We start from the raw sequence: 56,046 nt of genomic DNA, 5'->3' as shown, positions 1-56,046 counted from the left end.
CTGATTCCGGTGACTGGCGGCGACGTGGCGGCCATGTTCGGTATTGGCGGCATCACCGATCCGAGCATCAGGTGCGCGTCTTTGATCGTCATGCCAATGCGCGACTCGTCATACCCGGAAGCCCTGTGCAGCGACGCGCTCCGCGCTTAACCCGAACCCATCAGCCGCCGCAAGGCGGCTTTTTTGTTGCCCGGAGAAAGCCATGAACCTCGACAACTACGCCCCCGAGAGCGCGAAGCGCATAGCCGTGGCGCTGGTGGATGCCGCCCTCGCCGCTGGTTACTCGCTCGGCGTCTACGACGGCGAAGAAACCACGGTGCGGCACAGCCGCGACCGGCAAGAAGTGTTGGAGGCCCTCGCCTCTACCGACCACGATCACCTGCGGTTCTACCGCCCGGACGCAACAAAGGCGGGGTTTGTGCTCCTGATTTGGGAGAACGGGGACGACGCCGCGAGCGACTGGAGCGACAACGACGAGACCAACGCGCTGGTGATGCCGGTGCTGCGCGGGCTGGGGGTGCTGTGATGGAACTGCGCACCTACGGAACCCGCAACGTGTTCCTGGCACAGCCGGGGCGCTATCACGAACAACTGGCGGCGACCGCGATGACGCCGCAGCAAGCCGAGGAGTTCGCCACCGTGGTCAACCGCGCAATCAGGGATACCGACTTCGACCCCATCGACCTCGCGCAGCTGGCGAGCGGGTGGACGTGGCCCGAGCCGATGAGCACCGCGCCGCTGGGCATTGAGGACTCCGAATTTCTTGTCGAGGTGGCGCGCATGCTGCACCGCCTCTGGCAGGAGGTCGGCGAGCAGTGGAGCGGCGTTTGGGCCTACGACATCGCCGACCCGCTGGGCGGGTGGCTGTCGAGGAACGGCATCAACCACGAGACCGCCGATGGCGTGGCCCGCGCCGAGCAGCAGGCCCGCGCATGGATCGCCGAGGGCATGGGAGCCGCGCGATGAGCTACCGCGAGGAGGACATCTTGTTCGAGACCGAAAAGGCATGGGTGCTGCGCAAGGGGCCGAACCATTTTGAGGTCTACAAAATCGGCCTCACCCACTCGACACGCCACGGCATTTTTCACAACATCCCCGGCGCACTGGATCGCGCCATCGAACACGCAAAGGGCCTGTCGCAATGAGCAATGACAACGAGCTGGCTGTACCTGCCGGTGACAAGCTGGTCACCCTGGGCGACCGATCGGTCTCCTACGGTCCCCGCCAAGAGTTCGACGGGAGCGTCGAGCCTTGCGCACCGATGGCCGCGCAGTTTTGGGGCGTCTACCGCTGGGCCGGTAAGGACCGCTGGTGGTGGATTGCCGACGTGGCCGACGAGGACACCGCCCGCGCAGTGGCCGCCGCCTACCTGCTGAACGTCAAGCCCGATTGGGCGCACTGACCGATAACCACCCCTGATCCCGAGGCCCGCCTAGTGCGGGCCTTCGCATTTCTGGAGCACACCATGCAAATCTACGTTGCCTGCCTTGCCTCATATAACGCTGGCCTCCTGCACGGCGAGTGGATCGACTTGGAGGGACGCGACGCCGACGACGTGCGCGATGAGATTGCCCGCATCCTGCGCGAGTCGCCGCACCCGAACGTGACCGTTGATTGCCCGGATTGCGGCGGTACTGGAACCACATACGTCCCCCGAGTATTCGGCGGGGCGGAATGCACGGCGTGTGGCGGAAGCGGCAAGGTCGCCAGCGCCGAGGAGTGGGCCGTCCACGACTACGACGACGTGTTCGGGGATACCTGGGGCGAGCACCCCGACCTGGACAAGCTGTGCGCATTGCAAGAGCGGCTGGACGAGTTGCACAACGACACCGAACGCGCTGCCTACACGGCCTTCTGCGACCACGAGGGCCTCGACGATGTGACCGTGGAGCAGTTCCACGAAGCCTACGTGGGCCAGTTCGATAGCTGGGCCGACTTTGCCGAGAACTATGTGGACGAATCGGGGCTTCTCCACGGCGTGCCCGACGCCCTCTCCCGCTACTTCGACTACGAGAGCTATGGCCGCGACATTCGGCTCAACGGTGACGCGTTTGAGGTGAGCGGCTTCTACTTCTGGAGCCGCTAACGCCGCTTCCGCAAGACCCTGCGCCAATACAGGTATGTGCGATGCGCCGGCACCGAGCTAGTCCACACCCATACGACTAGGTGAAGGGCCGTAATGGCGACTTCTACGCGGGGGTCAATCATCGAACGGTCCTTGGGGTCGGGAGTGGCGATCACGCCCTTCAGCCCTAATCATAAGGCCAATCTCGATATTTGGCACTCATTGTTCCATTTGTAGCACTTGCATAACAGGAGACTTACATATGCGTAACGCAGATTTCACCGCAAACTCGACCCTGGTGATCGTCAACGTGGCCCTCCGCGTCCACCAGTTCGGCCCGTTCTTGGTATTCGAGCGGGAGGTTTTGGTCCTGCATGAACGGACCTACGAGGTGCCCGAATGATTCGGACCATCAATTTCGACCATAACGAGAAGCGCGGCGCTCTCCGCGCGATGCTCGGCCTACTCAACGAGCGCGTCCAGTTCTCGGTCGTCCCCGAGGACTGTGGCTGGCGGGTGTCGTATCCGGTCCCACCCGCGGCCCCAACGGAGACCCCGCGGCCATGACTTCACTGCACCAGTCGGGATCAATCTCTCCCGTGGTACTTGATTCCTACGGACGCGCCATCATTGTGGCCTGTAGTCTGCCCGACGGCAGCGTCATGCTGTCGGGCTGCGCATCCGCAGACGACCAGGGGGGCGTTCTCAGTCTATGAGTACGGTGAGACGGACAATAGCCAGCGCGGTAGTCCGCGTAGGGCAAGGACTGTTTTTTGCATCCGTGGTCGGGGCCATTGTGACCCTGGCGGCGATGCTGGCACTACCGTTCTTAAAACACTGAAACGTAAGACCTTTTTGTGGAGCGCAGCCGGGGGTGGCGGCGCATTACAACGCCGTGAGCAGGGGACAGGACGGCCCCTTCGCAGGGCAGAAGTACCTGGACCTGTTCGTGAAAGCCTTTGGATATGAGATCGGAATCGACCCCTCCCCCACGCCTTGGCAGCGTGGTTTCTGGATGGACAAAATTGGCAAGAATGCCATCAACATTGGCTTGGGCCTTGTAATCCTTACATTGCGGCTCCAAGATAGACCCTGATGGTTTCCCAAGGGGGAACCATCCCCTTACGGAAAATGAGCGCACCATGAATCTCTCGCAGAAAGAACTGACGGCCATTCTCACAACCGCACTGTCAGCCTTCCGGGAAGAGATCGACGAGGACATCACCGCCACCCGCATCCTCACCCTACTCGCCGTTGTGGACGAGCCGGGCATTCAGCAGGTGGACCTTGAGCGCGTCCTCGGCGGACTCTCTCCCTCCGCAGTGAGCCGCAATGTGCTCGACCTGTCGTCTATCAAGCGTAACCGCGAGCCGGGGCCTGACTTCCTAGAGCAGCGCCCTGATCCCGCCTACCGCAAGCGCAACCTGATCTTCCCGACGACCAAGGCGCTGCACTGGCTGGCTTCGCTCGCAGAACGTGTCAACCGCAAGGTGACGGCGCGCGTCGCAGCCGCCTAACCCCCAACACCCCGTTGTGCCCCGAGGCCCGCCTAGTGCGGGCCTTTTTCATTTCTGGAGATACACATGGCCCTTCGCCTCAAAGGGACCGCGCCCAAGCCGGGTGCGCCCGATAAGCGCTACTACATGCTCGACGTGCAGGAGGGATACCGGCGCGTGCGCTTGTCCACCGGCACCCGCGACCGCGTGGCAGCCGAGCGCAAGGAGCAGGCGGTCCTCGACGCCCTGCGCGACGACCCCGAGATTGCAGAGGACGCGCTGCGGGAGCTGATTCGGGGCAAGTCCCGGTCGGTGCAGATGGCCGTGGCGAAGGCCAAGGTCCGCCAGCGCACCCTCAAGGACGCGATGGACGACGCGCTGGACGACCGCAACTTTTGGGGCAAGCTCCGGTCCATCGACACCGTGCGTACCAACTGCAAGGTGGTCCAGAGCTACCTGGGCGAGGAAACGCCCATCAACGACATCACGCAGGCCGCGGTCAACGACATGGCGCAGCGCATGCTCGCCGACAAGGCGGCTCCCGCCACCGTGAACCGCAAGATGCAGTGCCTCCTTGCCCTACTGAAACGCGAGAGGAAGGCCGGCCGGTTCTTGGGAGAGCTGCCCGAGTACAGCTTGGCCGACGAGAGGGACAACGCACGCACGTTCGTCCTGAACGTTGAGGACGAGGAATTGATCCTGGCGCGGCTGCTGGAGTGGGACACGCTCCCGAACGGCCCTGCCGGAGGGCACCCACGGGTGCGCGACGGGGCGGACTACCGCGACCTGTTCGTGTGCCTCGCCGACCTGGGCTGCCGCATGAGCCAGGCCATCGGCATCCGGTGGTCCGAAGTAGTCGATCAGGGCGGAAGGCTCCACGTCCGCTTCTGGCGGCACGCTACGCTCAAGAAGGGGCGTCCCCGCACCCTACCCTGCACCGCCCGTGTCGCCGAGGTTCTACAGCGGCGCAAGGACGCCCTGGCGGCCACATCGGACGGCCCCTTCACGATGCTCAATCGCACGCGCGCCGACCGGCTGTGGCAATGGGCCATCAAGGGGACACATCTCGCTTCCGAGAAGGAGTGCGTACCGCATGCGCTCCGCCATACGTGCGCCACTCGGCTGCTGCTGGCGACCGGCAACATCAAGCTCGTGCAGGAGTGGCTCGGACACCGCGACATCCAGACCACCTCAGCGGTCTACGCGAAGGTACTGGCCGAGCAATCGCTCCAAGGCATGTCTGCACTGGAGCAGTTCCGCCTCCCAGCCGCCTCGAACGGAACAGGTGACGTTCCGAGACAGGGATCAATTGCCAAAGCGGGAATCCAATAGGACAACTGACCGTCGCCAGCTTATTTTTCAATCACTTAGGCAATCTGTGCTCGGCCAGATGGTGCGAAAGGCGGGACTCGAACCCGCACGAGGTCACCCTCACTGGAACCTAAATCCAGGGCGTCTACCAATTCCGCCACTTTCGCGTGGCCGGCACAGGTGTTCATTGTCGCAGGCGGGGGCCGGAAGCGGAAGGCCTGCACAAAGCTGAATCCGTCACTCCGGGCGACCGGCCGCCGCCCGGAGTGACCGTGGATCAGTGCTGCTGAGGTTCAACGCGTGCCGTGTCGGCACCGTGCCCGGACACTGCGTCCACTTTGCGGATTTCAACGCCCCCGTCGCTGGTCCTGCGCAACTGCACCGCCTCGGGCCGGGTCACGCCTTCAGCTGGCGCCGTCGGCTGCATCTGCATCGCCTCACTGACTGGCGCGGCGGGAGCGTGCAGCGCATCGGTGTCGCGCTGCACGGTCTGTGCCGGGTCGCCGGGCTGGCTGCAGGCAGCGAGCGCCGCCAGCGCGAACGACAACAACAGCACCGGGCGCAGTCGATTGATATCACCCATCAGGATCGTCCTTCATGCATGCGCCATCGGCGCGGAAGAACCATTGGGTGCGATGCAGGACGCGATGCGATGAGAAACAGCGCACAGCATTGAAAACACTGATGACGCATGTGACCCCGGTTTCATCATCGCTTCAGTAGATCCACGCCATGCGTGGATGCGGCCTCCGCCTTCTCCACGCATGACATGGATCTACCGGCTTGGCGACTTGGCGCCCTCAGCCCGGCCACAGGCAAGAAAAAAGCCACTTGGCTGACCAAGTGGCTTTCGTCTGGTGGGCTGTCAAGGATTCGAACCTTGGACCTATTGATTAAGAGTCAACTGCTCTACCAACTGAGCTAACAGCCCGAAATCGGGGCGCGAATTATGACCCGATCCGCTCGGTGGGTGCAAGCACTTTTTTCAACATCGTTGAAACCAGCGCTGCGGTCCCGCTGCTACTGCAGAACCCCGCCAGGCGGAGCGCTTCAGCGCGTGATCCATCGAAATGATGGGGTCACACTTATAAGAAAAAAGCCACCTGGCGTACCAGGTGGCTTCCGTCTTGGTGGGCCGTCAAGGATTCGAACCTTGGACCTATTGATTAAGAGTCAACTGCTCTACCAACTGAGCTAACGGCCCGTGAAACTCAGACGCACATTGTAGCGTGCATTCTGTTTATTGCAATACCGTTTCGGCAGCGCCGATACGGTTGAATCAGTGGGGTGGCTGAGGGGATTCGAACCCCCGACCACCGGAATCACAATCCGGTACTCTAACCAACTGAGCTACAGCCACCACTGAAACTTCTGCTCCCCTGCCGATGCTGCCAGCAGTGGAACCTGATGCGTTGCGACCGGGTGGGACCAGAAGGCCGTCCCCTGAAGCGAGTCCGGCATTTTCCGGGAGTCGCGAAGGAATTGCAAGCATTTCTTCACATTGATGTGCCGGTCGCCATTCCGGCCCGCGTCGCGCTGCGCACGCGCCCGCCTCAGCGCCGATCCTCATCCAGCAGTGACTTGAACAGATCGGCCGACGGCATCTGCGAAAGCGGGATTTCCGCCATCTTGAACCACTGCGTCGGCGCTTCCGGATGGGGTCCCGACAGCACCACCCTGCCCTTCCCGTGGCGATACGACGCAGCCGCAATGTCGCCATTGGTGTAGCGGGAAATCACCTTGAACCCTTGGTCGCGTGGCGCCTTGGGCAGGTAGGGACCGTCCTGGAAGTACACCGTCTGGCGACGCCCGTCCCAGACGACGGGAATCACGGCATCGTCTTCATCCTGCACCGGGAATCCCGGCCTGCCGGCCTCGGCGTCCAGGTCCTGCGCCAGCAGGCCCAGATGCGATGCACCGGCCAGGTAGGCCCCCATGCACAGGCCGATGTAGGTTCCGCCTGCATCGACGAAACGACGGATGACTGCCGCCCCCTCTTCGCCCATCGCCGCCATCGCGGCGTCGATGTCCTGCCCGCCCCCCGGCTGCACATAGGCCCGGTAGCGCGACGTGGCCAGCGAATCGACATCGACGGCCTCGCCCGGGCCGACGAACACCACGTGATAGTCCGGACGCGAACGATGGATGGCCTGTTCGACGGCCTCCGAACACCCTGGGCAACCGGCCTCGCCGCGGTAGACCGCAATCACGGGGGCATTGGCGGACGCCTGCACGGCAAGCCCCAGGCCCATCGCCAGCAGCAGACAGCGCGATCGCGCAACGGTGTTCATCAAGGGATGGCTCAGCGCAGTCACCCCGGCATGGGGCAGGCCGACTATGCATCGGCCACGACGGACCAGATTGAATGCGCGCCAACACAGCGCAGGACCAGGCAGAGGCCGGTAACAACAGGACCTGCAGGAGATGGGTGAAATGGCGCGCCCGACAGGAATCGAACCTGTAACCGCCGGCTTAGAAGGCCGGTGCTCTATCCAGTTGAGCTACGGGCGCCCGGACCGGAACGGTGTCCAATCCGACGTGATGTGGGATTGGTCGGGGTAGAGGGATTCGAACCCCCGACATCCTGCTCCCAAAGCAGGCGCGCTACCAGACTGCGCTATACCCCGGTCTTGCAATCCCCTCGGGCCAGGCCCGGGGAGCTGGTCATTGTGGCCAAGCGCATCATGAACTGTCAACGCGGGCGACTCGAACCCGACGCCTGGCACGGCACCACGTGCAGCCATCGGCTATGCTCCCGGTCATCGGCCGGATGGCCGTCCAGCCCCTCATCCGCACGGAGAACACGCATGCGCAGCGGCAACCCGGCTCTTTCCGAGTCGACCTTCCTCGACCTCGCCAGCGGCTCGGTGGTGACCAGCCCCGACCAGGTGATGACCCTCAACGGCACCGCCAACAAGACCGGCATCCTGCTGTTGTTGACCGTGCTGACCGCGGCGTTCGCCTGGAGCCAGGCGGTCGACGAGTACGGCCAGATTTCCGGCAGCGCGAGCCTGTACGCCATCGGTGGCGCGATCGGCGGCCTGGTGCTGGCATTGATCACCATCTTCAAGAAGGAATGGTCGCCGGTCACCGCGCCGATGTACGCGCTGGTCGAAGGCCTGTTCCTGGGCGCCGTGTCGGCGCTGTTCAACATGAAATACCCGGGTATCGTGTTCCAGGCCGTACTGCTGACCTTCGGCACCCTGGCCGCCCTGCTGGTCGCGTACCGCAGCGGCGTGATCAAGGCCACCGAGAACTTCAAGATGGGCGTGGTCGCCGCCACCGGCGGCATCGCCCTGCTCTACCTGGCATCGTTCGTGCTGGGCTTTTTCAACATCAACGTGCCGGTGATCCATGACGCCAGCTGGCTGGGCATCGCTTTCAGCCTGTTCGTGGTGGTCGTGGCCGCATTGAACCTTGTACTGGACTTCGACTTCATCGAGACCGGCGTGGCCCAGCGCGCGCCGAAGTACATGGAGTGGTATGGCGCATTCGGCCTGATGGTGACCCTGGTCTGGCTGTATGTGGAGTTCCTGCGCCTGCTGTCGAAGATCCAGCAGCGCTGAGTCGGAACATGCCATAGACGACAAAGGGCGCCTCTCGTGGCGCCCTTTTTCGTTCCTCCCTCAGCGCGCCAGCAGCGTCGGCAGCGACGAAGCCAGCAACGCAATGCCTGATGCGGTCAGCAGGCCCAGTACGACCTGCCTGAAGCGCAGCTCGCTGATGCCGATGTAGACGCGCGCGCCCAGCAGGGTCGGCACCAGCATGGCTGGCGCCACGATGGCGAAGTACGGGAGCATCTGCCGGCTCACCAGGCCACTGCCGACATAGGTGGCCATGGTCACCGCCAGCATGGCCAGATTGAAGTTCTGGATGACCGCGCGCTGCTCGTCCTTGCCGAAGCCGCGCAGCGTGCTCCACAACGTCGGCACCGGCCCGGCGAAGCCGCCGATGCCGCTGAGCACGCCACCGGCCATGCCAGCAATCGCATCACCGATACGGCCGCCGACGCGGACCGGAGGCAACGAGCGCGCCATCAGCATCACCGGGCACCACAACGCCAGGAAGCCGCCCAAAAGCGCCTTGAACCAGTCCATGTCCAGCTGCGGCAGCACCATCACGCCCAGCGGAATGCCGGCCAACCCGCCCAGCACGAACGGCAGCAGCAGGCGCAGGTTGAATCCGCGGCGCACGGTGAACACCGCGACCAGCTGGCCGACCAGCGCGCCGAACACCGACAGCGTGGCCGCCAGTCGCGGCTCCAGCCCCCATGCCCAGAACGACATCGCCACCATGCCAAAGGCGAAGCCGGACAGGCCCTGCACGAATCCGGCGACGATCGCGCCCAGTGCGACCAGCAGATACACCGACTCCATCACCACCTCGGCTGCAACCGCGCGACTACCCTGCCGCGCCCACCTGTGCAGCGTAGTGCGCCGCAAGGTGCTCGACCAGCGCGCGCACTTTCGGCGCCAGCGCACGTGCATGCGGATACAGCGCGAAGTAGCGCCGCTGTCCGGCGTGCCAGGCCGGCAGCACACGGATCAAACGACCGGCGCGTAGGTCTTCCTGCACCGTCAGTGCGGTGAACAGGCTGATGCCCATGCCAGCCAGCGCGGCGGCGTACAACGCTGGCGTCGCATCTACCCGCAGGCGTTGCCCGGCCTCGACGCTCGCACTGGCACCACGCGGCCCCTGCAGCTGCCAGGGCGGCATTGACGGTGTGGGACTGAAGCCCAGCAGCGTGTGCTGCGCGAGATCCGATGCCTGACGCGGCAGGCCATGACGCGCCAGGTAGGCTGGCGCGGCCACCAGGATGCGAGGGCAGCTGGCCAGTTCACGTGCGACCAGCTGGCTGTCCGGCAACGCATGCGCGATCCGCAGGGCCAGGTCGAAGCCACCACCGACGACATCGACCAGCTGATCATCGGCCGACAGATCCAACGAGACGTGCGGGTAACGCTGCAGGAACGACGGCAGCCAATGCGGCAACTCCTGGCTGGCCACCACCTGCGGCACGCTGATGCGTACGCTGCCACTGGGTTGCGCCTGCCCGGCGCGGGCACGGTCGTCCGCCTCCTGCAGGCGATCCAGCAGCGTTGCCGCCTCGCGGTAGTAGTCGCGCCCGGCCTCGGTCAATGACAGCCGGCGGCTGTTGCGATCGAGCAAGCGAACCTGCAGATGCTCTTCCAGCTGGCGCAGTTGCCGTGACATCGCCGAGTGGGTGGTCCCCAGGCGTTCAGCGGCCGCGGTGAAACTGCCCGCGTCAACGATGGCGCGCAGCGCACGCAGGGCGGCGAAGTGATCCATCGGCGGGCAGCTCCATGTGGCGGGGCCCACGGCATGCGGGCCCCGCCAGCTTATCAAGCGCCGTCGCCGGCCTTGCGCACCGGCAACGCCAGGATCGCGTCGGTACTCATGACATCACCGAAGGCGTCTTCGATCTGCGCCAGCGAGGCATCGTGCAGCGCGCGATGATCGATGCGCTGGCCACCGGCCAGGTCCAGGTCACGGCTGGCGCTGGCATCGGACGACACGATCACCCGGTAACCACGGGGTGCGGCCGCCGCGTCGCGCGCGGCACCGGCCACACAGGCATGGGTCTGCAGGCCGGTGACGATCAGGGTGTCGATGCCGGCATCCTTCAGCACCGTGTCGAGTACCGCGGCCGAGTTGCCAGCGAACACACTGACGTTGTCCTTCTGCACGACCGTCTCGCCCTTGCGCGGCTGCAGGTCGCGATGGAAGTCGGCATTGACGCTGCCCTGCGCGAACAGCGGTGCACCGGCCGGCAACACGTGCTGCACGTGGATCACGCGGATGCCGTGGGCATCGGCGAACGCGACCACCCGCTTGGCCTGGCGCAGTGCGGCCACGCCATCGGGAATGACCATGCGGCCACCGGCAAAGCCCGGCGCGGCCTTGGCATCGAAGTACTCGTTCTGGAAGTCGATCACCAGCACGGCGGTCTTCGCCGCATCCAGCGAGGTCGCGACCGGCGCGCCGGCCATGTGGCGGATGGTGGGATGAGACGGTTCGGCAGCAGCGACCGGGGCGGTGGCGGCCATGCCGATCAGGCTGGCCAGGCCGAAGGCGGTGAGATTCATGGAGCGACTCCTGTGCAGTGGAAAGTGGGCACAGGATGCGGAGCGGATGGCGCACGAACCAGCCGTGCAACAGCACATGATCTGTGCGAGATACGCACAGACAACCCCCTGTAGGGCCACCCCATGGGTGGCTGCGGACCAAAGCCACCCCATCCACGCATGGCGTGGATCTACGAGTCAGCCCACAACGCAACGGGGCGCCCGAAGGCGCCCCGCTGTGGATCCAACCGAGGTCGACCGGCCGCTTACAGGCGGCTGGCGATGGCCTGGGCAAAGCTCATGGTGGTGCCGGTACCGCCCAGGTCGCCGGTCAGCGAATCCTTGGCTTCCATGGTGGCCACGATGGCCTTGCGCAGGCGCTCGGCGTTTTCCGGCTGGCCGATATGGTCCAGCATCTGCGCGGCTGCCAGCAGCAGCGCGCACGGATTGGCCTTGCCCTGGCCGGCGATGTCCGGCGCGGTGCCGTGCACGGCTTCGAAGATCGCCGCGTCCTTGCCGATGTTGGCACCCGGGGCCAGGCCCAGGCCACCCACCAGACCGGCGCACAGGTCGGAGATGATGTCGCCGAACAGGTTGGTCGTAACGATCACGTCGAACTGTTCCGGACGCATCACCAGCTGCATGCAGCAGTTGTCGACGATCATTTCCTGGAACTCGATCTCCGGGTACTGCGCGGCTACTTCACGGGCGACGTTCAGGAACAGGCCCGAGGTCGACTTGATGATGTTGGCCTTGTGCACAGCGGTGACCTTCTTGCGGCCGGTGCTCTTGGCCAGCTCGAAGGCGTAGCGCACGATGCGCTCGGAGCCCTTGCGGGTGATGCGGGTGCCGGAGAAGGCGGTCTCGCCGTCGGCCGACACTTCCTGGCCTTCGGCCAGGTAGGCACCCTCGGTGTTCTCACGAACGGTGATCAGGTCGACGTTGTCGAAACGCGACTTGGTGTTCGGGAAGGTGTGGGCCGGACGCACGTTGGCGTACAGGTCGAAATGGCGGCGCAGGCTGACGTTGATCGAGGTGAAGCCACCACCGACCGGGGTGGTCAGCGGGCTCTTCAGCGCGACCTTGTTGCGCGCGATCGATTCCAGGGTCACCGCCGGCATCAGGTCGCCGTGCTTTTCCAGGGCCACCAGGCCGGCGTCGGCGTCTTCGTATTCCAGCCCAGTCTTGAGCTGGTCGAGCACGAACAGGGTGGCGTCCATGATTTCCGGGCCAATGCCGTCGCCGCGGATGACCGTAATTTTCTGCGTCATTGATCGATGTTCCGAACAGGGGGAAAAACGCCGTCCGGACGTGCCCGGAAACGCCGGCGCAAAGGAAGTTTCACCGGCAATTATGCCTGAGACGGGGCCGAGGTCCCAAATAGACCATGGTCCCAGTGCCCGGCTCAGGCAGAATTGCCCGCGCATTCTTCCTCTACCCCCGCCTGTCGGCGCGCCCCTTCAACAAGAAGGGGCTCCTGGGCTGCTGGATCGCGGGACAGGCCCCCTCGCGGGCCCGGTAGTGCCGGCCGCTGGCCGGCAACCTCGGCCAGGTCGAGTTCAGGCGATGCCGGCCAGCGGCCGGCACTACCCTCAGTGCTCGTGCGCTGCCGGAGCGCTGGCGCCGCCTTCAAGCTGGTCGAGGAAGTCGACCGCGCGGCGCAGGTGCGGGATCACGATGGAACCGCCCACCACCAGGCCGACCGAGAAGGTCTCGAAGAACTCTTCACGGGTTACCCCGGCGTCCTTGCACTGGGCCACGTGGTAGCTGATGCAGTCGTCGCAGCGCAGCACCATCGAGGCCACCAGGCCCAGCAGTTCCTTGGTCTTCACGTCCAGCGCGCCGGCCTGGTAGGTCTGCGTGTCCAGTGCGAAGAAGCGCCGCACCACCTGGTTCGGTTCGCCCAGGATGCGTTCGTTCATGCGCTTGCGGAAGTCGGTGAATTCGGCGATGCGGTCCTTGCTGCCGTCGTCGGCCGCGCTCATGCCTGGCCCTGCCCGGCCAGCAGCGGCTCGAGCTTGCCTTCACGGTGCAGGGCCATCATGTCGTCGTAGCCGCCCACGTGGACGTCGCCGACGAAGATCTGCGGCACGCTGGTGCGGCGGGTCAGTGCCATCATCTTCTCGCGCTCGGCCGGGTCCAGGTCGATGCGGACCTCGGTCCACTGCTGGCCCTTGCTCTTCAGGAAGTTCTTGGCGGCCACGCAATACGGGCAGACGGCGGTGGAATAGATGGTGATGGCGGGGGCGCCGCCGGCGGTCTGGGCTGTCACGGGAAACTCCACGATGGATCGACGGTCTACATATGGTACCGGTGCGCTGGAAATTCCACGCCACCGCCGCAACACTGTGGGTTAACGAATGGTTGCCCCCTGCCCTGCCACGCTTGGCGCGCCCTGCCCGAGGACCTTCCGCTTGCGAGCCCTGCTGCTGACTACCGCCGTTACCCTGGCCCTGGCCATGCCGCTGGCCCAGGCCCAGGAGAAGCTGCCCGACATCGGCTCCTCGGCCGGCGAGCTGCTGACCCCGGCGCGCCAGGCCGAGTACGGCGCGATGATGCTGCGCGAGCTGCGCAACTATGGCTACCTGCTGGATGACCCGCTGGTCAACGACTGGCTGCAGACCATGGGCACCCGGCTTGGCTCCAACAGCGACCAGCCGCGCCAGCCCTACACGTTCTTCGTGATGAAGGACCGCCAGATCAACGCCTTCGCCACGCTGGGCGGCTATATCGGGGTCAATGCCGGCCTGGTGCTGACCGCCGAGCGCGAGGACGAGGTGGCTGCAGTGCTGTCGCACGAAATCGCCCACGTCACCCAGCAGCACGTGCTGCGCGGGGTCGAACGCGCCCAGCGCGACCAGATACCGATCCTGCTCGGCATGCTGGCGGCGGTGGTGGCCGCGCAGGCCAGCAACAGCACGTCCTCCGGCAACGCGACGATGGCCGCGATCAGCTCCGGCATGGGCCTGATGCAGCAGCGGCAGATCAACTACACCCGCTCCAACGAATCGGAGGCCGACCGCCTCGGCATCCGCACCCTGTCGCGCAGCGGCTACGACGTGGATGCCATGGCCGGCTTCTTCGAGCGCATGTCGGCGGCGATGCGCGGCAACGAGGGCGGCTACAGCGTGCCCGAGTTCCTGCGCACCCACCCGGTCAACATCACCCGCATCAGCGAGGCCAAGGCCCGCGCCGAGCAGATGAAGAAGGACACGGTGCTGCTGACCACCAGTACCCCCAGCGGCGAACGCAAGGAGCGGGTGAATCCGGCCGACCCGGGCCTGGCCGAGCCGCTGCTGCGAGGAAACAACCCGTTGCTTCCCAGCAGCGTGCTGCGCGTTCCGGTCGGCCAGCTGGCCCGTGGCGCCAGTGGCGACTTCGAGTGGGCGCGCGAGCGCCTGCGCGTGCTGAGCGCCGATTCCACCGCCGAACTGGAGCGCGAATACGCGGACATGGCCAAGCGGCAGAAGGACGGTCTCAACGACGCCCAGCGCTATGGCCAGGCGCTGGCGGTCATGCGCGGCGGCCGCAGCGGTGCCACGCAGGCCCGGCAGACCCTGGCCAGCCTGCTGCAGACCCGCCCGGACAACCTGTGGCTGGCACTGGGCCTGGGCGAGGCCGAATCGCGTGCCGGACTGGGCGCGCAGGCCAACACCCGTTTCGAGCAGCTGCTGCGCGAGCACCCCAACAGCCGGCCCGTGGCCCTGACCTACGCCGAGATCCTGAACGAACAGGGCACCCGCGAGGCGGGCCAGCGCGCGCAGGCCATGCTGCGGCCCCTGCTGTCGCAAAGTGGTAACGATCCGGTCTTCCAGCAGCGATACGCCCGCGCCAGCGAGCTGGCCGGTGACAGCGTGCGCGCCAGCGAGGCCTATGCCGAGGCCGCCTTCCTCAGCGGCCGCCCGGAGCAATCGTTGATGCAGCTGCAGGCCCTCAAGCGCAACCCGGCGCTGGACTACGTGGGCCGGGCGCGGGTGGATGCGCGCATCGAGGCGATCACCCCCACCGTGCTGGAGCTGCGCCGCCAGGGCGTGCAGGACCCGGACCTGGACCGCCGCTGAGTGTTGCATGACCGGTCGATGGCAATCCCGACCGGTTCCGGCCAGGTAGTCACAAACATGTCATCAAACCGTAGTCTACTGGCACCACTCCAGTAACCGAGCCCTACGGTGTCCTCGTGCAGAAACGCATCCTGATCGTCGATGACGAGCCCGCGATCCGTGAAATGGTCGCCTTCGCCCTGCGCAAGGGCGATTACGAACCGGTCCACGCCGGCGATGCCCGTGAGGCCCAGACCGCCATCGCCGATCGCGTCCCCGACCTGATCCTGCTGGACTGGATGCTGCCCGGCACCAGCGGCCTGGACCTGGCCCGCCGCTGGCGCAAGGAAACGCTGACCCGCGAAGTGCCGATCATCATGCTGACCGCCCGCGGTGAAGAGAACGACCGCGTAGGTGGCCTTGAAGCCGGCGTCGACGACTATGTGGTCAAGCCGTTCTCGGCGCGCGAACTGCTGGCCCGCATCCGTGCGGTCATGCGCCGCGCCCGCGAAGACGACGAGGACGGCAGCGTGGCCGTCGGCCCGATCCGCATCGACGGCGCCGCCCATCGCGTGTTCGCCAACGACCAGCCGGTGCCGATCGGCCCGACCGAGTACCGCCTGCTGCACTTCTTCATGACCCACCCCGAGCGCGTCTACACCCGCGCCCAGCTGCTGGACCATGTGTGGGGCGGCAGCGTGTACGTGGAGGAGCGCACCATCGACGTGCACATCCGCCGCCTGCGCAAGACGCTGGAACCGTTCAACGCCGAGAACATGGTGCAGACCGTGCGCGGCGCCGGCTACCGCTTCTCCACCGCGACCTGAGTCTCGTCGTGCCGACGCCGCGCACCCGCGGGTGCCGGCGCCGGCAACTCTGCTATAACCCTCGGTTCACCCCAGTGAACCGCCGCACTTCAACGACGAGATCGCAATGCCCCGCCACATCCGCTCTGCCTGGTTGAAGACCCTGGCCACCGTTGCCGCGGTACTGCTGTTCTCCGGACTGGTGGGGTGGTTCACGGGTCACCTGTGGCTGTGCATCGCACTGGGCGCGCTGGCCACCCTGGCCTGGCATTACTGGCGGCTGCGCAGCGTGCTGCGCCGGCTGACCGCGCGCCAGCGCTGGGATACCGCCGAGGAAGGCACCGGCGTCTGGAACGAGCTGGACCGCCTGCTGTACCGCAACCAGGTGGAAATGCGCGTTCGCAAGCGCCGCCTGCTCGACATGCTGCGCAGCTACCGCGCCGCTGCCGCCGCGCTGCCCGATGCCGTGGTGGTGCTGGACCGCAACAGCCAGCGCGTGCAGTGGTTCAACGAGGCGGCCACCGCCCTGCTTGGGCTGCATCATCCGGGCGACCTCGGCGAGGCGCTGGTCGAACGCCTGCAGCCGATGCCGCTGGCGCACTGGCTGGCCGGCGGCCGCAACGCCGAGCCGATCCTGGACGTGCCCTCACCGGTCGATCCCGCGATCCGCCTGAACCTGCGACTGATTCCGTATTCTTCGGACTACTGGCTGCTGATCGCCCGCGACGTCAGCAAGCTGCTGCGCCTGGAACAGGTGCGCCGCGACTTCGTCGCCAACGTTTCACACGAACTGCGCACGCCGCTCACCGTGGTCCACGGTTACCTGGACATGATGGACCCGGAGGATTTCCCGGGCACCGGTCCGATGCTGGAAGAAATGCGCAAGCAGAGCCAGCGCATGGCCCAGCTGGTGGAAGACCTGCTGACCCTGTCGCGGCTGGAATCGCAGGAGCACAGCGAGGAAGAGACCGTCGCCATGCAGCCGATGCTGGCCACACTACGCCGCGAGGCCGAAGCGCACAGCCAGGGCCGCCACCAGATCAGCATCGACGATCTGGCCGGCGTCGACCTGCAGGGTTCCACCAAGGAGCTGCATAGCGCCTTCTCCAACCTGGTCACCAACGCGGTGCGCTATACGCCGGCCGGTGGCCGCATCGCCGTGGAATTCCGCCGCGAAGGCGATGGCGCGGTGCTGGCGGTGCGCGATTCCGGTTACGGCATCCCGGCTTCCCACCTGCCACGCCTGACCGAACGTTTCTACCGTGTCTCCAGCAGCCGCTCCCGCGAAAGCGGCGGTACCGGCCTGGGCCTGTCCATCGTCAAGCACATCCTCGGCCTGCACCACGCGCGGCTGGAGATTGAAAGCGAGGTCGGCAAGGGCTCGGTGTTCTCCTGCCATTTCGATGCCGACCACGTGCGCCCGCGCGAGTCCGCCCCCCTGACTTCCATCGAAGAATGACGCCATGAGCAGCCTCGGATCCCTCCCCCTCCCCGTGAGCCCGGACAACGATCCGTTGCGCGACCCGGCGCTCTACATCAACCGCGAGCTGTCGCAGCTGGATTTCAACTTCCGCGTGCTGGCGCAGGCGATGGATCCGCAGGTGCCGCTGCTGGAGCGCCTGCGCTTCATGTGCATCTCCTGCACCAACCTGGACGAGTTCTTCGAGATCCGCGCCGCCGCCGTCCGCCACGCGCAGGAATTCGGCCTGCCACCGGCACCGGACGGGATGAGCCCGCAGGCGATCCTCAACGCCATCCACGACCGCGCGGCACAACTGGTCGACCAGCAGTACCGCTGCTGGAACGAGACGCTGCGCCCGGCGCTGATGGAGGCCGGCATCGGCGTGCTCGGCCGCCACTCCTGGACCGATCGGCAGAGGCGCTGGCTGCGCGCCTATTTCCGCAACGAGATCATGCCGGTGCTGTCGCCGCTGGGCCTGGACCCGGTGCACCCGTTCCCGAAGATCCTCAACAAGTCGCTGAACATCGTGGTGGTGCTGAAGGGTACCGACGCGTTCGGCCGCGCCGGCCATCTGGCCATCGTGCGTGCGCCACGCTCGCTGCCGCGCATCATCCAGCTGCCGGAGAAGCTCGGCGGGTCGCAGAATTTCGTGTTCCTGTCCTCGGTGCTGTCCACCTTCGTCGATGAGCTGTTCCCGGGCATGGAAGTCCAGGGGGCCTACCAGTTCCGCGTCACCCGCAACTCCGAGCTGGTGGTGGACGAGGAGGAGGTGGAGAACCTGGCGCTGGCACTGCGCGACGAACTGGTCGATCGCGGCTACCGGCCGGCGGTGCGGCTGGAAATCGCGCAGGACATGCCGCGCGAGATCGTGCGCACCCTGCTGCAGAACTTCGGCCTGACCGAGAACGCGGTGTACCGCATCGACGGCCCGGTCAACCTCAACCGCATCATCCAGTTGTACGACCTGATCGCACAGCCGGACCTGAAGTACCCGCCAATGACCCCGCGCACGCTGCGCGACAGCGACGGCATCTTCGAGACCGCGGCGCGCCAGGACCTGCTGCTGCACCACCCGTTCGATGCTTTCACCGCGGTGCTGGACCTGATCCGGCAGGCGGCGATCGACCCCAACGTGCTGGCGATCAAGCAGACCCTGTACCGCACCGGCAAGGATTCGCTGATTGTCGATGCACTGATCCAGGCTGCGCGCAACGGCAAGGACGTGACCGTGGTTGTTGAACTGCGCGCACGCTTCGACGAAGAGGCAAACCTGGGCCTGGCCGATCGCCTGCAGGAAGCCGGCGTGCAGGTGGTGTACGGCGTGGTCGGCTACAAGACCCACGCCAAGATGCTGCTGATCGTGCGCCGCGAGGGCCGCAAGCTGCGCCGCTATGTACACCTGGGCACCGGCAACTACCACAGCGGCACCGCCCGCGCGTACACCGACATCAGCCTGATCACCGCCGATGCGGACATCGGCAACGACGTGCACCTGCTGTTCCAGCAGCTGTCCGGGCTGGCCTCGAAGATGAAGCTCAAGCGCCTGCTGCAGTCGCCCTTCACCCTGCACACCGGCATCCTCGGCCGCATCGAGCGCGAAACGCGCATCGCCGCCGCCGGTCGCCCCGCGCGGATCATCGCCAAGATGAACGCGTTGAACGAACCGCAGGTGGTGCGCGCGCTGTACGCCGCCTCGCAGGCCGGCGTGCAGATCGACCTGATCATCCGCGGCGCCTGCACCCTGCGCCCGGGTGTGCCGGGCATTTCGGACAACATCCGCGTGCGCTCGATCGTCGGCCGCTTCCTGGAGCACAGCCGCGTCTACTGGTTCGGCAACGACGGCGCACCGGAGATGTACTGCGCCAGCGCCGACTGGCTGGAGCGCAACCTGCTGCGCCGGGTCGAGACCTGCTTCCCGATCCTCGACCCGGAGCTGGCCAAGCGGGTCTACCGCGAGGTGCTGCAGAACTACCTGGACGACAACCTCAACGCCTGGGAACTGGATGCCGACGGCATCTACCACAAGCGTGCCCCGGCCCACGACGAAGCCCCGCATTCCGCGCAGATGGCATTGATGCAGGGGCTCTGACCCGGTGTATCGACCAAGGTCGACACCTACCAAGAGCAGTAGGCACCGATTTTGGGCGGGATAGGATCAGTGCCGACCAACGGTCGGCACCCACCATCAGATCGCAGAAATCTGTCGAAGGCGGGGTGGGTCCGCCAACCCACGGATAGCTCGCTTTTGCTGTTGCCGTTGATTCGGCGGGTGCAGCGCAACCCTGCCGCACTCCCCTCTTCCAAAATGTGAAGGCCGCGCGGTGACGAGCACACCGCCCCTTCGGCTAACATTCGCCCATGCCGCATACCACTACGACTCCGCCCGCATTGCAGGATGGCGACCTGCTGGCCGCCATCGACCTTGGCTCCAATAGTTTCCACATGGTCATCGCGCGCTACACGCTCGGCCAGCTGCGGGTGATCGACCGGCTGCGCGAGACCGTGCGCATGGCCGATGGCCTTGATGGCAAAGGTGGGCTCTCTTCCGCCGCACGGCAGCGCGCGCTGGAATGCCTGGCCCGTTTCGGCCAGCGCATCCGCAATGTGCCGCCGCACCGGGTACGCGCGCTGGCGACCAACACCGTACGCCAGCTGCGCTCGCCGCAGTCGTTCCTGGTCCCGGCCGAAACCGCGCTGGGGCATGCCATCGAAGTGGTCAGTGGCCGCGAAGAAGCGCGCCTGATCTACCTCGGCGTGGCCCACGCGCAACCGCCCAAGCCCGGCCAGCGCCGGCTGGTCATCGACATCGGCGGCGGCTCCACCGAATTCATCATCGGCATGGGCATGCAGACCCTGGAGCGTGAAAGCCTGCAGGCCGGTTGCATCGCGAGCACCCGCCGCTTCTTCCCCGGCGGCAAGCTGAGCAAGAAGCGCTGGAAGGACGCGCTGGCCGAGATCGGCCGCGAGTTCCAGCCCTTTGCCAGCAAGTACCGCGCACTGGGCTGGCAGGAAGCGCTCGGATCTTCGGGCACGCACAAGGCAATCAGCGAGATCTGCGCGACGATGAAGCTGAGCAAGGGCGCGATCACCGCCGAGGCCCTGCCCCAGCTGCGCGACGAGCTGCTGAAGGCCAAGAAGATCGACGACATCCAGTTGCCGGGCCTGTCCAGCGACCGCCGCCCGATCATCGCCGGCGGCATCCTGGTGCTGGAGGCCGCCTTCCAGGCCCTGGGCCTGCAGAAGCTGCTGGTCAGCAAGGCGGCGATGCGCGAAGGCATCCTGTACGACATCGTCGGCCGTGCCGGTGAGAACGACCTGCGCGACGAATCGGTGGCCGCGCTCAGCCAGCGCTACGGCATCGACACGGTACAGGCCGACCGCGTGCAGGACACCGCGCTGTCGCTGCTGGAGCAGGTGCAGGAGCGCTGGAAACTCGATGCCGACGACGCACGCATGCTCGGCTGGGCCGCGCGCCTGCACGAGCTGGGCCTGATGATTGCCCACAGCGGCTACCACGTGCATGGCAGCTACGTGCTGGAACACTCGGACATCGCCGGCTTCTCGCGGCAGGAGCAGCAGATGCTGGCCGCACTGGTACGCAGCCATCGCCGCAGCGTGACCAAGACCGCGTTCGACGCCCTGCCCGAGCGCCTGCTGCTGACTGCACGCCGGTTGGCCGCCCTGCTGCGCCTGGCGGTACTGCTCAACCGCGCCCACGAGGACGATCCGCTGCCGGCATTGGAATTGACCGCGGACGATAACCGCCTGTCGCTGATCGTGCCGCAGGCCTTCATCGATGCGCGCCCGCTGCTCCGCGCCGACCTGATCGGCGAGACCGACGGCATCGCCGGGCTGGGCATCCAGTTCCGGCCGTTCGTGGCCTGATCCCTACGGCCAGGGCGGCACGTCATGACGCGTCGCCATAGGCCTGTTCCGCGCGTGTTCGACAAGCTGTTGAAGCTCTACGACCCCGGCCCTTCGGAGCCGTGGTCTTTTCTGTTTCCGCGCAGGTTGTCGCTGTCTGCAATTGCCATGACGCTTTCGGTCCAGAGTCGGGGCGAGGGTGCATCGTCCATCGCTCCGCCGTCGATCAGATCAATCGATTGATTCACTTCCGGTTTGTGCGGAAGCGTCATGCCGCTCCATGGCGATTTCGTCCTTTCCCCATACCTCTCCCTCTCCTCCTTCACTAGGTTCGAACAACCACCGCCTGCGGTGGCGTTGGCGCGGCCCGCTTGGCTGCGCACCGAAGACTTCGAAGACTGAGAGAGAGACACCCATGACCATCCGTATTCCCGCACTGGGGCTGGCGATCCGTCGTGCGCTTGCAATCACGGCGACCACAACCCTGGCCGTTCCGGCGCTCGCGCAGCAGGCACCGGAAGCCACCACGCTGGACCGCATCGAAATCACCGGCTCACGCATCCGCCAGGTCGACCTGGAAACCGCACAGCCGGTGCTGACCGTCAGCCGCGCCGACATCGAGCGACAGGGCTTCAACTCCGTTGCCGACATCCTGCAGAACCTGACCGCGACCGGCAGCCCGGCATTGAGCCGCGCCAGCCCGTTGAGCGCTGGCGAAGCCGCCGGCGGCAGCTACGTGAACATGCGTGGTCTCGGTGCCCAGCGCACCCTGGTGCTGGTCAACGGCAAGCGGCTGGGCATGACCACTTCGGGTTTTCAGGACATCTCCAGCATTCCTGCCGCTGCGGTGGAACGCATGGAAGTGCTCAAGGATGGTGCCTCGGCCATCTACGGGTCCGACGCGATGGCCGGCGTGGTGAACATCATCACCCGGCGCAACGTTCAGGGTGTAACCGCCAACGTCTATCACGGCCAATACAGTGAAGGCGACGGTGCCCGTACCCAGTACGACGTGGTTGCCGGCTGGTCCAATGACCGTGCTTCCATCAGCGTTGCTGCCGAGCATGTCGAAGAAAAGGGCGTCTGGGCCAGGGATCGCGGCTTCAGTGCCTATACCTATACCGACGGCCACGCGGATGACGGCTGGACCACGGTCGGCCAGTGGGGCCGCATCACCGGCTTCAAGGGCCCCGGCTGCAGCAACAGCCGGGGCTGCAGCTATTCCCTCGACCGTGGCAGCCAGCCGGGCGGGCCGGACAGTTTCCACCTCAGCGACAACACGCCGTTCACCGGTGATGTCAGCAACAGCAACGAGCAGATGCATCTGCAGACGCCGATCAAGCGCGATTCGATCTTCGTCGATGCGCGCGTGGACCTGAACGACCAGGTCCGTTTCAACACCCAGCTGGCCTACAACCGGCGCACCACCACGCGCCAGATTGCCGGCTATCCCTTCCAGTCCGGCCCAGCCGGCATCACCCCGATGTCGGCCGACAGCTGGTTCAATCCGTTCGGCAGCCATCACGGCTACGACACGCCCAGCGATGTGCACTGGAACCGTCGTACCTGGGAGATTCCTCGCGTCAGCACCAGCGATCTGACCACCTGGCAGGCCGTCGCGGCACTCGAGGGCAACTTCGAATTCGGCGGTCGCGACTTCGACTGGGAAGCGGGTTACCAGTACAACCGCAGTGAGCTGACCCAACGTGCCACCGGCAACCTGCACAAGCAGCGCGTGGCCGATGCCACCGGTCCTTCGTTCTACAACCCGGCAACCGGCAAGGTCGAATGCGGAACGCCGGATGCGCCGATCGCAGGCTGCAAACCCTGGAACCCGCTGGTTCCGTATGGCCAGGACGATCCCTATGGCCTGACCGGCAACACGGAGCTCCAGGATTGGCTGTTCCCGGAAGAACTCACCCGCGGCCGCACCACCACCCGCAACCTGTTCGCCAACCTCAGCGGCAGCCTTGCCAGCCTGCCCGCCGGTGAGCTGGGCTTCGCCGTGGGGGCCGAGAGCCGCCGCGAGGACGGCCGCTTCATCCCTGATGCACTTGCGCAGACCGGTGCCACCACCAACCTGGCGGCAGGCCCCACCGGTGGCGGCTACCGCGTCGACGAGGCCTACCTGGAACTGAGCGTGCCGGTGCTGCGCGACCTCGCCGGTGCCCGGGAGCTGACCCTCAGCGCGGCGACGCGGTACTCGGACTACTCCACCTTCGGCGGAACCCTCAACAGCAAGTTCGGCTTCACCTGGAAGCCGATCGATCAGCTGCTGGTCCGCGGCACCTGGGCGCAGGGCTTCCGTGCGCCGACCATCGCCAACCTGTACGGCGGCGGCTCGGAGACGTTCACCACCGGCTTCCGCGATCCCTGCGATACGGTCCATGGCGCAGCCGCGAGCAGTGCCGAGGTCCGCGCGCGCTGTGCTGCCGACATCGCCAACGCCGACACCTACCGCCAGCTCGGCCAGGGCAATGAACCCATCACCGGCAGCAGTGGGCAGACGCCCCTGCCCTTCACCAACGGCTCCAATCCCGACCTGCAGCCGGAAACTTCGACCAGCCGCACTCTGGGCCTGGTCTGGAGCCCGACGTTCGCCGAAGGGCTTCACATCGCACTGGACTGGTGGAAGATCCGCATCGACAACACCATCGTCTCCGACCATCCCAACGACATCCTCCGCGACTGCTACGAGCTGGGTATTGCCGAGCGCTGCAGCAGCTTCACCCGCGACCCGGAGCTGGGCATCGTCAACAAACTCAACTTCGGCAACCGCAACAGCGGCTTCCGCCAGGCAGAAGGCTACGACCTGGAGATCGGCCACAAGGTCGAAACCCGCTGGGGCAGGTTGAGCGCTGACTGGAAGTCCACCTATGTGGTCAACGCCGAAGAGAAGACCACCAACGAAGCCGGCGTACCGGCCATCCCCAGCAATGGCATTGCCACCAACGGCGGCATCGGCTTCCGCGTGCGCTCCAACGCGTCGCTGGGCTGGGAGCATGGCAACCTCGGCCTGACCTGGGGCCTGCGTTACTTCTCCGCCGTCAAGGAACGCTGCCTGGGTGCGGAGGATTATCCGAACGAGTGTTCCCACCCCGACCAGCGCGCGCCGTGGTTCAGCGGTACGCGCGACTACAACCGTCGTGGATCGGTCACCTTCCATGACGTGCAGGCGCGCTACAGCCTGCCGTGGGACGCCACCGTTTCAATCGGCGCCAACAACGTCTTTGGCCGCCAGGGCCCGGCCATGTACAGCCAGCCGAGTGCCAACTTCTCCTACTACGGTGGCTTCGACATCGGCCGTTTCATCTACATGAAATACCAGCAGCGCTTCTGATCCACGCACCACGCACGGTGCCCACCACGGCCCTTCGGGGCCGTGGTGGCGTACGCTTCCGGCCGCGTCATCTGCCGGTCGCAAAGCGGTCACATCGGCTACATCGCCAGGCCCGAGCATGCCGGAAACCCGGAGGCCCGCCATGCGCTATGCCATCGTCACCGAGACCTATCCGCCGGAAGTGAACGGCGTTGCCCTCACCGTGCAGGGGCTGGAGCAGGGACTGCGCAATTCCGGCCATGAGATCGACCTGATCCGGCCCCGCCAGGCCAACGAAGCGCTGGACTCCGCACCGGGCACCCTGTTGGTTCCCGGCGCCGCCCTGCCGCGCTACCCCGGCCTGCGCTTCGGCATGCCGGCACCAATCCGGCTCGGTCGCCATTGGCAGCAGCAACGCCCGGATGCCGTCTATGTCGCCACCGAAGGCCCGCTGGGCTGGTCGGCGGTGCGCACCGCACGGCGCCTCGGCATCCCGGTGGCCAGTGGCTTCCACACCCGCTTCGACGAGTACCTGCCCGACTACGGCGTGGCCTGGTTGCAGGCCGCCGCGATGCGCTGGATGCGCCGCTTCCACAACCAGGCCGATGCAACCCTGGTACCCACCCGCGAACTGCAGCAGTTCCTCGGCGAACAGGGCTTCGAACGCGTGCGCCTGCTGGCGCGCGCGGTCGACAGCCAGCAGTTCGATCCGAATCGTCGTGACCCTGCCCTGCGCGAAGAGTGGGGCGTGGACGGCAACGGCCTGGTGGCGATCTACGTCGGCCGCATCGCCGCGGAGAAGAACCTCGGGCTGGCGGTGAAGGCCTTCCGCCGGCTGCAGCAGATCCGCCCCAGGGCGCGCTTCGTGTGGGTGGGCGATGGCCCGGCCCGCGAAAAGCTGGCGCATGAAAATCCCGACTTCATCTTCTGCGGCGTCCAGCGTGGCGATGCGCTTGCACGTCATTTCGCCAGCGGCGATCTGTTCCTGTTCCCCAGCCGCAGCGAGACCTTCGGCAACGTGACCCTTGAAAGCATGGCCAGCGGCGTGGCAACGGTGGCCTTCGACTATGGCGCGGCGCGCGAGTACCTGCGCAATGGCGAGAATGGCGCTGCAGTGGACAACGACGAGCAGTTCATCGACGCGGCCGTGCAACTGGCCGCGGATGACGCGCAGCGCCACGTGCTGGGCAGCAACGCCGCACGCGCCATGAAGCGCCTGCATCCGCAGCAGGTGGTGGCGGAATTCGACGCCCTGCTGGCCGAACTGGCCCAGTCGCGGAGGACCGGCCATGCGCACAACGCGGCTTGAACTGCTGGCCGACCGCGAAGCACGCCTGTGCCGGCGGGCCAACCACTACTGCCGCCGCCGCCGTGTGCGCCGCCTGTTCGCGGTCATCAGCCGGCTCGGTGACGGCGTGTTCTGGTATGTGCTGATGGGCGCCCTGGTGCTGCTTGATGGCTTCGACGGCCTGCGCGCATCGGTGCACATGGCCGCCACCGGCCTGGCCGCGCTGTTGCTGTACAAGGGCCTCAAGCGCTGGACCCGGCGCCCGCGCCCGTATGCCGCCGACCTGCGCATCCGTGCCTGGGTGGCACCGCTGGACGAGTTCAGCTTCCCCTCCGGGCATACCCTGCACGCGGTGTCGTTCACCATCGTGGCGCTGGCCTATTACCCGTGGCTGGCGCCATTGCTGGTGCCGTTCACCGCGGGCGTGGCGCTGTCGCGGGTGGTACTCGGCCTGCACTACCCGTCCGATGTGCTGGCCGCCACCGGCATCGCCATCGGGCTGGCTTCGGCCAGCCTGGCCTGGTTGCCGTTGCCGGTGTAGCCCCCGGGGTCAGATCCGTTTTCCTTCGGGGGAGGGATCTGATCCCCACGATGCCGGCGGCGCTACCGTCATCGTTGATGCCCTAGAATGCCCGCATGACCACGTTGTTCATTTCCGACCTGCACCTGGACCCCAGCCGTCCGGAGATCACCGACCTGTTCCTGCGCTTCCTGCGCGAGCAGGCGCCCGGCGCCGATGCGCTGTACATCCTAGGCGACCTGTTCGAAGCCTGGATCGGTGACGACACGCCCTCGCCCGCCGCCGACGCGGTGGCCGATGCACTGAAGGTGCTGTCCGACAGCGGCGTGCCGGTGTACTTCATCCGCGGCAACCGTGACTTCCTGCTTGGCGAGGACTACGCGCGCCGTGCCGGCCTGCGCATCCTGCCCGACCCGTGCATGATCGACCTCTACGGTCGCCCGGTGCTGCTGCAGCACGGTGACCTGCTGTGCACCGATGACATTCCCTACCAGCAGTTCCGTGCACAGACGCGTGACCCGGCGTTCCAGGCACAGTTCCTGTCACAGCCGCTGGCAGCGCGTATCGCGTTCGCGCAGAAGGCGCGCGAAGCCAGCCAGGCCCGCCAGTCGGAAATGAAGCAGGGTGATCGCGCGCAGTTCGAGACCGTCACCGACGTGGCGCCGTCCGAAGTCGATGCCACGTTCGCGCGCCATGGCGTGGACACGATGATCCATGGCCACACCCACCGCCCGGCGATCCATTCGCTGCAGGCCGGTGGCCGTGCCTGCACCCGCATCGTGCTGGGCGACTGGTACGAGCAGGGTTCGGTGCTGCGCGTGGATGCCGGCGGCTGGTCGCTGGATACGCTCGCGCGCGAATGATGGGTCCGAGGGTGCCAACCAAGGTTGGCATCTACCCGGGCAGGTGCACGTGCCCGGGTAGACGCCGCCCCTGGTCGGCGCCTGGCCTCAGCGGAAGGCCGCGATGGTGGCCTTGGTATTGACCAGCACGCGCTGGTTGTCGGCGGTACTGGCATTGCCCATCGGGATGCCGTTGTAGCTGATGTTCGGGTTCGACCAGTAGTTCAGGCGCGGGCAGCTGCGGGTGCAGTTGTAGGCCATGATCGTGCGCCAGCCGGTGCCGGTGGACGGTTCATAGCGATAGCCATGGCCATAGGCGTACGGCGAGGTGCTCGAGTCGGTCGCGATATCATGCCGCGCGCTCTGCAGGTGGCCGATCTCGTGTGCGAAGGAGTAGTAGCCGGTCGCGCAATCCCAGTACACCGCCGCGAAAGCGGTCGATGCCGTCGAGCCGATGCCCGAGGCCAGGCCGCAGTAGGCACTGTTGTTGATGAGCAGCACGCCGACGTCGGCCGCGGTGGTGTTGCGGCTGGTGTGGATGCTGTCCATGTAGCCATCACTGGTGCCGCGGAAGCGCGCCAGATCGGTATCGAAGCTGCCGGACTCGGTGTAACTGGTGGTCTCGTAACCGGCCAGCTGCATGGTGATTCCAACGTTGCTGTTGACGTAACCCTGGTTGGACTCGGCCACCGCCAGCTGCACCAGCGACTGCATGTTGCCGCCATAGGCAGTGACCGCCGCATTGGTCGCCACCACCAGCACGCGGATGGTCGCCGGCGTTCCCGACGAGGCCTGCGCGATGCCGATGTGGTCGTTGTCGGCCATCGGGATCTTCGGCAGCTGGTTGTAGTCAGCCGGATGATCGGCTGGCATCCTCGATTCGTCGACTTCGACCAGCACGTGGCGGTTACCCAGTGGACGCAGGCGATAAAGCTTGCCGTCCTTGCGGATCGAACCGGTGATGGTGTCGCCCGAACGTACCAGGATCAACGAATTGCCCGGATCGTCCTGGCCGCTGGAGGTGGCGGCGGTCAACCGGTCGGACGGCGAACGGAACTGGCCGTACCAGATGCTGCCACCATCGGGCAGCGCCTCGACCTTGCTGCGCGCCGCCTGCACCCGTTTGCCGAGCAGCTCGAATTCCAGCTGCGGCTGCGCCGTAGCCGCCGCGTCGACACGCACTTCCTGCACCGTCGCCGTGGACGGGGTGGCCAGCAGCTTGCCGAGTGCAGGCTCGCTGTTGGCCGATGCCCGGCTGATGACCGTCACCGGTTCGAACAACGGTGCCGCATGCGCGGCTGCCGCCACCGACAAACCCAACACCAGGCCACCTGCCGCTTTGCCAATCGATCTGGACAACATTGCGTCGCTCCTTGAATGATGTGAACAGCGTTGATGCAGCACGCCCGGGTTTGCCGGGTTTGGCCATATGGCCTGCGCGGGTCGTGTGAATTCAATAGAAGATGGGAATGAAAATCAGGAACTGTGATCGACCGCATCTGCGTTAAGTAAGGTCAAAAGCGTCACTACACTTCGCCAATACACCGCGTTCGCGCTACCGTGACGCGGCCACGACGGGGAATGCACATGGCACCAGCGAAGGACACGGACGAAGATGTCGGCTTGCTGCGGATCGGCCTGTTCTTCGACGGCACCCGCAACAACGCACACAACCTGGCGCGCGGCCGTCCGCAGGTGCCGCAGCCTCGACCGGCGCAGCTGCGCGCGGACGATGATTCGACCTACCAGAGCCGGCTGACCAGCAGCTACGACAACGGCCTGACCAACATCGCGCGCCTGCAGCAGCTGTATCCGGACAGCCGCCGTGATGCGATGGCCGCTCCCTCGCTGTCGATCTATGTCGAAGGCGTGGGTACCCGCGATGATGCCGACGACGATCTGATCGGGCTGGCCTTCGGCATCGGTGCCAGTGGCGTTCGCGCGAAAGTGCAGCGCGCGCTGCAGGTGCTGCTTCCGGCCGCACTGTCGGGACTATCCGCACGCTGGCAGCGACCGCTGCATGGCGTGCAGCTGGACCTGTTCGGTTATTCACGCGGTGCTGCTGCCGCACGTGACATCGCCAACCAACTGCAGGGCTGGGACGGCGTGCGCTGGCGCCAGCTGCTGCAGGCCGCCGGCCTGTCCTGCACTGCGAACTTCGCCCCGGCCACGCCGGTGCTGCGCTTCATCGGGCTGTTCGACACCGTTGTTGCAGTCAATGGCGGCCGCGCCGATGAGCGGCCGCAGCTGGCCCTGCACGGCGGCATCGCCGGTCACGTCGTGCAGCTCACTGCACGCGATGAACATCGCCAGCACTATCCGTTGACCAGCGTGGCACCGCCGTTTGCCGAGATCGCCCTACCCGGCGTACACGCGAATATCGGCGGTGGCTACAACCAGCTGGAAGAAGGTCCCAAGCTGCTCAGCCGCCCGCGCCGGCAACAGCTGCGCCGCCCAGGGGTTGCCGACTACCAGGTCCCTCCACTGGCATTGCTGCAGGCCACCACGGCCTACGCCGAAACGCAGGCCGATGCCGAACGCTGGCGCCAGCAGCTGGGCGTGGGTGAGAAGGAGGTCTGGGTGGATGTCTGGCACCAGTGGCAGCAGCAGCGTCGCGCCGGCAGCCGCAGCGTGCTGTTGTCACCGGTGCTGTATGTGACCGCCGCGGTGGTGCTGCGTCGGCGCATCGACTGGCGTTACCAGCTGATCGCACTGCAGGTGATGCAGCAGCAGGCCATCGACGCCGGCGTGCAATGGACCGCCAATGCCGCCGAGGTTCCTGGCTGGGAGCTGCCGTCCGCCCTGCAGCCGATCGCACGGCGCCTGGTGGCCGGGCAGCCGCTGACGCAGACACAGGAGGCGCTGCTGCGCCGGCGTTACCTGATGCAGTCGGCGCACTGGAACTTCGATGCACTGGGCGACACCGCACTGACCTACGCCGCCGATGCCGGCGTCAGCGAACTACCCTACCGGCCGGGTCCCGGCCTGTTCTACATCAACCGGCCGACGGTGGATGGCAAGCGCGTGGTATTGCCGAACGCCTGAGAAAAGGGGACGGAGGGGATCAAGTCGTTTGTGCCACAAACGACTTGATCCCCTCCGTCCCCTTTTCTTCAACCGGCCTGTTCGACCAGGTTGGCGAGCTCATCCGCGTCGAAACCGGCCAGCAGGCGCGCTTCCATGTTGAACGGTCCGTGCAGGTAGCCGCCGGCGTACTCCACCAGCAGTTCCTTGAAACGTGCACGCGGTTCGACGCCGGCGCGGTCGCAGTACCAGCGGTACCAGCGCGAACCGGCAGCCACATGTGCCACTTCCTCGCGCAGGATCACTTCCAGCACATCGGCGGTCTCGCCATCACCGACATTGCGCAGTTTCTCGATCATGCCGGGCGTCACGTCCAGGCCGCGCGCTTCCAGCACGCGCGGCACCAGCGCCATGCGTGCCAGGCCATCGTGCGCGGTCTTTTCGCACATTTCCCACAGGCCGTTGTGCGCGGGGAAGTCGGCGTAGTCGTGGCCATGCACCTGCAGGCGCTCCCGCAGCAGCATGAAGTGCCGCGATTCGTCGTCGGCACAGCTGACCCAGTCGGCATGGAACGCCGGCGGCAGGCCGCGGAAGCGGTACACCGCGTCCCAGGCCAGGTCGATCGCGTTGAGTTCGATATGCGCGATGGCGTGGATGAAGGCAGCCCGTCCTTCCACACCGCCCAGTCCGCGCCGCGGCACTTCGCGCGGGTGCACCAGCACCAGCTGCGCCGGCCGGCCCGGCATGCGGATCGGCTCTGGCGGTGGCGCGTCGGCAGCCACCTTCAGGCGGCCGGCGCGGAACGCAGCGGCGTAGGCCTGGGTCAGCGCCACCTTGCGCAGCGGGTCGGCTTCGGCCAGGCACTGCTGCGCTGCGCGCAGCAGGTCGCCAGCAACGTCGGGCACGTCAACCACGCCTGGTCCTCAGGCGCGGCGCTTGTGCTTGGCGTCGTCCGACCGCAGCTGCTGGATGCGCTCGAAGTAGCCCGGTTCAATGCCGGTCGGGTAGTGGCCGTTGAAGCAGGACGAATCGAAGTTGCGCAGCGCCGGATTGCCCTCGCTCACTGCCGCTTCCATGTCTTCCAGGTCCTGGTAGATCAGCCAGTCGCAGCCCAGGTGGGCTTCGATCTCTTCCACGGTGCGGTTGTGCGCGACCAGTTCCTCGGCCGCCGGCATGTCGATGCCGTAGATGTTCGGGTAGCGCACCGGCGGCGCGGCGCTGGCCAGGTAGACCTTGCGCGCGCCCGCGTCACGGGCCATCTGCACGATCTGCTGGCTGGTGGTGCCACGCACGATCGAATCGTCCACCAGCAGCACCACGCGGTTGCGGAACTCCAGGTGGATCGGGTTGAGCTTGCGACGCACCGACTTCACGCGTTCGCCCTGCCCCGGCATGATGAAGGTACGGCCGATGTAGCGGTTCTTGATGAAGCCTTCGCGGTACTTCACGCCGAGCACGTTGGAGATCTCAAGCGCAGCGTCGCGCGAGGTATCCGGGATCGGGATGATGGTGTCGATGTCGTGGTCCGGGCGCAGGCGCAGGATCTTCTCGCCCAGCTTGATGCCCATGCGCATGCGCGCCTTGTGCACCGACACGTTGTCGATCATCGAATCCGGGCGTGCGAAATACACGTATTCGAAGATGCACGGGGTGTGCTCGGCCGGCTCGGCGCAGATCTCCGAGAACAGCTCGCCACGCGCGGTGATCACCAGCGCTTCGCCCGGCTGCACATCGCGCACGCGCTGGAAGCCCAGCACGTCCAGCGCGGCCGACTCGGACGCCACGATGTACTCGTCGCCCTCGGCATGGCTGCGCTTGCCCAGCACCAGCGGACGGATGCCATGCGGGTCGCGGAAGGCGACCAGGCCCAGGCCCAGCACCACGCTGACCACTGCATAGCCACCCTTGCAGCGGCGGTGCACGCCAGCCACCGCGCGGATCGCGGCTTCCGGGCTCAGCTGGCGCTGCTGCTCCAGTTCATAGGCGAACACGTTCAGCAGCACTTCGCTGTCCGAATCGGTGTTGACGTTGCGGCGGTCCTGTTCGAACACCTGCTGGCGCAGCGCCTCGGTATTGATCAGGTTGCCGTTGTGGGCCAGCGCGATGCCGTACGGCGAATTGACGTAGAACGGCTGCGCCTCGTCCATGCCTTCCGAACCGGCAGTCGGGTAACGCACGTGGGCGATGCCGACGCTGCCTTCCAGGGTGGACATGGTGCGGGCATCGAACACATCGCGGACCAGGCCGGTGGCCTTCTGCACACGCAGGCGGCTGCCGTTGGCGGTGGCGATGCCCGCCGCGTCCTGGCCACGGTGCTGGAGGACGGTCAAGCCGTCATACAACTGCCCGGCGACGTTCTGGTTGCCGACGATTCCGACGATGCCACACATGGTGCGAGGTCTCCGCTGGGCTGTGCCCAGTTACAAGGAAGGTGGCCGTACCTGGCCGCGGTGGTCGCCGCGCCTGCGGTCGACATTGGCCGGATCGCCCGGCTCGATACTGTCCGGCAGTGCTGGGGCGTCCGGACGCACTTCGGCCGGATCGTGGGAATCGCCCTGTTCCGCTTTCGCAGGCCGCAGCCATCCGCTGCCTGCCACTACCTGGTTGAGGATGCCATTATCGCCTGCCGCGCCCGGCTTTCCCAACCCGGCGCCTGCGTTCTTGCCCAACTCCATCAATGCAGATGGGGACAGCGCGTCGGTCGGCAAGGCCTTGGGCAGCAGATCGGCCCCGGGAACCTCCCAGTGCGGCAGCTTGCTGTTCATCCAGGCAACGGTGGGGTTCAGCAGTGGCCGCACCGCCGAGCGCTGCCAGGAGGGCTCGGCGGTCAGCGGGGTGAAACTGCCCAGCAGCAGCAGGATCGCGGCGATCAGGCCGCCCCGCACGGCGCCCAGCACCCCGCCCAGCAGGCGGTCCAGGCTGGTCAGCATGCTGCGGTGGACCAGAGCCTTGATGACCATGCCGATCACCGCAACCACGATCATCACGCCGATGCCGACCCCCAGGTAGCCACCGACGAAGTGTTCGCCACCGGGGGCCGCCGGGGCGGCCCACCAATGGGCGGCGTCATTGCCGAAGGCGAAGGCCGCCCAGGCGGCCAGCAGCCACGACAGGGTGCCGATGACGATTCCCACGAAGCCGCGCAGCATCCCCAGCAGGGTGGAGGCGGCGATCACGATCAGCAGCACCACGTCGATCATGGCGCCCCGCTCCTTCGGCGGCGCTGGCAACGAGGCTGCGCGTGGGTCATGGGTGCGGTCGGACCATGCCGGCCACGCCGACCTTGGCGGCAACCTGCGCCTTCAGCTGCTCGGCATCGCCACGGTTGGCCACCGGCCCGACGCGGACGCGATGCAGGGTGCCCTTTTCGGTGCGCACCTGCTCGACAAAAGCACTGAAGCCGGCGGCGCGGACCTTGTCGCGCAGGGCGTTGGCATCGTTGGCCTGGCCGAACGCGCCCAGCTGCACGGCAAAGCCGACGCCGCTGGCGGCCGGCGCTGCCGGCGTGGCCGGGGCCGTTGCCGGCTTGCTGGCGGTGGCCTCCGGCTTCGGCTCGGGCTTCGGGGTTTCGGGCTTCGGCGCCGGCTTCGGCGGCTCGGGCTTGGCCGCCGGAGTGGTCGTTGCAGTCGGCGTACTCGGCGGCAGGCTTTCACTGCGCACCGGGTTGCTGCTGGCCGACGGCGCGGTGGCGGCGGATGGGGTACTGGCGCTCGGCGTAGCCGGTGCCGGGGTGGCTGCCACCGGGGCGCTGCTGTCCGCTGCGGCATCCAGGGTGATCACTTCGGCCTTCACATCGGCACGGATCTTCACCGCCTGCAGGCGGGCGGCCTCGGCCTGTGCACGGTCGGCGTACGGCCCCACGCGCACGCGCCATGCCTGGCGGCCGTTGATGGTCGCCGTTTCGGCGAAGCCCGGCAGCTGCGAGCGCTTCAGGTAGGCGATCACCGCATCGGCGTCGGCCTTGCTGCCGTAGGCACCGAAGGTAACCGCATAGTTGCCGGCGGCGACCGTCGGCGAGGTGTCCACGGTCGGCGGAGTGGCCGGCGTGGCGGCGTCCTGCAGCGGCTTGGCCTGCCCGGTCTGCAGGCCGGTGGCGCCACCGGCCGGGGCGACCAGAGGCAGTTCACGGGTTTCGAACTGGCCATCGGCCGGTGCATCCGGCGCGGCGATCGGCACATTGGCCACGCCGCTGTCCGGTGCCGGCCCCTTGACCAGCATCGGCAGGAAAATCACGGCCAGTGCCACCAGCACGATGGCACCAATCAGACGCTGTTTCAGAGGCGTATCCACGTGAGGCAGGCAACTGTCCGGAGATTGGCATCGATTATACGGGTGCCGGACCGGACGGCGTCGGCGTTGGCTGAACGCGTATCAGGCATCGCCCTGCAGCCATTGCAGGGCGGCGGCAGCGGTATGGAAGGAGCCGAACACCAGCACGCGGTCACCGCGCTCGGCCTGGGCCAGCACCTGCGCCAGTGCCCGTTCGACGCTGTCAGCCAGCAGCGCCGTGGCGGCGGCGGTGCCGGCCAGGCGTGCCTGCAGCTGGGCGGCGCTCTGCCCGCGCGGGCCTTCCAGCCCGGCCAGGGTCCACTCGCCCACCACGTCCTCCAGCGCCTGCACCACCCCCGCTGCGTCCTTGTCCTGCAGCGCGGCGTATACCGCCAGGGTGCGCCCGGCCGAGACCTCGGCCTTCAGCGCACGCGCCAGCTGGCCCGCCGCCTGCGGGTTGTGGCCGACGTCGACGCGGATCTGCACGCCATCGCGCTCGAATGCCTGCAGCCGGCCGGAAATGCGTGCCGCTGCGACACCGGCGGCCCACGCCGCACGCGGCACCGGCTTGTCCAGCGCGCGCAGCGCGGCGATGGCGGCACCCGCATTGGCCAGCTGGATCGGGCCGGCCAGCGCCGGGGTCGGCAGTTCCATGCGCAGGCCGACATCGCGCCAGCGCCAACGCTGCGCATCGATCGGCTCGTAGAAATAGTCGCTGCCACCACGGATCGCATTGGCGCCAACCAGGTAGGCACGGCGCAGCACGCTCGACGGCGGATCGGTCTCGCCCAGGATCACCGGCTTCCAGCCGCGGATGATGCCGGCCTTCTCGGTCCCGATCGCCTCGCGATCCTCGCCCAGCCACTCGGCATGGTCGATGTCCACGGTAGTGATCACCGCCACGTCGGCGTCCACGATGTTGACCGCATCGAGGCGGCCGCCCAGGCCCACTTCCAGTACCGCCAGGTCCAGCCCGGCGTCGGCGAACAGCTGCAGCGCGGCCAGCGTGCCGTACTCGAAATAGGTCAGCGTGATCTCGCCACGCACGGCTTCGATCGTATTGAACGCGGCGACCAGCGCGGCATCGTCCACGTCCTGGCCGTCGATGCGCACGCGCTCGTTGTAGCGCAGCAGGTGCGGCGAGGTGTAGGCACCGACCTTCCAGCCGGCGGCGCGTGCAATGGCTTCGATGAAAGCCACGGTTGAGCCCTTGCCGTTGGTGCCACCGACCACGATGGTGCGCTTGGCCGGCGCGCCCAGGCCCATCGCCGCGGCCACGGCGCGCACGCGCTCCAGGCCCATGTCGATGCTCGCCGGGTGCTGGCGTTCAATGTAGTCCAGCCAGTCGGCCAGGGTGGTCGGGGTGTTCGTCACGGCAGCGGTTCCAGCAGAAGCAGTTGATGCGGGGGATGGATCAGAGGGCGCGGTGCTTGGCTTCGCCGAAGAACGGCGTGTGGTGGGCGCAGTCGTTCAGGCGCACCACTTCCAGGCTGTCCAGGTCGGCGCCTTCGAGCAGGTTGAGCGTGGTCGGTGCCTGGCGGAAGGTCCACAGGCGGGAAAGCGGCAGGCCCAGCACCTTGCACAGGATCACGCGGTTGACCGCATCGTGCGCAACCACCAGCAGGGTGTCGTGCTCACCGAGGCCTTCGGTGGCACGCGCCAGCCCACGCCAGCTGCGCTCCAGCACCAGGCGCAGCGATTCGCCGCCGGGCATCAGCACCGTATCCGGCTCCTCGCGCCAGGCCTGCAGGCGCGACGGATCCTTCTCGTGGATCTCGCTGGCGAGCAACCCTTCCCATTCACCGTGGGCGATTTCCTGCAGCTCCGGCTCGGTCAGCAGCATGTCGGCGCGGGCGGCGCCAAGCGCCAGCTGCGCGGTGCGCTGCGCGCGCGACAGCGGCGAGGCGACGGCACGGGTGATGTCCACCGAGGCCAGGCGGGCACCCAGTGCCTGGGCCTGGGCTTCACCGATCGGCGAAAGCGGAATATCGATCTGGCCCTGGTAGCGGCCTTCGGCGTTCCACGGCGTTTCGCCGTGGCGGGCAAGCAGGATGCGCATGCGTGCAAGGGGTCCTGGGGGGAGGAGGTTTCCGCGTTTCGTTCACATCCTGTGAAGTACGCGGAACAGGGATGATACCTGTTCGGCGCACCGGGCCGGGCCGGGCATGAAAAAACCCCGCGACGTGAGTCGCGGGGTTTCGGAAACTCCGGCTGTCTGGTCGAGGTTGCCGGCCAGCGGCCGGCACTACCTCACTTCGCCAGGTTCAGTTCCTTCAGCAGCTGCGGCGCCGGCGCCACTTCCTGCATGATCCACTGCATGTAGCGGCTGTCGACGGCGATCATGCGGGTCATCACCGGGTCGAACACCCAGTTGGAGCTGACCGATTCCCAGTTGCCATCGAAGGCCAGGCCGACCAGCTTGCCGTTGGCGTCCAGCACCGGCGAACCCGAGTTGCCACCGGTGATGTCCAGGTTGGACAGGAAGTTCACCGGCACCGAACCAATGCGCTTGTCTTCCAGGCCGCCGTAACGCTTGGCCTTGACTGCATCAAGCAGCGCCTTCGGCGAATCGAACGGATCCTCACCGGTTTCCTTCGCCGCCACGCCTTCCAGGGTGGTGAACGGGGTGTACTTCACGCCGTCCTTGCCATAGCCCATGACGTTGCCGAAGGTGATGCGCAGCGACAGGTTGGCGTCCGGGTAGACGAACTCACCCTGGCTCTTCTTGTAGTCGGCCACGGCCTGCAGGTACAGCGGGCGCGCGGTCAGCGATTCGCCTTCGCGGATCTTCTTCTGCTCTTCCTGCTTCAGCAGTGCAGGCATGACGGCCACGGCGTACTGGATGGCCGGATCGTTGCTGGCCTCAAACGCGGCGCGGTCGGCCTTGAACCATTTCAGGCGTGCATCCAGGCTGCCCAGCTCGGTGCCCGACAGCTTGCCCACCAGCGATTTCACCGCAGCGGCATCGCTGCCGGCCAGCCACTTGTTCAGCACTTCGTTGTCGCGCTGTGCGGCCGGCAGGGCCACGTACTGGTCCAGCCAGTAGGCCTGCAGCTGCTGGTCCATCTTCGCCACGTAGCGACGGTCCATCTGCTTCAGGCCACCTTCGATGGTGGTCAGGTCGCGTTCCTGGTAACCGGCTTCGCGTTCGGCATCCGGCTTGCTGCGCTCGATCGACAGGCGGTACAGGGTGATCGCCGCGCCAACGGCCGAGGTGTTGTTGAACTGACCGACGAACAGGTCGCGTTCGCGGGTCGACTTGCTGGTATCCAGATGCTTGAGCAGCTGCGCGTGTGCCGCCAGGGCCGGCTTGCCGGCAGCGCCCTGCTTCTTCAGCCACGCCAGCACGGCGGCTTCTTCAGCCTGCTTCTGGCCAGCGGCGTCGATGCGCTTGAAGCCTTCCAGCTGGCCCAGGTAGTTCTTGGCCACGTTGTTCATGCTGGCGGCGGTGGCGGCGTACTTCACCTTGACGTCGGCGTCGGCCTTGCCGGCGTCGGCGATCATCTTCAGCACGGCGTTGTAGTGCTTGGCGATGGTCGGGTAGGTGAAGCTGGCGGTTTCGTTGAATTCACCGGCCAGTGCATAGCGGTTGGTGCGGCCCGGGTAGCCCGCCACCATCACGAAGTCGTCGGCACCCAGCGGCTGGTCGGCGAACTTCAGGAAGTGCTTGGGCTGGTACGGCACGTTGTCGGCGGCGAAGGCGGCCGGCTTGCCGTCCTTGCCGACGTAGGCGCGGTAGAACGAGAAATCGCCGGTGTGGCGCGGCCACATCCAGTTGTCGACGTCGCCGCCGAACTTGCCGACGCTGCCCGGGGGCGCGTAGACCAGGCGCACGTCCTTGATTTCCATGTTGCGGAACAGGCGGTAGGTGTTGCCGCCGGAGAAGCTGTACAGGCGGCAGCGGAAGCCGGCATCGGCTTCACAGGCGGCGACCTGGGCCTTGTCGAAGGCGTCCAGCGCGCGGCTGCGGGCCAGCGGGTCGTTGCCGGCGGCAGCGATGGCGGCCTTGGCCTGGGTGGTGACGTCGGTGATCTGGTCGAGCACGAACACGCGGGCGTTCGGGCCGGCGCTCAGTTCGTCCTTCAGGGTCGGCGCGTTGAAGCCGTCCTTGATCAGGTTCTTCTGCGCGGTCGAATTCAGCTGGATGGCGCCATAAGCGCAGTGGTGGTTGGTGACCACCAGGCCCTGCGGCGAGACAAAGCTGGCGGTGCAGCCGCCGAGGGCGACGACCGCGCCCATCGGGTCGCCGGTCAGGTTGGACAGCTGTTCCGGGGACAGCTTCAGGCCGGCCTTCTGCAGCGGGCCGGCGATTTCCGGCAGCTGCTGCGGCACCCACATGCCTTCAGCGGCATGGGCGACTTGGGCCAGCCCGAGGCTGGCGACGATGGAGAATGCAAGCAGGTTCGAGCGCATGGAGCGGCCCCTGGTAGTGGAACCCTCGATTGTAGCCCGCCGCCCTGCCCCGGCCCGAACCCCGGAAGTCATGGGCCTACTTCTTGCGCTGCCATGCGCACGTCGGCCGCGCACATGGAATGGTCCAGAGGGGGCGTGGTCACCCTGGTCGGGACCGTTGGCGCCATGGGCCGGGCGCATGCGACTGGCGGGTTGGGCAGGACGCCCAACCCCGGTCTTGCCGTGTGCGCAGGACAGCGCGCACGAGCAAGGCGCCATCGAGCACCATGGATGGGCTTTTGCGTGTCCCGGCCAGGGTGACCACGCCCCCTCCCCCGGAATCAAGGAGGCGCTGCTGTTTGCGGCACGTTCGAAACGCCCGCCGGCGCACGCCTTTCGTTCCGCCAATGCACCCGCAGCGCAACATGGGAAATCCGCGCGGCACCCTATAATCCGCGCTTTCCCCCTGATGAGTTCCACCCCGATGGCGCAGCAAACGATGAAGGCCCTGGTCAAGCGCGAAGCGGCCAAGGGCATCTGGCTGGAAGAAGTTCCGGTGCCGACCCCGGGCCCGAATGAGGTCCTGATCAAGCTGGAGAAGACCGCGATCTGCGGTACCGACCTGCACATCTACCTGTGGGACGAGTGGAGTCAGCGCACCATCAAGCCGGGCCTGACCATCGGCCACGAATTCGTCGGTCGCGTCGCCGCACTCGGCTCGGCCGTGACCGGCTATGAAATCGGCCAGCGCGTCTCGGCCGAAGGCCACATCGTCTGCGGCCACTGCCGCAACTGCCGTGGCGGCCGCCCGCACCTGTGCCCGAACACCGTCGGCATCGGCGTCAACGTCAACGGCGCCTTCGCCGAATACATGGTGATGCCGGCCAGCAACCTGTGGCCGATCCCGGACCAGATCCCGTCGGAGCTGGCTGCGTTCTTCGACCCCTACGGCAACGCCGCGCACTGTGCGCTGGAATTCAATGTGATCGGCGAGGACGTGCTGATCACCGGTGCCGGCCCGATCGGCATCATCGCCGCCGGCATCTGCAAGCACATCGGTGCGCGCAACGTGGTGGTGACCGACGTCAATGATTTCCGCCTGAAGCTGGCCGCCGACATGGGTGCCACCCGCGTGGTCAACGTGGCCAACCAGTCGCTGAAGGACGTGATGAAGGAACTGCACATGGAGGGCTTCGACGTGGGCCTGGAAATGAGCGGCAACCCGCGCGCGTTCAACGACATGCTCGACTGCATGTACCACGGCGGCAAGATCGCCATGCTCGGCATCATGCCCAAGGGCGCCGGCTGCGACTGGGACAAGATCATCTTCAAGGGCCTGACCGTGCAGGGCATCTACGGCCGCAAGATGTACGAGACCTGGTACAAGATGACCCAGCTGGTGCTGTCCGGCTTCCCGCTCGGCAAGGTGATGACCCACCAGCTGCCGATCGACGACTTCCAGAAGGGCTTCGACCTGATGGAAGAAGGCAAGGCCGGCAAGGTTGTTTTGAGCTGGAATTGACCCTTCGCCGTGCGCGATGGGTGGGTGCCGAGCTTGCTCGGCACACCTTGAAATTGAAAAAGGCGCCCGATGGGCGCCTTTTTCTTTGGTGTTGCCGGCCAGCGGCCGGCACTACCCGTAACGCCTGCGGCGTTACTTGCCGACGGCGACGCTCAGCATCACCCGGCTGTGGGCCAGCTTGCCGGAATTGTCACGGCCGTTGCCGTCGGTGCCGTAGTAGCCCAGGCCGACGTTGAACAGGCCGAACTGGCGCGCGACGCCGACGTTCCAGTCGGTGTAGTCCTTGGCGATGCCGTCCTCGAAGGTGCTGCGACCGACGTTGGCATTCAGGGTGAAGTCCTTCGGCAGGCCCCAGCTGCCGCCCAGGCCGAAGTACCAGCCATCGGTGCTGCTGTTCCAGACATCGTTGGTGTAGGCCACCGTCAGCTTGTAGGTGTCATCCAGCGTGGTGGTGGTGATCAGCTCGTTGTAGTTCTGGTGGCTGGACTTCAGGTAGGTGTAGCGGTTCAGCAGCACGTCGAAGTTGACGCGCTCGGTGACGTCCACGCCGTAGCCGATCAGGTAGTCGAACTCGGTCTTCGGGTCACCCGCACCAAAATCCACGCCCGAGCCCCACACGCCTGCGTACAGGCCAACCGGGCTGGTGTAGGTGAAACCGGCCTGCAGGGTCGGATCCTCGTCGGTCTGCGACACACCACGGAACAGGTAATCGGAAACAGCGGTGACGTTCCAGCTGTACGGCGATTCGTTTTCCTGGGCGCTGGCGGCGAACGGGGCGGCCAGGGTCAGGGCAGCGGCAATGGCGAGGCAGGCACGGGCGTGCTTCATGGGCGTCTCCGAGGGTGGCGGGGGCAGGAAGGGGGAGCGGGCAACCGGCGCCAGACAGGCGCGGTTCACGAATTTTTAACCCGTTTGCTATTGCGATGCAACATGTGCCACCCGTGGCGGTGCCCTGCCCGGCCCGGTCGAAGGCCGTCGTAGCCCGGTAGAATCAACGGTTTCCCCGTTCAGAGCCGTGCCCACGCCATGACCGACGCCTCCTCCGCCCTGACCCGCCACTACGCCGAGGAACTGGACGCCATCCGCGCCCAGGGCCTGTTCAAGTCCGAGCGGATCATCACCAGCCCGCAGTCGGCCGAGATCACCCTCGAGGATGGCCGCAAGGTGCTGAACTTCTGTGCCAACAACTATCTGGGCCTGGCCGACCATCCGGACCTGATCCAGGCCGCCAAGGATGCGCTGGATACCCACGGCTTCGGCATGGCCTCGGTGCGCTTCATCTGCGGTACCCAGGACCTGCACAAGCAGCTGGAGAAGCAGATCGCCGACTTCTTCGGCAAGCAGGACACCATTCTGTACGCGGCCTGTTTCGACGCCAACGGCGGCCTGTTCGAACCGCTGCTCGGTGAGAACGACGCGATCATTTCCGATGCACTGAACCACGCCTCGATCATCGACGGCGTGCGCCTGTGCAAGGCCAAGCGCTTCCGCTACGCCAACTGCGACATGGCCGACCTGGAAGCCCAGCTGCAGGCCGCCGATGCCGCCGGCTGCAAGACCAAGCTGATCACCACCGACGGCGTGTTCTCGATGGACGGCTTCATCGCCCCGCTGGACGAGATCACCGCGCTGGCGAAGAAGTACAACGCGCTGGTGCACATCGACGAATGCCACGCTACCGGCTTCCTCGGCGCCACCGGCCGTGGCTCGGCCGAAGTGAAGGGCGTGCTGGAAAAGATCGACATCATCACCGGCACCCTGGGCAAAGCCATGGGCGGCGCACTGGGCGGCTTCACCTGCGCCAGCGCCGAGGTGATCGAGCTGCTGCGCCAGCGTTCGCGGCCGTACCTGTTCTCCAACTCGCTGCCGCCGCATGTGGTGGCCGCCGGCATCAAGGCATTCGAGATGCTGGCCGCCGCTGACGACCTGCGCGACACCCTGGTGGAGAACACCCGCTACTTCCGCGAAAAGATGGTCGCCGCCGGTTTCGACGTGAAGCCGGGCGTGCACCCGATCAGCCCGGTGATGCTGTACGACGCACCGCTGGCGCAGAAGTTCGCCGAGCGCCTGCTCGAAGAAGGCATCTACGCGATCGGTTTCTTCTTCCCGGTGGTGCCCAAGGGCCAGGCCCGCATCCGCACCCAGATCAGCGCTGCGCACAGCCGCGAGCACCTGGACCGCGCGATCGATGCGTTCACCCGCATCGGTGTCGAGCTGGGCGTGATCAAGGGTTGATCCCAGCGGTCAAAGCGTGCCGACCAAGGTCGGCACCTACCAGAGCTTGAGGGCGTGCCGACCGAGGTCGACACCTTCCCGGCATCACTTCTTTTTCTTCTTGCCCTTCGGCTCGTCCTTGCTGGCCACCACCACCGGCTTGGCGGCAGCGTCCTGGCCGTTGCCCTTGGCAACGCGGATGCCGTTGGCCTTCATCCAGGCATCAAACTCGTCGGCGGTCATCTTCTTGTCGCCGTTGCTCATCAGGAAGCGGTAGCTGCCGCGGCCATCCAGCTCCGGGGTCTTCACTTCCACCACCGGGGTTTCGGCCGGCGTTTCTGCCTTGGCCACCTTCTTGTGGCCACCACAGGCGGTCAGCAGCACCATCGGCAGCAGCAGGCCTGCGCAGCGCAGGGTTTGGTTGAGGGTCGGGTGGTACATGGGCAGGCTCCGTTCGGGAAGTTCAGCAACCAGGCGCCCCCTACGCCTGGAACGGTGGCCGGCAACCGCCGGCCGCGGGCGATGATCAGCCCGGTGCAGCGGCCCCCAGCCGCTGCTGGTCATTGACCTCCAGCATCCGCCACTGACCCTTGCCGAGATCGCCGAGCTGCAGCCCGCCGATCGCAACCCGGACCAGGCGCAGCACCTGCAGGTCGAAGGCCGCCAGCAGGCGGCGGATGTGGCGGTTGCGGCCCTCGTCGAGGACCACCTCCAGCCACGCGGTCTTGTCGCCGCTGCGCAGCACGCGCACGGCCTGGGCCACGAGGAACTCGCCCTCGTCCTCCACGCCGGCCTGCAGGGCCGCCAGCGTGGCGTCATCGGGCAGGCGGTCGACCTGCACGTGGTACGTCTTCTGCGGACCCGTTTCCGGATCGGTCAGGCGCGCGGCCCACTGCGGATCGTTGCTGAACAGCAACAGCCCTTCACTGGCCTTGTCCAGGCGCCCGACCGGCGCGATCCACGGCAGCCCTGCACCATCGAAACAGCGGTAGACGGTGTCGCGGCCACGCTCGTCCTGCACGGTGGTCACCACCCCGCGCGGCTTGTTGAGCATCAGGTACAGGCGCTGCGGCGCGCCCATCGGCTGGCCATCGACCTCGATCGGTGGCGCCGGCTGGCCAATCGGGAACTCGGGATCCCGCACGATGCGGCCGGAGACGCGTACGCGGCCCTCGGCAATCCAGCGCGCGGCCTCGCTGCGCGAGCAGACGCCGGCCTTGGACAGCACGCGCGCCAGGCCATGACGGACACCGGCGGCTGTGGCAGCGGGAGTCGCACGCCCACGCGATGCGTGGGAGCGGGCGGCGGGGGCGGCAGGTGGGCGGCGCGTGCGCAAGCCTCTGCTCCCCGCGGCGCTTACTTCTTGTCGACCGGCTTGGTCTCAGCCGGTGCTTCGGCCGGGGCCGGAGTGGCGGCCGGAGCCGGACGCGCCTTGACCACACGCACGCCACGCGCCTTCATCCAGGCGTCGAACTCTTCGGCGGTCATGCGCTTGCCGTTCTGGCTCATGTCGAAGCGCCAGGGCGTGTTGTCGAATTCGGTCTGCGGCTTGTAGGCCGCCGGATCGTTCGGCTTCACCGCCGGTGCGCTCGGAATGGCCTTGGCGATGTTCTGGCAGCCATCGATGCGCAGGCGCTGCAGCACCTGGTCCAGCGACTGCGACGGATCGTAGTTGCTGCTCAGCACGCCGGCCGGCATGCCCAGCTGGTTGCCACGGATGTAGAGCTCGTCGGCCACCGGCGCGATGGTCGTGGCCGGCAACGGCAGCGGCGAGGCGCTGGTGTTGACCGAGCAATCGACCGCAGCATGGGCGGCGGGAACCAGGGCCAGCGCCAGGACGGCGGCCGATGCAGAGCGCAGCATGAAGGGCATCCAGGAAAGGAAGTGACGCGGCGAGTTTAGCAATGCCGCGACAGCTTTCAAGCGCCACTTTCAATGAATACGGCAACCCATTGGTTTTACGGACAAAAACCCGACGAACGGTTACCCCCGGACCGGCAGGCACCGGATTCCGGGCCGCAGAAACAACAAGACCCGGCCGAAGCCGGGTCCTGCTGTGTCCTACTGGCAGAGCGTCAGAACTTAGTTCTGGACGTTCAGCTCGGTACGACGGTTCTTGGCGCGACCTTCCGGGTTGTCCGAACCATCCGGGTTGGTGTTCGGAGCAATCGGACGGCTCTCGCCGTAGCCGATCGGGCCGACCAGGCGACCGGCGTCAACGCCGTTCTTGGTCAGGTAGTTGTACACGGCGGTAGCACGACGCTCCGACAGCTTCTGGTTGTAAGCGTCGGTACCCTTCGAGTCGGTGTGACCGGCGACTTCAACGCGCAGATCCGGGTAACGCTTCAGGATCTCGGTGGCTTCGCTCAGGATCGCCACGGCGTCCGGACGCAGGTTCGACTTGTCGAAGTCGAAGTTGACGCCCTTCAGGTCGATGGAGACCGGCACCGGGCAACCGTCCGGACCGATGGTCTGACCCGGCTGCGAGTTCGGGCACTTGTCGTCGCAGTTGTTGACGCCGTCACCGTCGTCATCCAGGTCGGCGCAGCTCGGGGCAACCGGAGCCGGAGCCGGAGCAGCCGCGACCGGAGCCGGGCCCAGCGGGATCACGACGCCGACCGAAGCCAGCACGTCGCCGAACCAGCTTTCATCGTTGCCGGCACGCTTCGGGTTCACGCTCTGGTCGTCGAAATCAGCGCGGTAGGCGACTTCGGCACGGACAGCGACGCGCTTCTCGAAGGTGGTCTGCAGACCGACGCCGACCTTGGCGGCAAAGTTGCCGTCCTTGCGGTCAGCCAGGCCACCGCTGATCGGGTTGTACTCTTCTTCCGACTTCTGGTAGCCCAGGCCGGCCAGCAGGTACGGGTTCCAGCCGCGGCCTTCCTTGATGAAGTGGCGACGCAGGTCCAGCGAGACGCCGTACTGCGACCAGTTCATGTCCTTGTTGGCGTCGAAGTTCGGGTTCTGGTAGTTCAGCTCACCGTCCAGCGACCAGTTCGGGCTGATGAACTTGCCCAGGCCCAGGGTGACGAACGGAGCGTCATTGGTCAGGCGGTCGCTGTCCTGGAAGTTGAAGCCGGCCGAACCGGTCAGGTACCAGCGGTCATCGAACTCCTGCGCGGACGCAGCCTGGGCGAAAGCCAGACCACCCAGCAGCGCGGCAGTAAGGATCTTCTTGTTCATTGAGTACAGCTCCTATTTCGGGGGTATGAAACCGGTAGAGGCATGGGCCAGCACTAGTGCGTCGATGTTCGACAGCCGATTCAGCACGCCACCGCCGCGAACATTATGCTCAGGCGGGTGAAGGTCATGTTAACAGTCCCGTAACATGTGAAGTATCGCGCCCGACCCTCCACCGGTCCGACGTTGAAACCCTATACAGGATGATGAAAATCCGCAAGACCCTCACGCTGCAAGGGTTTGACGGGATTTAGGTGCGGAATACGACATATTGCGCAACAGCTTGCTCCACCCGATTCAGCGTATCTGCTGAAACGTGAGGAACTCTATGATGGAGCCACGAACCCAGCCGGAGCCGAGATGAAAGCCGTCGCCCTGAGTCGTGAATCCGCCCCCGCCCTCCGCGATATCCACCTCCCCCCGCCGCCGCCTCCGGGTGGCCGCGACCTGCTGATCCGGGTCGAGGCCGTCTCGGTGAACCCGGTCGACGGCAAGCAGCGGGCGGCCACCGATCCGGCCACGCTCGAAGCACCCCGCGTACTCGGCTGGGACGCCGCCGGGGTGGTCGAAGCGATCGGCGAGGACGCCAGCCTGTTCGCGTCCGGCGACGAGGTCTACTACGCCGGTGATGTCACCCGGCCAGGCTGCAATGCGCAGTTCCATCTTGTGGACGAACGGCTGGTAGCGCGCAAGCCGACCACGCTCGACTTCGCCGAAGCGGCCGCACTGCCACTGACCACGCTCACCGCATGGGAACTGCTGTTCCAGCGCATGCCATTGCAGCTGGATGATCGCCGCCATGCCGGCCAGCACCTGCTGGTGATCGGCGGAGCAGGCGGTGTTGGATCGATGGCGATCCAGCTGGGCCGGCATGCTGGATTCGAGGTGATCGCCACCGCCTCGCGTGAATCGTCGATCGACTGGTGCCGGCAGATGGGTGCCCAGCATGTAATCGACCACCGGCAGCCGCTGCTGCCCCAGCTGCAGGCATTGGGCATCGACGCAGTACAGGTCGCGCTCAACCTGGCCGACACCGACCATTACTGGGATGCGTTGGGTCAGCTGCTGGCGCCACAGGGCCATGTCGGCCTCATCGTCGAACCGCGCGGCGCGCTGCGCATCGGTGATCCCTACAAGGCCAAGTGCATCGGCATCCACTGGGAGTTCATGTTCGCGCGTTCGCGCTTCGCCACGGCGGACCGCATCGAACAGCACCGCATCCTCAGCCGCGCGGCCAGCATGATCGACGCTGGCCAGCTGCGCGGCACCCTCAGCGAGACGCTGGGCACAATCAACGCGGCGAATCTGGACATCGCGCATCAGCGCTTGGCCAGCGGGCGCACGGTGGGCAAGCTGGCGCTGGCCGGCTGGGGCGACTGAGCCAGGCTGGAACGCCGGTGCGGTGCCGAGCCATGCTCGCCTGGCGGTGCCAGGCAAAGCAGCCGAGCATGGCCCAGCTCCACAGAACGGCCCATACGCAGGATCGACGACTCCTGTAGCGGCGGATCGGCCAGCATCTGTATCTATGGGAGTGACTGAATCGGGATTACGGTGGAAACAGATCCCCCCTCTCCCCGAGCGCCGCCATGCCCACCGCCCTGCCCCTGCGTCTGCTGCAACTGATCATCGGCCTGTTCCTGTACGGCTTCGGCGCCTCGCTGATGATCCGTGCAGCGATCGGCGTGGCCCCCTGGGACGTGTTGTCGCAGGGCATCGCCGCACAGACGCCGCTATCGTTCGGCCTGGCCACCAATGTGATCGGTGCGCTGGTGCTGCTGCTGTGGTGGCCATTGCGACAGAAGCCGGGCGTCGGCACCGTGCTCAACGTGATGTTGATCGGCCCATCCGCGCAGTTCGGGCTGTGGTTGCTTCCCCCGGCGGTCGGCCTTGGCTGGCAGCTGGCGATGTTCTGCGCCGGCATGCTGCTGGTCGCCCTGGCCACCGGCCTGTACATCGGCGCCAAGCTCGGGCCCGGCCCGCGCGACGGCCTGATGACCGGCCTGCATGCCCGCACCGGCTGGCCGATCTGGAAGGTGCGCACCCTGATCGAGGGCAGCGTGCTGCTGCTGGGTTGGTGGCTCGGCGGCAATGTCGGTGTCGGCACCCTCGCCTTCGCCCTGCTGATCGGCCCCCTGTGCGGAGTAACGCTGGGCTGGTTCGGGATTGGGCGTCCCCCGGTAGTGCCGGCCGCTGGCCGGCAACCGCAATCACCCTGAGCTGATCGAATGCCGGCCAGCGGCCGGCACTACCGCCCGCGCCCCTTGCCCCGGCCGCCGTTTCCCGGCACGCTTCGCGCTTCCGTACGCAAGCGTATCGATCATGTCGCCAGCCAACGAAAGCGCCTACCCCCACCTGTTCGCCCCGCTGGACCTGGGCTTCACCCAGCTGCGCAACCGCGTGCTGATGGGTTCGATGCACACCGGCCTGGAAGATCGCGCCCGCGACTTCCCGCGCCTGGCCGCCTACTTCGCCGAACGCGCCGAAGGTGGCGTCGGCCTGATCGTCACCGGTGGCTTCGCGCCGAACGTGGTCGGCTGGCTGAAGCCCTTTGGCGGAAAGCTGTCCTGGCCCTGGGAAGTGCGCCCGCACCGGCAGCTCACCGCGGCCGCGCACCAGCACGGCGCGAAGATCTGCCTGCAGCTGCTGCATGCCGGCCGCTATGCCTACCATCCCCTGTCGGTGGCACCGTCGAAGCTGAAGGCGCCGATCAACCCGTTCACCCCCCGTGCGCTGTCGGCCAGCGGCGTCGAGCGGCATATCGCCGACTACGCACGCAGCGCGAAGCTGGCCCGCGAAGCCGGCTACGATGGCGTCGAAGTGATGGGCTCGGAGGGCTACCTCATCAACGAGTTCATCGCCCCGCGCACCAACAAGCGCTCCGACCGCTGGGGTGGCGACGCCCACCAACGCATGCGTTTTGCAGTGGAGATCGTGCGCCGCATCCGCGAGGCCTGCGGCCCGGACTTCATCATCATCTACCGCCTGTCACTGGTGGATCTGGTTGACGACGGCAGCAACTGGGAAGAGATCGTGCAGCAGGCCCAGGCCATCGAGGCGGCTGGCGCGACGATCATCAATTCCGGCATCGGCTGGCACGAAGCGCGCATCCCGACCATTGCCACCTCGGTGCCGCGCGCCGCCTTCGCCGGTGTCACCGCCAAGCTCAAGCCGCATGTAACGGTGCCGCTGGTGGCGACCAACCGCATCAACATGCCCGACGTCGCCGAGCACATCCTCGCCAGCGGCGGCGCCGACATGGTGTCGCTGGCGCGCCCGCTGCTGGCCGACCCGCAATGGCCCAACAAGGCCCGCGCCGGCCGCGCCGAGGCGATCAACACCTGCATCGCCTGCAACCAGGCCTGCCTGGACCACGTGTTCGAGAACAAGCTGGCCAGCTGCCTGGTCAATCCGCGTGCCGCACACGAGACCGAGCTGGTCTACCGCCCGGCTGCCACGCCGAAAAAGGTCGCGGTGGTCGGCGCCGGTCCGGCCGGCCTGGCTTGCGCCACGGTGGCCGCCGAGCGCGGCCACCAGGTCACCCTGTTCGATGCCAACGACGAGATCGGTGGCCAGTTCAACGTGGCCAAGCGCATCCCCGGCAAGGAAGAGTTCCACGAGACCCTGCGCTATTTCCGCCACAAGCTGGCTGAAACCGGCGTGCAGCTACGCCTGGGCACGCGAGCAGATGCGGCCAACCTGGCCGGCTTCGACGAGGTGGTGCTGGCCACCGGCATCACGCCGCGCAAGGTCGACTTCCCCGGCGCCAACCACGCCAAGGTGGTCAGTTACCTGGACGTGCTGCTGGGCCGGGTCGAAGTGGGCGCCAGTGCGGCGATCATCGGCGCCGGCGGCATCGGCTTCGATGTCGGCGAGTTCCTCAGCCACACTGGTGAGTCCCCCTCGCTGGACCCACAGCGCTGGATGGCCGAATGGGGCGTGGACAGCACATTCGAGGCCCGCGGCTCGCTGGCCAGGCCGCTGCCCGAGGCATCGCCGCGGCGGCTGTGGCTGCTGCAGCGCAGCCCCGGCAAGCCCGGCGCGCGGCTGGGCAAGACCACCGGCTGGATCCACCGCGCCACGCTGAAGGCCAAGGGCGTGCGCATGCTCGGCGGCGTCGAGTACCTGGGCGTGGACGACGAAGGCCTGCGCATCCGCGTGGAAGGCAGCGAACAGCTGCTGCCGGTCGACCATGTGGTGATCTGCGCCGGGCAGGAACCGAACCGCGTATTGCAGGCCGAGCTGCAGGCCGCCGGCATCAACGCGCAGCTGATCGGCGGTGCCGATGTAGCGGCCGAACTGGACGCCAAGCGGGCCATCGACCAGGGCAGCCGGGTGGCCGCCGCGCTCTGATGAGCGCCTGAATGGGGGACGGAATGTGATTTCCGTCACCCCTCCCGAACCTGAATGTCAAGCCGGACGGTTCACGATGCGTTCGGCTACGCCCCCCTACCTTGCGCCATCTTTCCGCTCACCAGCCAGTTTCCGGTGAGCCGGCGCAGCCCCACGATCGGTACTGGTCGTTTCTTTTGGGGCTGCCCACGGGGCGGCCCCGATGGCCGCCTCCCCATGACGCCAAGTCGTACCCCGCATCCTGTCGCCCCCGCGACTGGAAGCGGAGAGTGCGGCCCATACGGAGCAAGGAGTTATATGAAACTGGCCTGGATTCTCTGGCTGTCGCAGTTGTTGCCGCAGCCGGCCGCTGATTCACTGTGTCTGAGCACCACCGTTTACCTGGAAGCCCGCGACCAGACCCTGCGCGGCCAGCAAGCCGTTGCCGAGGTCGCCCTGCGCCGCCTCGACAGTGGCCTGTGGGGCGACTCGATGTGCCAGGTGGTCACCGCGCGCAAGCAGTTCGCGCCGACCATCGTCTCCCCCGGCACCCAGCTGGGCAATGACGCGGCCTGGAGCGAGGCAATGAACGTGGCCTTCGACGCCGAGCGCAACTGGGCGCTGCCGGCCGGCGAGCGCCGCGAGATCGTGCCCGGTGCCAGCCACTTCGCCGCGTTGTCCATCGCCAGCCCGAACTGGCGCAACGCCTACCAGGTGGCCACCATCGGCGATCACACCTTCTATAAGGTGCAGAACCTCAAGCCGCGGCAGTCGTAATGATCCGTGCTGGCGGCAGCGTTGCCGCCCGCTGGCAGGCTCTGGGATAGTGGGCGTTTCCCGCCCGCATCACCTGGAGTTCCCATGAAGCTGTACAGCAAGCCCGGTGCCTGTTCCACCGCCGACCACATCGCCCTGCAGTGGACCGGCCAGCCGTTCGAGGTCGAACTGCTGAACAAGGACACCCTGAAGGGTCCGGAATTCCTCAAGATCAATCCGGCCGGCGCCGTTCCCGCGCTGGTCGATGGCGACTTCGTGCTGCTGCAGAACGCCGCGATCATGGGCTATATCGCCGACACCTACCCGCAGGCCGGCCTCGGCGGCGATGGCAGTGCGCGCCAGCGTGCCGAAGCCACCCGCTGGCTGGCCTTCGTCAATTCCGACGTGCATCCGGCCTTCTCGCCGCTGTTCGCACCGGGCAAGTTCATCGCCGACGAAAGCCAGTTCGACGCGATCCGCGCCGCCGCACACAAGCGCCTGCGTGGCCTGTTCGAGACCGCTGACAGGCAGCTGGCCGACAAGCCCTGGCTGGCCGGCTTCCGCAGTTTCGCCGATCCGTACTTCTACATCACCCTGCGTTGGGCCGCCGGCACCAAGGTCGACCTGTCGGGCCTGGACAACCTGGCCGCCTACAAGGCACGCATGGACGCCGATGCCGGCGTGCAGGCCGCACTGAAGGCCGAAGGCCTGGCCTGAGCCTGACCCGGGGCCGGATCCGTCTGCACAGCAGGCGGCTCTGACCCCACCGGCGCCATCACCACACTCAGCCGATCTGGCGGATCACTTCACCGTTGGCATCGCGCAGGTAGGTCGGCACCACTTCGATGCGCAGCGCTCCCGCCACCGGGTAGATGCCACGTTCGGCACGCACGCCCACCAGGGCCTGCAGCCCCGTCTCGTCCAGCGCCCAGCGCGCGCTGTCGGCCGATACCTCGCCGGTTTCACCGCGCGCTGCCGGAATGAATTCCCACTGCCGCTCGCGGCTGGCCAGTTCCAGCGATCTGCCGTGGCGCAGGCGCAATGGCAACAGCTCGCACACACTGGCCACCTGGCCGGCGCCGAGCACCAGGGTGGTGACGCCCGCCTCCTGCCGCCAATCCAGTGTCTCGATGAACAACATGCCGGTGCTGGAGCCCTCGCGCTCGCTGCCGGCCCGCACCTGTGCGGCGAGTGTCGGATCCTCCAACAGGTTGCCGCGATGCAGCTCGCTGATCCACAGCGGCATCGCCGGTTGCAGCGCCTGCAGCACGCCGCGCGTCGACCAACGCTTGACCGCTTCCATCTCCTCATCGGTCAGCCCGACCAGCTGCAGGAACTGCAGGTGGCCATTGGCGGTGTCGCGCGCAGGCAACTGCGGATCGGCGATGAAGGCCAGGTGGCACAGGCGCGTGCCGGTCTCCAGCGCGATCGGGCCGTTGGCATTCAGATGGTGACCATCCTCGAACACGTTGCCGCTGCCAAACACGTAGCGCGCCAGGTTCTGCAGCAGGTTCATCGGCCACACCGGCGGGGTGCTGCCGGCGTGCTCACCGGCTTCAGCAGCCAGGCGGAAGGTCAGCTCGAAACCATAGCCGCTGGCGGCGGCATCGCTGCTCTCCTTCGCATACAGCTCGGAGAAGCCGTAGGTGATGTAGTGCCAATGCGGTACCGGTGCATCCACCCAGTACACGCTGATGCCATCCAGTGGATCCTGGCCACCCAGCGTGTACGGCAACGCCGTACCGTAGTGACGGGGTTCCTGGCCGGCATACAGCGGCGCCAGCGCCGCATTGATCGCGTCCCAGCCAGGGGTGTCGGTGTCGTCGTGGTCGTCCTGCACGCGGGACTCCTTGTGGGGAAGTGAACCGATCACTTTACGCGGTGGCTCAGGCCTGCACGACCTCGCCGCCACCATTGACCACGGCGGCCTGGGTTTCCTGCCACCAGCGCTGCGCCAGCGCCGGGCTGCGCGCCTTGCCCACCGCCGCCAGCAGTTCCGGGCACAGGCGTTCCAACGCAAGTGCATCGGTGCAGCGTTCAATCTTCAACTGCATGAAGTAGCCCTTCAGTCCCAGGTGGCGCCGCACCGCCTCGCTCATCGCGTCGTACAGCTGCTGGTACAACGCCGGATCCTGTTCGCGGCCGGTGCTGATGCCACGTACCGGTGCCACCTCGGCATTGCCACCGATCACTTCGATCAGGCCCTGCGCTTCCAGCTGCTCCAGTGCATCGGCCGGCGCGCGCAGGCCTTCGAACAGGCCACGCAGTTCGGTGTCATCGCGATGGCCGTCGACCATCAGCAGGATCGAACGCAGTGCCGCCGGCAGGCGCCGGCCACGGTCTTCGATTTCCTGACGGCCAGCAGCCGTCTTGGCGTGCAGCAATGCCATTGCCTCCCCCTCCCTCGATGCGCAATGCCTGCGCGCCCTGACGGGCACGCTCCCCTGTGTGTCATCCCCGGACGGCACGCGCCTTCCCCGGCGCGCGCCGCGTATTGCAGGTCGATGACAGGCCGAGCTTAGCGCAAGTGCCGCGGGTAGTGCCGGCCGCTGGCCGGCAACCTCGGGATTGAGGGGGTGCCGGCCAGTAGCCGGCACTACCGGATCAACGGTCCAGCGCGCGGCGGATCTCCTCCAGCGCGCTGGGGTCGTCCAGCGTCGACAGGTCACCCGGGTCGCGCTGTTCGGCCAGCGCCTGCAGCGAGCGCCGCAGCAGCTTGCCGGAGCGGGTCTTGGGCAGTGCATTGACCACGTGTACGTGCGCCGGGCGTGCGACCGCGCCGAGCGAGGTGGTCACCGTCGCCATCATCTCGGCCACCACCGGCGCCGGTTCCTCGCCATCCAGGCCCTGCTTGAGGGTGACGAACACCAGCGGCACCTGCCCCTTCAGTTCATCCTTGACCCCGATCACGGCGGCCTCGGCCACCCGCGGATGGCTGGAAATGGCCTCCTCGATCTCTCGCGTGCCCAGACGGTGCCCGGCTACGTTGATGACATCATCGGTGCGACCGAGGATGAAGGTGTAGCCATCGTCGTCGCGGATCGCCCAGTCCAGCGAGCTGTACAGCAGTTCCTTGAAGTGGCTGAAGTAGCTCTGCAGGAAGCGGCTGTCATCATTCCACACGGTGCTCATGCAACCCGGCGGCAGCGGTGGCGACACCACCAGCACGCCCTTCTGCCCCGGTGCGACTTCCTCGCCAGTGTTCTCGTCGATCACCTTCATCCGATAGCCGAGATTGGGGAAGCCCGGCGAACCGAAGCGCACCGGCTTCATTTCCAGGCCCGGCAACAGGGTCAGTGCCGGCCAGCCGGTCTCGGTCTGCCAGTAGTTGTCGATGATCGGCTTGCCGAGCGCTTCGCTGATCCAGTGCGCGGTCGGCTCGTCGAGCGGCTCGCCGGCCAGGAACAGATACTTCAGCGCACGCAGGTCGTGGCGATGGATGAAGTCCGCGTCGTGCTTCTTCAACACGCGGATGGCGGTGGGCGAGGAGAACATCGTGCGCACGTTGTACTGCTCGCACAGCGCCCACCAGATGCCCGGGTCCGGGTTGGTCGGCAGCCCTTCGTACAGCAGCGACGTGCAGCCACCGATCAGCGGGCCGTACACGTTGTAGGAATGGCCCACCGCCCAGCCGACATCAGAGGTGGAGAACATCACCTGGCCCGGCTTGCAATCGAACACGGTCTCCATCGACTGCGCCATCGCCACTGCATAGCCGCCCACATCGCGCTGCACGCCCTTCGGCTTGCCGGTGGTGCCGGAGGTGTACAGCAGGTAGCTCGGTTCGCTCGCTTCCAGCCACTGTACCGGCACGTCGACTTCACCGATCTGCGCACGCAGCGTGGCGTAGTCCACGTCACGGCCCGGCACGCGGGGTTCGGCGGCATCCAGCCCACGCGACACGATCAGCACATGCGGTGGCGGCGAAGCCGCTTCGGCGCAGGCGGCGTCGACCATCGGCTTGTACGGAATCAGCTTGCCACCGCGCATGCCGGCGTCGGCCGCGATCAGCAGCTTGGGCTTGGCATCGTCGATGCGCAGCGCCAGGTTGTGCGCCGCAAAGCCCCCGAACACCACCGAGTGCACCGCACCGATGCGCGCACAGGCCAGCATCGCAAACACCGCCTCGGCCATGTTCGGCATGTAGATCACCACGCGGTCACCGTGGCCGACGCCAAGGTGCTTGAGTACCGCGGCGAAGTCGTTCACTTCGCGGTACAGCTGGTGATAGGTGATCTCGCGTGTGCTGTTGGTTTCGGTGGAGATGGCGACCAGTGCGAGCTGGTCGGCGCGCTCGGCCAGGTGGCGGTCGACGGCGTTGTAGCAGAGATTGGTTTCGCCGCCGACGAACCAGCGCCGGAACGGCGGGTTGCTGTAGTCGAGCACCTGCTGCGGCGGTTTATGCCAATGGATGCGCTTGGCTTCCTCGCCCCAGAAGGCCTCCGGCTCGTCGATCGAGCGACGGTAGGTTTCCTCGTAGTTCATGACGCAGCCCTCCCAGACAAAGTCATGGGTTCGAGGATAGTCCGGTGCTGCCGCGCGGGCCGCCCTACCTTGGTAGGGGGTGGGGTTTGTTATGCAGGGCTGCGCCCTGCACCCGCGGTAGTGCCGGCCGCTGGCCGGCAACCTCAGAAGCAACAGCAGAAGCTGGCTTACTGGGGGATGGCGGGGTGGGTCCGATTGCGGGGGACGCCGTGAATCCGTCCTTGGAGGCTCGGTCGCCGCTTGCTCGTGTGCGCAGTCCTGCGCACACGGCAAGACCGGGGTTGGGCGTCCTGCCCAACCCGCCCGAGGCATGCCTCGGGCCCATGCGGCTCACGCCCCCGCAACCGGACCCACCCCGCCTTCGACAGATTCCGCGATCTGCCGGAACGGCATATTGTTCTGGTCGGTGTCGACCTTGGTCGACTGCTCTGGTAGGTGTTGACCTTGGTCGACGCGGTAGATCCACGCCATGCGTGGATGGTTCATTCGATATCTGACAGAAAAATCGTGTCGACCAAGGTCGACACCTACCAACAGCTGCGCGGAACAACGGCCACCGCTACCAACAGCCGAGTGATCCTGTCGAAGGTGGGGCGGTGTCGGAGTGCGGGGTGTCAGCCGCATGGATGCGGCTGCCAAGCCTTATCTGATGAAAATCTGTCAGCGTAGGTGTCGAGAGCCGGCGTGGGCCGCCGTACGAGCCTGGATCTCGACGATCGCCATGTAGCTTGGCGCCCACGCCGGAATCTCCCTTGATCCGCCCGAACAGTTGCTGG

53 protein-coding genes and 6 tRNA genes (1 of these 59 only partly in view) are annotated in these 56,046 nt (G+C 66.5%); 27 read left to right on the top strand and 32 right to left on the bottom strand.

Annotation, left to right across the window (positions count from 1 at the left end; genetic code table 11):
- The 9 genes from AC5P67_RS10425 to AC5P67_RS10385 all read left to right on the top strand — a co-directional run.
- Positions 1-150, top strand: partial view of a DNA polymerase III subunit beta family protein gene (locus tag AC5P67_RS10425; protein WP_005412385.1) — the 3' portion only. The gene continues 450 nt to the left of window position 1, outside the view; only the last 150 of its 600 coding nucleotides appear in the window; its start codon lies beyond the left edge, outside the window; the stop codon is at positions 148-150.
- Positions 151-202: 52 nt separating this feature from the next.
- Positions 203-526 (top strand): hypothetical protein, encoded by a 324-nt coding sequence (locus AC5P67_RS10420; RefSeq protein ID WP_005412384.1) that lies wholly within the window; start codon positions 203-205, stop codon positions 524-526.
- Positions 526-966, top strand: coding sequence for a hypothetical protein (locus AC5P67_RS10415; RefSeq protein ID WP_005412383.1), 441 nt, complete (start codon positions 526-528; stop codon positions 964-966). Before AC5P67_RS10420 ends, AC5P67_RS10415 begins: the two co-directional genes overlap by 1 nt.
- Complete coding sequence (locus AC5P67_RS10410; protein WP_032961794.1) at positions 963-1,145, top strand: hypothetical protein; 183 nt, start codon at positions 963-965, stop codon at positions 1,143-1,145. Before AC5P67_RS10415 ends, AC5P67_RS10410 begins: the two co-directional genes overlap by 4 nt.
- Positions 1,142-1,402 (top strand): hypothetical protein, encoded by a 261-nt coding sequence (locus AC5P67_RS10405; RefSeq protein ID WP_032961791.1) that lies wholly within the window; start codon positions 1,142-1,144, stop codon positions 1,400-1,402. Before AC5P67_RS10410 ends, AC5P67_RS10405 begins: the two co-directional genes overlap by 4 nt.
- 63 nt (positions 1,403-1,465) lie before the next feature.
- Complete coding sequence (locus tag AC5P67_RS10400) at positions 1,466-2,086, top strand: antirestriction protein ArdA (protein ID WP_495214665.1); 621 nt, start codon at positions 1,466-1,468, stop codon at positions 2,084-2,086.
- Between the two features lie 241 nt (positions 2,087-2,327).
- Positions 2,328-2,468, top strand: coding sequence for a hypothetical protein (locus AC5P67_RS10395; RefSeq protein WP_005412379.1), 141 nt, complete (start codon positions 2,328-2,330; stop codon positions 2,466-2,468).
- Between the two features lie 739 nt (positions 2,469-3,207).
- Positions 3,208-3,582: a winged helix DNA-binding protein gene (locus tag AC5P67_RS10390; RefSeq protein WP_005412378.1), complete on the top strand. Its 375-nt coding sequence runs from the start codon at positions 3,208-3,210 to the stop codon at positions 3,580-3,582.
- A gap of 66 nt (positions 3,583-3,648) precedes the next feature.
- Positions 3,649-4,893, top strand: a complete 1,245-nt coding sequence (locus tag AC5P67_RS10385) for a tyrosine-type recombinase/integrase (RefSeq protein ID WP_049417433.1) — start codon at positions 3,649-3,651, stop codon at positions 4,891-4,893.
- A gap of 59 nt (positions 4,894-4,952) precedes the next feature.
- Here the strand turns inward: AC5P67_RS10385 and AC5P67_RS10380 are convergent.
- The 8 genes from AC5P67_RS10380 to AC5P67_RS10345 form a co-directional block, all read right to left on the bottom strand.
- Positions 4,953-5,039 (bottom strand) — tRNA-Leu (locus AC5P67_RS10380).
- 110 nt (positions 5,040-5,149) lie between these two features.
- The gene (locus AC5P67_RS10375; protein WP_043033729.1) at positions 5,150-5,455 is read right to left on the bottom strand and encodes a hypothetical protein; all 306 of its coding nucleotides are present in this window, start codon (positions 5,453-5,455) and stop codon (positions 5,150-5,152) included.
- Positions 5,456-5,727: 272 nt separating this feature from the next.
- Positions 5,728-5,803: transfer RNA gene (locus AC5P67_RS10370), tRNA-Lys, on the bottom strand.
- A 197-nt stretch (positions 5,804-6,000) separates the two neighbouring features.
- Positions 6,001-6,076, bottom strand: a tRNA-Lys gene (locus AC5P67_RS10365).
- A 79-nt stretch (positions 6,077-6,155) separates the two neighbouring features.
- Positions 6,156-6,232: transfer RNA gene (locus AC5P67_RS10360), tRNA-His, on the bottom strand.
- 193 nt (positions 6,233-6,425) lie between these two features.
- Entirely contained in the window at positions 6,426-7,163 is a 738-nt protein-coding gene (locus tag AC5P67_RS10355; protein WP_043033730.1) for a BPL-N domain-containing protein, read from the bottom strand.
- A gap of 143 nt (positions 7,164-7,306) precedes the next feature.
- A tRNA-Arg gene (locus AC5P67_RS10350) sits at positions 7,307-7,383 on the bottom strand.
- A 39-nt stretch (positions 7,384-7,422) separates the two neighbouring features.
- Positions 7,423-7,499: transfer RNA gene (locus tag AC5P67_RS10345), tRNA-Pro, on the bottom strand.
- A gap of 180 nt (positions 7,500-7,679) precedes the next feature.
- Here AC5P67_RS10345 and AC5P67_RS10340 point away from each other — a divergent pair.
- Positions 7,680-8,438 (top strand): Bax inhibitor-1/YccA family protein, encoded by a 759-nt coding sequence (locus tag AC5P67_RS10340; protein WP_158230134.1) that lies wholly within the window; start codon positions 7,680-7,682, stop codon positions 8,436-8,438.
- 60 nt (positions 8,439-8,498) lie between these two features.
- Here AC5P67_RS10340 and AC5P67_RS10335 read toward each other — a convergent pair whose 3' ends face one another.
- The 6 genes from AC5P67_RS10335 to grxC all read right to left on the bottom strand — a co-directional run bounded on the left by AC5P67_RS10335 (position 8,499) and on the right by grxC (position 13,230).
- Complete coding sequence (locus AC5P67_RS10335; protein WP_043033732.1) at positions 8,499-9,248, bottom strand: sulfite exporter TauE/SafE family protein; 750 nt, start codon at positions 9,246-9,248, stop codon at positions 8,499-8,501.
- Positions 9,249-9,273: 25 nt separating this feature from the next.
- Positions 9,274-10,182 (bottom strand): LysR family transcriptional regulator, encoded by a 909-nt coding sequence (locus tag AC5P67_RS10330; RefSeq protein ID WP_005408263.1) that lies wholly within the window; start codon positions 10,180-10,182, stop codon positions 9,274-9,276.
- A 53-nt stretch (positions 10,183-10,235) separates the two neighbouring features.
- Complete coding sequence (locus AC5P67_RS10325) at positions 10,236-10,979, bottom strand: cysteine hydrolase family protein (protein WP_111117983.1); 744 nt, start codon at positions 10,977-10,979, stop codon at positions 10,236-10,238.
- 245 nt (positions 10,980-11,224) lie between these two features.
- Positions 11,225-12,229 carry an isocitrate dehydrogenase gene (locus tag AC5P67_RS10320; protein ID WP_005408261.1) on the bottom strand — a complete coding sequence of 335 codons (1,005 nt, stop codon included), beginning with the start codon at positions 12,227-12,229 and terminating at the stop codon, positions 11,225-11,227.
- A 321-nt stretch (positions 12,230-12,550) separates the two neighbouring features.
- Positions 12,551-12,943, bottom strand: coding sequence for a carboxymuconolactone decarboxylase family protein (locus AC5P67_RS10315; protein ID WP_005412372.1), 393 nt, complete (start codon positions 12,941-12,943; stop codon positions 12,551-12,553).
- A complete protein-coding gene (gene grxC / locus AC5P67_RS10310; protein ID WP_004154541.1) occupies positions 12,940-13,230 on the bottom strand; it encodes a glutaredoxin 3 in 291 nt (96 codons plus the stop codon). Before grxC ends, AC5P67_RS10315 begins: the two co-directional genes overlap by 4 nt.
- A gap of 142 nt (positions 13,231-13,372) precedes the next feature.
- Between grxC and AC5P67_RS10305 the strand changes: the two genes are divergently transcribed.
- The 5 genes from AC5P67_RS10305 (at position 13,373) to ppx (ending at position 21,151) form a co-directional block, all read left to right on the top strand.
- Positions 13,373-15,019: a M48 family metalloprotease gene (locus AC5P67_RS10305; protein WP_043033734.1), complete on the top strand. Its 1,647-nt coding sequence runs from the start codon at positions 13,373-13,375 to the stop codon at positions 15,017-15,019.
- Positions 15,020-15,135: 116 nt separating this feature from the next.
- Complete coding sequence (gene phoB, locus AC5P67_RS10300; protein ID WP_005408258.1) at positions 15,136-15,825, top strand: phosphate regulon transcriptional regulator PhoB; 690 nt, start codon at positions 15,136-15,138, stop codon at positions 15,823-15,825.
- Between the two features lie 106 nt (positions 15,826-15,931).
- Positions 15,932-17,263 carry a phosphate regulon sensor histidine kinase PhoR gene (gene phoR, locus AC5P67_RS10295; protein ID WP_005412369.1) on the top strand — a complete coding sequence of 444 codons (1,332 nt, stop codon included), beginning with the start codon at positions 15,932-15,934 and terminating at the stop codon, positions 17,261-17,263.
- A gap of 4 nt (positions 17,264-17,267) precedes the next feature.
- The gene (gene ppk1 / locus AC5P67_RS10290) at positions 17,268-19,355 is read left to right on the top strand and encodes a polyphosphate kinase 1 (protein ID WP_005408256.1); all 2,088 of its coding nucleotides are present in this window, start codon (positions 17,268-17,270) and stop codon (positions 19,353-19,355) included.
- A 269-nt stretch (positions 19,356-19,624) separates the two neighbouring features.
- Positions 19,625-21,151, top strand: a complete 1,527-nt coding sequence (ppx, locus tag AC5P67_RS10285) for an exopolyphosphatase (RefSeq protein WP_005408255.1) — start codon at positions 19,625-19,627, stop codon at positions 21,149-21,151.
- A 77-nt stretch (positions 21,152-21,228) separates the two neighbouring features.
- Here ppx and AC5P67_RS10280 read toward each other — a convergent pair whose 3' ends face one another.
- Positions 21,229-21,402, bottom strand: coding sequence for a hypothetical protein (locus AC5P67_RS10280; protein WP_495214662.1), 174 nt, complete (start codon positions 21,400-21,402; stop codon positions 21,229-21,231).
- A 143-nt stretch (positions 21,403-21,545) separates the two neighbouring features.
- Between AC5P67_RS10280 and AC5P67_RS10275 the strand changes: the two genes are divergently transcribed.
- From AC5P67_RS10275 to lpxH, 4 genes are all read left to right on the top strand, one after another.
- Complete coding sequence (locus AC5P67_RS10275; protein WP_088431125.1) at positions 21,546-24,470, top strand: TonB-dependent receptor plug domain-containing protein; 2,925 nt, start codon at positions 21,546-21,548, stop codon at positions 24,468-24,470.
- A gap of 142 nt (positions 24,471-24,612) precedes the next feature.
- Positions 24,613-25,758, top strand: a complete 1,146-nt coding sequence (locus tag AC5P67_RS10270) for a glycosyltransferase family 4 protein (RefSeq protein ID WP_111117982.1) — start codon at positions 24,613-24,615, stop codon at positions 25,756-25,758.
- Positions 25,739-26,278, top strand: a complete 540-nt coding sequence (locus AC5P67_RS10265; RefSeq protein WP_005408251.1) for a phosphatase PAP2 family protein — start codon at positions 25,739-25,741, stop codon at positions 26,276-26,278. Before AC5P67_RS10270 ends, AC5P67_RS10265 begins: the two co-directional genes overlap by 20 nt.
- Before the next feature lie 95 nt (positions 26,279-26,373).
- Positions 26,374-27,120 (top strand): UDP-2,3-diacylglucosamine diphosphatase, encoded by a 747-nt coding sequence (gene lpxH / locus AC5P67_RS10260; protein ID WP_012479257.1) that lies wholly within the window; start codon positions 26,374-26,376, stop codon positions 27,118-27,120.
- Positions 27,121-27,207: 87 nt separating this feature from the next.
- Here lpxH and AC5P67_RS10255 read toward each other — a convergent pair whose 3' ends face one another.
- Complete coding sequence (locus AC5P67_RS10255) at positions 27,208-28,461, bottom strand: zinc-dependent metalloprotease (RefSeq protein ID WP_111193824.1); 1,254 nt, start codon at positions 28,459-28,461, stop codon at positions 27,208-27,210.
- 225 nt (positions 28,462-28,686) lie between these two features.
- Here AC5P67_RS10255 and AC5P67_RS10250 point away from each other — a divergent pair, with 225 nt between their 5' ends.
- Positions 28,687-30,144, top strand: coding sequence for a T6SS phospholipase effector Tle1-like catalytic domain-containing protein (locus tag AC5P67_RS10250; protein ID WP_111193823.1), 1,458 nt, complete (start codon positions 28,687-28,689; stop codon positions 30,142-30,144).
- A gap of 68 nt (positions 30,145-30,212) precedes the next feature.
- On the opposite strand, the gene AC5P67_RS10245 is transcribed toward AC5P67_RS10250, so the two are convergent.
- From AC5P67_RS10245 to AC5P67_RS10215, 7 genes are all read right to left on the bottom strand, one after another.
- Positions 30,213-31,037 carry a ferritin-like domain-containing protein gene (locus AC5P67_RS10245; RefSeq protein WP_111117980.1) on the bottom strand — a complete coding sequence of 275 codons (825 nt, stop codon included), beginning with the start codon at positions 31,035-31,037 and terminating at the stop codon, positions 30,213-30,215.
- Positions 31,038-31,046: 9 nt separating this feature from the next.
- Positions 31,047-32,513, bottom strand: a complete 1,467-nt coding sequence (gene purF / locus AC5P67_RS10240) for an amidophosphoribosyltransferase (RefSeq protein ID WP_005408246.1) — start codon at positions 32,511-32,513, stop codon at positions 31,047-31,049.
- Between the two features lie 30 nt (positions 32,514-32,543).
- The gene (locus AC5P67_RS10235) at positions 32,544-33,323 is read right to left on the bottom strand and encodes a CvpA family protein (RefSeq protein WP_111117979.1); all 780 of its coding nucleotides are present in this window, start codon (positions 33,321-33,323) and stop codon (positions 32,544-32,546) included.
- 46 nt (positions 33,324-33,369) lie between these two features.
- Positions 33,370-34,413, bottom strand: a complete 1,044-nt coding sequence (locus AC5P67_RS10230; RefSeq protein WP_005408244.1) for an SPOR domain-containing protein — start codon at positions 34,411-34,413, stop codon at positions 33,370-33,372.
- Positions 34,414-34,494: 81 nt separating this feature from the next.
- A complete protein-coding gene (gene folC / locus AC5P67_RS10225) occupies positions 34,495-35,766 on the bottom strand; it encodes a bifunctional tetrahydrofolate synthase/dihydrofolate synthase (protein WP_241889096.1) in 1,272 nt (423 codons plus the stop codon).
- 40 nt (positions 35,767-35,806) lie between these two features.
- Positions 35,807-36,451, bottom strand: a complete 645-nt coding sequence (locus AC5P67_RS10220; protein WP_005408242.1) for a histidine phosphatase family protein — start codon at positions 36,449-36,451, stop codon at positions 35,807-35,809.
- A 191-nt stretch (positions 36,452-36,642) separates the two neighbouring features.
- A complete protein-coding gene (locus AC5P67_RS10215) occupies positions 36,643-38,805 on the bottom strand; it encodes a S46 family peptidase (RefSeq protein WP_005412359.1) in 2,163 nt (720 codons plus the stop codon).
- A gap of 478 nt (positions 38,806-39,283) precedes the next feature.
- On the opposite strand from AC5P67_RS10215, the gene tdh reads away from it, so the two are divergent.
- On the top strand, positions 39,284-40,306 hold the full coding sequence (gene tdh / locus AC5P67_RS10210) for an L-threonine 3-dehydrogenase (RefSeq protein ID WP_010483949.1): 1,023 nt from the start codon (positions 39,284-39,286) through the stop codon (positions 40,304-40,306).
- A 132-nt stretch (positions 40,307-40,438) separates the two neighbouring features.
- On the opposite strand, the gene AC5P67_RS10205 is transcribed toward tdh, so the two are convergent.
- Positions 40,439-41,134, bottom strand: a complete 696-nt coding sequence (locus AC5P67_RS10205; RefSeq protein WP_242874780.1) for a TorF family putative porin — start codon at positions 41,132-41,134, stop codon at positions 40,439-40,441.
- 198 nt (positions 41,135-41,332) lie between these two features.
- Here AC5P67_RS10205 and kbl point away from each other — a divergent pair, with 198 nt between their 5' ends.
- A complete protein-coding gene (gene kbl, locus AC5P67_RS10200; protein WP_005408238.1) occupies positions 41,333-42,541 on the top strand; it encodes a glycine C-acetyltransferase in 1,209 nt (402 codons plus the stop codon).
- Positions 42,542-42,625: 84 nt separating this feature from the next.
- Here the strand turns inward: kbl and AC5P67_RS10195 are convergent, their stop codons facing one another.
- The 4 genes from AC5P67_RS10195 to AC5P67_RS10180 all read right to left on the bottom strand — a co-directional run bounded on the left by AC5P67_RS10195 (position 42,626) and on the right by AC5P67_RS10180 (position 45,703).
- On the bottom strand, positions 42,626-42,961 hold the full coding sequence (locus AC5P67_RS10195; RefSeq protein ID WP_005412356.1) for a hypothetical protein: 336 nt from the start codon (positions 42,959-42,961) through the stop codon (positions 42,626-42,628).
- Between the two features lie 85 nt (positions 42,962-43,046).
- The gene (locus AC5P67_RS10190) at positions 43,047-43,856 is read right to left on the bottom strand and encodes a pseudouridine synthase (protein ID WP_033835451.1); all 810 of its coding nucleotides are present in this window, start codon (positions 43,854-43,856) and stop codon (positions 43,047-43,049) included.
- Positions 43,857-43,876: 20 nt separating this feature from the next.
- The gene (locus AC5P67_RS10185) at positions 43,877-44,383 is read right to left on the bottom strand and encodes a hypothetical protein (protein ID WP_005408235.1); all 507 of its coding nucleotides are present in this window, start codon (positions 44,381-44,383) and stop codon (positions 43,877-43,879) included.
- Between the two features lie 219 nt (positions 44,384-44,602).
- Positions 44,603-45,703 (bottom strand): OmpA family protein, encoded by a 1,101-nt coding sequence (locus tag AC5P67_RS10180; protein ID WP_005408234.1) that lies wholly within the window; start codon positions 45,701-45,703, stop codon positions 44,603-44,605.
- Between the two features lie 357 nt (positions 45,704-46,060).
- On the opposite strand from AC5P67_RS10180, the gene AC5P67_RS10175 reads away from it, so the two are divergent.
- From AC5P67_RS10175 to AC5P67_RS10155, 5 genes are all read left to right on the top strand, one after another.
- The gene (locus AC5P67_RS10175) at positions 46,061-47,080 is read left to right on the top strand and encodes a zinc-binding alcohol dehydrogenase family protein (RefSeq protein WP_495214659.1); all 1,020 of its coding nucleotides are present in this window, start codon (positions 46,061-46,063) and stop codon (positions 47,078-47,080) included.
- Positions 47,081-47,286: 206 nt separating this feature from the next.
- Entirely contained in the window at positions 47,287-47,916 is a 630-nt protein-coding gene (gene yczE / locus AC5P67_RS10170; protein WP_495214658.1) for a membrane protein YczE, read from the top strand.
- Between the two features lie 103 nt (positions 47,917-48,019).
- Positions 48,020-50,050 (top strand): NADPH-dependent 2,4-dienoyl-CoA reductase, encoded by a 2,031-nt coding sequence (locus tag AC5P67_RS10165; protein WP_111117714.1) that lies wholly within the window; start codon positions 48,020-48,022, stop codon positions 50,048-50,050.
- 297 nt (positions 50,051-50,347) lie between these two features.
- A complete protein-coding gene (locus AC5P67_RS10160) occupies positions 50,348-50,806 on the top strand; it encodes a cell wall hydrolase (RefSeq protein WP_004154513.1) in 459 nt (152 codons plus the stop codon).
- 84 nt (positions 50,807-50,890) lie between these two features.
- Positions 50,891-51,502, top strand: a complete 612-nt coding sequence (locus AC5P67_RS10155) for a glutathione S-transferase N-terminal domain-containing protein (protein WP_005408230.1) — start codon at positions 50,891-50,893, stop codon at positions 51,500-51,502.
- 67 nt (positions 51,503-51,569) lie between these two features.
- On the opposite strand, the gene AC5P67_RS10150 is transcribed toward AC5P67_RS10155, so the two are convergent.
- The 4 genes from AC5P67_RS10150 to AC5P67_RS10135 form a co-directional block, all read right to left on the bottom strand.
- Entirely contained in the window at positions 51,570-52,625 is a 1,056-nt protein-coding gene (locus tag AC5P67_RS10150; protein ID WP_495214656.1) for a suppressor of fused domain protein, read from the bottom strand.
- A 46-nt stretch (positions 52,626-52,671) separates the two neighbouring features.
- Positions 52,672-53,175, bottom strand: coding sequence for a hypothetical protein (locus AC5P67_RS10145; RefSeq protein ID WP_005408228.1), 504 nt, complete (start codon positions 53,173-53,175; stop codon positions 52,672-52,674).
- A gap of 214 nt (positions 53,176-53,389) precedes the next feature.
- Positions 53,390-55,270, bottom strand: a complete 1,881-nt coding sequence (gene prpE / locus AC5P67_RS10140) for a propionate--CoA ligase (protein ID WP_495214654.1) — start codon at positions 55,268-55,270, stop codon at positions 53,390-53,392.
- A gap of 330 nt (positions 55,271-55,600) precedes the next feature.
- Positions 55,601-55,741 (bottom strand): hypothetical protein, encoded by a 141-nt coding sequence (locus AC5P67_RS10135; protein ID WP_154329255.1) that lies wholly within the window; start codon positions 55,739-55,741, stop codon positions 55,601-55,603.
- Between the last annotated feature and the right edge of the window lie 305 nt (positions 55,742-56,046).

The organism is Stenotrophomonas sp. YJH_SMC_21 (genome assembly GCF_059369555.1).
The sequence above is the reverse complement of the archived record's forward strand: the minus strand, read 5'-3'. Positions and strand labels throughout refer to the sequence as shown.

What these genes read in the sequence shown, in the direction of transcription:
- AC5P67_RS10420 (WP_005412384.1), top strand. Translation starts at nt 203, where the DNA reads ATGAACCTCGACAACTACGCCCCCGAGAGCGCGAAGCGCATAGCCGTG.
- AC5P67_RS10415 (WP_005412383.1), top strand. Translation starts at nt 526, where the DNA reads ATGGAACTGCGCACCTACGGAACCCGCAACGTGTTCCTGGCACAGCCG.
- AC5P67_RS10410 (WP_032961794.1), top strand. Translation starts at nt 963, where the DNA reads ATGAGCTACCGCGAGGAGGACATCTTGTTCGAGACCGAAAAGGCATGG.
- AC5P67_RS10405 (WP_032961791.1), top strand. Translation starts at nt 1,142, where the DNA reads ATGAGCAATGACAACGAGCTGGCTGTACCTGCCGGTGACAAGCTGGTC.
- AC5P67_RS10400 (WP_495214665.1), top strand. Translation starts at nt 1,466, where the DNA reads ATGCAAATCTACGTTGCCTGCCTTGCCTCATATAACGCTGGCCTCCTG.
- AC5P67_RS10395 (WP_005412379.1), top strand. Translation starts at nt 2,328, where the DNA reads ATGCGTAACGCAGATTTCACCGCAAACTCGACCCTGGTGATCGTCAAC.
- AC5P67_RS10390 (WP_005412378.1), top strand. Translation starts at nt 3,208, where the DNA reads ATGAATCTCTCGCAGAAAGAACTGACGGCCATTCTCACAACCGCACTG.
- AC5P67_RS10385 (WP_049417433.1), top strand. Translation starts at nt 3,649, where the DNA reads ATGGCCCTTCGCCTCAAAGGGACCGCGCCCAAGCCGGGTGCGCCCGAT.
- AC5P67_RS10375 (WP_043033729.1), bottom strand. Translation starts at nt 5,455, where the DNA reads ATGGGTGATATCAATCGACTGCGCCCGGTGCTGTTGTTGTCGTTCGCG.
- AC5P67_RS10355 (WP_043033730.1), bottom strand. Translation starts at nt 7,163, where the DNA reads ATGAACACCGTTGCGCGATCGCGCTGTCTGCTGCTGGCGATGGGCCTG.
- AC5P67_RS10340 (WP_158230134.1), top strand. Translation starts at nt 7,680, where the DNA reads ATGCGCAGCGGCAACCCGGCTCTTTCCGAGTCGACCTTCCTCGACCTC.
- AC5P67_RS10335 (WP_043033732.1), bottom strand. Translation starts at nt 9,248, where the DNA reads ATGGAGTCGGTGTATCTGCTGGTCGCACTGGGCGCGATCGTCGCCGGA.
- AC5P67_RS10330 (WP_005408263.1), bottom strand. Translation starts at nt 10,182, where the DNA reads ATGGATCACTTCGCCGCCCTGCGTGCGCTGCGCGCCATCGTTGACGCG.
- AC5P67_RS10325 (WP_111117983.1), bottom strand. Translation starts at nt 10,979, where the DNA reads ATGAATCTCACCGCCTTCGGCCTGGCCAGCCTGATCGGCATGGCCGCC.
- AC5P67_RS10320 (WP_005408261.1), bottom strand. Translation starts at nt 12,229, where the DNA reads ATGACGCAGAAAATTACGGTCATCCGCGGCGACGGCATTGGCCCGGAA.
- AC5P67_RS10315 (WP_005412372.1), bottom strand. Translation starts at nt 12,943, where the DNA reads ATGAGCGCGGCCGACGACGGCAGCAAGGACCGCATCGCCGAATTCACC.
- phoR (WP_005412369.1), top strand. Translation starts at nt 15,932, where the DNA reads ATGCCCCGCCACATCCGCTCTGCCTGGTTGAAGACCCTGGCCACCGTT.
- ppk1 (WP_005408256.1), top strand. Translation starts at nt 17,268, where the DNA reads ATGAGCAGCCTCGGATCCCTCCCCCTCCCCGTGAGCCCGGACAACGAT.
- ppx (WP_005408255.1), top strand. Translation starts at nt 19,625, where the DNA reads ATGCCGCATACCACTACGACTCCGCCCGCATTGCAGGATGGCGACCTG.
- AC5P67_RS10280 (WP_495214662.1), bottom strand. Translation starts at nt 21,402, where the DNA reads ATGACGCTTCCGCACAAACCGGAAGTGAATCAATCGATTGATCTGATC.
- AC5P67_RS10275 (WP_088431125.1), top strand. Translation starts at nt 21,546, where the DNA reads ATGACCATCCGTATTCCCGCACTGGGGCTGGCGATCCGTCGTGCGCTT.
- AC5P67_RS10270 (WP_111117982.1), top strand. Translation starts at nt 24,613, where the DNA reads ATGCGCTATGCCATCGTCACCGAGACCTATCCGCCGGAAGTGAACGGC.
- AC5P67_RS10265 (WP_005408251.1), top strand. Translation starts at nt 25,739, where the DNA reads ATGCGCACAACGCGGCTTGAACTGCTGGCCGACCGCGAAGCACGCCTG.
- lpxH (WP_012479257.1), top strand. Translation starts at nt 26,374, where the DNA reads ATGACCACGTTGTTCATTTCCGACCTGCACCTGGACCCCAGCCGTCCG.
- AC5P67_RS10255 (WP_111193824.1), bottom strand. Translation starts at nt 28,461, where the DNA reads ATGTTGTCCAGATCGATTGGCAAAGCGGCAGGTGGCCTGGTGTTGGGT.
- AC5P67_RS10250 (WP_111193823.1), top strand. Translation starts at nt 28,687, where the DNA reads ATGGCACCAGCGAAGGACACGGACGAAGATGTCGGCTTGCTGCGGATC.
- purF (WP_005408246.1), bottom strand. Translation starts at nt 32,513, where the DNA reads ATGTGTGGCATCGTCGGAATCGTCGGCAACCAGAACGTCGCCGGGCAG.
- AC5P67_RS10235 (WP_111117979.1), bottom strand. Translation starts at nt 33,323, where the DNA reads ATGATCGACGTGGTGCTGCTGATCGTGATCGCCGCCTCCACCCTGCTG.
- AC5P67_RS10220 (WP_005408242.1), bottom strand. Translation starts at nt 36,451, where the DNA reads ATGCGCATCCTGCTTGCCCGCCACGGCGAAACGCCGTGGAACGCCGAA.
- AC5P67_RS10215 (WP_005412359.1), bottom strand. Translation starts at nt 38,805, where the DNA reads ATGCGCTCGAACCTGCTTGCATTCTCCATCGTCGCCAGCCTCGGGCTG.
- tdh (WP_010483949.1), top strand. Translation starts at nt 39,284, where the DNA reads ATGAAGGCCCTGGTCAAGCGCGAAGCGGCCAAGGGCATCTGGCTGGAA.
- AC5P67_RS10205 (WP_242874780.1), bottom strand. Translation starts at nt 41,134, where the DNA reads ATGAAGCACGCCCGTGCCTGCCTCGCCATTGCCGCTGCCCTGACCCTG.
- kbl (WP_005408238.1), top strand. Translation starts at nt 41,333, where the DNA reads ATGACCGACGCCTCCTCCGCCCTGACCCGCCACTACGCCGAGGAACTG.
- AC5P67_RS10195 (WP_005412356.1), bottom strand. Translation starts at nt 42,961, where the DNA reads ATGTACCACCCGACCCTCAACCAAACCCTGCGCTGCGCAGGCCTGCTG.
- AC5P67_RS10185 (WP_005408235.1), bottom strand. Translation starts at nt 44,383, where the DNA reads ATGCTGCGCTCTGCATCGGCCGCCGTCCTGGCGCTGGCCCTGGTTCCC.
- AC5P67_RS10180 (WP_005408234.1), bottom strand. Translation starts at nt 45,703, where the DNA reads ATGAACAAGAAGATCCTTACTGCCGCGCTGCTGGGTGGTCTGGCTTTC.
- AC5P67_RS10175 (WP_495214659.1), top strand. Translation starts at nt 46,061, where the DNA reads ATGAAAGCCGTCGCCCTGAGTCGTGAATCCGCCCCCGCCCTCCGCGAT.
- yczE (WP_495214658.1), top strand. Translation starts at nt 47,287, where the DNA reads ATGCCCACCGCCCTGCCCCTGCGTCTGCTGCAACTGATCATCGGCCTG.
- AC5P67_RS10165 (WP_111117714.1), top strand. Translation starts at nt 48,020, where the DNA reads ATGTCGCCAGCCAACGAAAGCGCCTACCCCCACCTGTTCGCCCCGCTG.
- AC5P67_RS10160 (WP_004154513.1), top strand. Translation starts at nt 50,348, where the DNA reads ATGAAACTGGCCTGGATTCTCTGGCTGTCGCAGTTGTTGCCGCAGCCG.
- AC5P67_RS10155 (WP_005408230.1), top strand. Translation starts at nt 50,891, where the DNA reads ATGAAGCTGTACAGCAAGCCCGGTGCCTGTTCCACCGCCGACCACATC.
- AC5P67_RS10145 (WP_005408228.1), bottom strand. Translation starts at nt 53,175, where the DNA reads ATGGCATTGCTGCACGCCAAGACGGCTGCTGGCCGTCAGGAAATCGAA.
- prpE (WP_495214654.1), bottom strand. Translation starts at nt 55,270, where the DNA reads ATGAACTACGAGGAAACCTACCGTCGCTCGATCGACGAGCCGGAGGCC.
- AC5P67_RS10135 (WP_154329255.1), bottom strand. Translation starts at nt 55,741, where the DNA reads ATGGCGTGGATCTACCGCGTCGACCAAGGTCAACACCTACCAGAGCAG.